52 protein-coding genes (2 of these 52 cut by a window edge) are annotated in these 57671 nt (G+C 36.3%); 40 read left to right on the plus strand and 12 right to left on the minus strand.

Annotated elements, in window-relative coordinates:
• Together uspE and fnr are read right to left on the minus strand one after the other, a co-directional pair.
• Positions 1-397, minus strand: the 5' portion of a protein-coding gene (gene uspE / locus PMI_RS05800; RefSeq protein WP_004248016.1) for a universal stress protein UspE. It extends 554 nt beyond the left edge of the window; the window shows 397 of its 951 coding nt (coding positions 1-397); the start codon lies at positions 395-397; its stop codon lies off the left edge, out of view.
• Between the two features lie 142 nt (positions 398-539).
• Entirely contained in the window at positions 540-1298 is a 759-nt protein-coding gene (fnr, locus tag PMI_RS05805; RefSeq protein ID WP_004248018.1) for a fumarate/nitrate reduction transcriptional regulator Fnr, read from the minus strand.
• Between the two features lie 565 nt (positions 1299-1863).
• Between fnr and PMI_RS05810 the strand changes: the two genes are divergently transcribed.
• From PMI_RS05810 to PMI_RS05885, 17 genes are all read left to right on the plus strand, one after another.
• Complete coding sequence (locus PMI_RS05810) at positions 1864-4260, plus strand: DMSO/selenate family reductase complex A subunit (protein WP_012367899.1); 2397 nt, start codon at positions 1864-1866, stop codon at positions 4258-4260.
• The gene (locus tag PMI_RS05815; protein ID WP_012367900.1) at positions 4257-4886 is read left to right on the plus strand and encodes a DMSO/selenate family reductase complex B subunit; all 630 of its coding nucleotides are present in this window, start codon (positions 4257-4259) and stop codon (positions 4884-4886) included. Before PMI_RS05810 ends, PMI_RS05815 begins: the two co-directional genes overlap by 4 nt.
• Positions 4883-5755: a dimethyl sulfoxide reductase anchor subunit family protein gene (locus tag PMI_RS05820; RefSeq protein ID WP_004248022.1), complete on the plus strand. Its 873-nt coding sequence runs from the start codon at positions 4883-4885 to the stop codon at positions 5753-5755. The genes PMI_RS05815 and PMI_RS05820 overlap by 4 nt, the downstream gene beginning before the upstream one ends.
• Before the next feature lie 20 nt (positions 5756-5775).
• The gene (locus tag PMI_RS05825) at positions 5776-6660 is read left to right on the plus strand and encodes a 4Fe-4S binding protein (RefSeq protein WP_004242836.1); all 885 of its coding nucleotides are present in this window, start codon (positions 5776-5778) and stop codon (positions 6658-6660) included.
• Between the two features lie 130 nt (positions 6661-6790).
• Positions 6791-7816 (plus strand): NAD(P)H-quinone oxidoreductase, encoded by a 1026-nt coding sequence (locus tag PMI_RS05830; RefSeq protein ID WP_004242837.1) that lies wholly within the window; start codon positions 6791-6793, stop codon positions 7814-7816.
• 513 nt (positions 7817-8329) lie between these two features.
• Positions 8330-10162: a swarming inhibition tyrosine decarboxylase DisA gene (gene disA, locus PMI_RS05835; protein ID WP_017628132.1), complete on the plus strand. Its 1833-nt coding sequence runs from the start codon at positions 8330-8332 to the stop codon at positions 10160-10162.
• Between the two features lie 354 nt (positions 10163-10516).
• Complete coding sequence (locus PMI_RS05840; protein WP_017827809.1) at positions 10517-11335, plus strand: PadR family transcriptional regulator; 819 nt, start codon at positions 10517-10519, stop codon at positions 11333-11335.
• Positions 11328-11483: a hypothetical protein gene (locus PMI_RS19445; RefSeq protein WP_004242841.1), complete on the plus strand. Its 156-nt coding sequence runs from the start codon at positions 11328-11330 to the stop codon at positions 11481-11483. The genes PMI_RS05840 and PMI_RS19445 overlap by 8 nt, the downstream gene beginning before the upstream one ends.
• Before the next feature lie 281 nt (positions 11484-11764).
• Positions 11765-12472, plus strand: a complete 708-nt coding sequence (locus PMI_RS05845) for a hypothetical protein (RefSeq protein ID WP_012367903.1) — start codon at positions 11765-11767, stop codon at positions 12470-12472.
• Positions 12473-12764: 292 nt separating this feature from the next.
• Positions 12765-13328, plus strand: a complete 564-nt coding sequence (ahpC, locus tag PMI_RS05850) for an alkyl hydroperoxide reductase subunit C (protein WP_004242845.1) — start codon at positions 12765-12767, stop codon at positions 13326-13328.
• A 92-nt stretch (positions 13329-13420) separates the two neighbouring features.
• Positions 13421-14986, plus strand: a complete 1566-nt coding sequence (gene ahpF / locus PMI_RS05855) for an alkyl hydroperoxide reductase subunit F (protein ID WP_012367904.1) — start codon at positions 13421-13423, stop codon at positions 14984-14986.
• 312 nt (positions 14987-15298) lie between these two features.
• The gene (locus tag PMI_RS05860; RefSeq protein WP_012367905.1) at positions 15299-16291 is read left to right on the plus strand and encodes an alpha/beta hydrolase family protein; all 993 of its coding nucleotides are present in this window, start codon (positions 15299-15301) and stop codon (positions 16289-16291) included.
• A gap of 261 nt (positions 16292-16552) precedes the next feature.
• Entirely contained in the window at positions 16553-17035 is a 483-nt protein-coding gene (locus tag PMI_RS05865; RefSeq protein ID WP_004242866.1) for a hypothetical protein, read from the plus strand.
• Positions 17036-17193: 158 nt separating this feature from the next.
• The gene (locus PMI_RS05870) at positions 17194-17676 is read left to right on the plus strand and encodes a GNAT family N-acetyltransferase (protein ID WP_012367906.1); all 483 of its coding nucleotides are present in this window, start codon (positions 17194-17196) and stop codon (positions 17674-17676) included.
• 192 nt (positions 17677-17868) lie between these two features.
• Positions 17869-18777: an AEC family transporter gene (locus tag PMI_RS05875; RefSeq protein ID WP_012367907.1), complete on the plus strand. Its 909-nt coding sequence runs from the start codon at positions 17869-17871 to the stop codon at positions 18775-18777.
• A gap of 122 nt (positions 18778-18899) precedes the next feature.
• Positions 18900-20360 carry a hypothetical protein gene (locus PMI_RS05880; RefSeq protein WP_012367908.1) on the plus strand — a complete coding sequence of 487 codons (1461 nt, stop codon included), beginning with the start codon at positions 18900-18902 and terminating at the stop codon, positions 20358-20360.
• Positions 20361-20431: 71 nt separating this feature from the next.
• Positions 20432-21883, plus strand: a complete 1452-nt coding sequence (locus PMI_RS05885) for an AMP nucleosidase (RefSeq protein ID WP_012367909.1) — start codon at positions 20432-20434, stop codon at positions 21881-21883.
• A gap of 82 nt (positions 21884-21965) precedes the next feature.
• Here the strand turns inward: PMI_RS05885 and PMI_RS05890 are convergent, their stop codons facing one another.
• Positions 21966-22958: a tyrosine-type recombinase/integrase gene (locus tag PMI_RS05890; protein ID WP_012367910.1), complete on the minus strand. Its 993-nt coding sequence runs from the start codon at positions 22956-22958 to the stop codon at positions 21966-21968.
• Positions 22959-23265: 307 nt separating this feature from the next.
• The gene (locus PMI_RS05895; RefSeq protein ID WP_004242876.1) at positions 23266-24303 is read right to left on the minus strand and encodes an isoaspartyl peptidase/L-asparaginase family protein; all 1038 of its coding nucleotides are present in this window, start codon (positions 24301-24303) and stop codon (positions 23266-23268) included.
• Between the two features lie 713 nt (positions 24304-25016).
• On the opposite strand from PMI_RS05895, the gene PMI_RS05900 reads away from it, so the two are divergent.
• From PMI_RS05900 to PMI_RS05910, 3 genes are read left to right on the plus strand one after another with little or no spacing between them, the layout of a single operon-like run.
• Positions 25017-26090, plus strand: a complete 1074-nt coding sequence (locus tag PMI_RS05900; RefSeq protein ID WP_012367911.1) for an HlyD family secretion protein — start codon at positions 25017-25019, stop codon at positions 26088-26090.
• Positions 26087-28855 (plus strand): ribosome-associated ATPase/putative transporter RbbA, encoded by a 2769-nt coding sequence (rbbA, locus tag PMI_RS05905; protein ID WP_012367912.1) that lies wholly within the window; start codon positions 26087-26089, stop codon positions 28853-28855. Before PMI_RS05900 ends, rbbA begins: the two co-directional genes overlap by 4 nt.
• Positions 28856-29983, plus strand: a complete 1128-nt coding sequence (locus tag PMI_RS05910) for an ABC transporter permease (RefSeq protein ID WP_004242881.1) — start codon at positions 28856-28858, stop codon at positions 29981-29983.
• 27 nt (positions 29984-30010) lie between these two features.
• Here the strand turns inward: PMI_RS05910 and kdpE are convergent, their stop codons facing one another.
• On the minus strand, positions 30011-30694 hold the full coding sequence (kdpE, locus tag PMI_RS05915; protein WP_004242882.1) for a two-component system response regulator KdpE: 684 nt from the start codon (positions 30692-30694) through the stop codon (positions 30011-30013).
• Positions 30691-33393 (minus strand): two-component system sensor histidine kinase KdpD, encoded by a 2703-nt coding sequence (gene kdpD, locus PMI_RS05920; RefSeq protein WP_004242883.1) that lies wholly within the window; start codon positions 33391-33393, stop codon positions 30691-30693. Before kdpD ends, kdpE begins: the two co-directional genes overlap by 4 nt.
• 37 nt (positions 33394-33430) lie before the next feature.
• On the opposite strand from kdpD, the gene PMI_RS05925 reads away from it, so the two are divergent.
• From PMI_RS05925 to PMI_RS05950, 6 genes are all read left to right on the plus strand, one after another.
• Positions 33431-33883: a tripartite tricarboxylate transporter substrate-binding protein gene (locus PMI_RS05925; RefSeq protein WP_232504909.1), complete on the plus strand. Its 453-nt coding sequence runs from the start codon at positions 33431-33433 to the stop codon at positions 33881-33883.
• Positions 33884-33913: 30 nt separating this feature from the next.
• Positions 33914-34348 (plus strand): tripartite tricarboxylate transporter TctB family protein, encoded by a 435-nt coding sequence (locus PMI_RS05930; protein WP_012367913.1) that lies wholly within the window; start codon positions 33914-33916, stop codon positions 34346-34348.
• Positions 34349-34366: 18 nt separating this feature from the next.
• On the plus strand, positions 34367-35854 hold the full coding sequence (locus PMI_RS05935) for a tripartite tricarboxylate transporter permease (protein ID WP_012367914.1): 1488 nt from the start codon (positions 34367-34369) through the stop codon (positions 35852-35854).
• 133 nt (positions 35855-35987) lie between these two features.
• Complete coding sequence (locus PMI_RS05940) at positions 35988-36983, plus strand: dihydroxyacetone kinase subunit DhaK (RefSeq protein ID WP_004242899.1); 996 nt, start codon at positions 35988-35990, stop codon at positions 36981-36983.
• A complete protein-coding gene (locus tag PMI_RS05945; protein WP_004242903.1) occupies positions 36983-37594 on the plus strand; it encodes a dihydroxyacetone kinase subunit L in 612 nt (203 codons plus the stop codon). The genes PMI_RS05940 and PMI_RS05945 overlap by 1 nt, the downstream gene beginning before the upstream one ends.
• A gap of 23 nt (positions 37595-37617) precedes the next feature.
• A complete protein-coding gene (locus PMI_RS05950; RefSeq protein WP_004242905.1) occupies positions 37618-38529 on the plus strand; it encodes a dihydrodipicolinate synthase family protein in 912 nt (303 codons plus the stop codon).
• A 94-nt stretch (positions 38530-38623) separates the two neighbouring features.
• Here PMI_RS05950 and PMI_RS05955 read toward each other — a convergent pair whose 3' ends face one another.
• From PMI_RS05955 to PMI_RS05965, 3 genes are all read right to left on the minus strand, one after another.
• On the minus strand, positions 38624-39595 hold the full coding sequence (locus PMI_RS05955) for a threo-3-hydroxy-L-aspartate ammonia-lyase (protein WP_004242906.1): 972 nt from the start codon (positions 39593-39595) through the stop codon (positions 38624-38626).
• Positions 39592-39990: a RidA family protein gene (locus PMI_RS05960; RefSeq protein ID WP_004242908.1), complete on the minus strand. Its 399-nt coding sequence runs from the start codon at positions 39988-39990 to the stop codon at positions 39592-39594. Before PMI_RS05960 ends, PMI_RS05955 begins: the two co-directional genes overlap by 4 nt.
• A gap of 314 nt (positions 39991-40304) precedes the next feature.
• The gene (locus PMI_RS05965) at positions 40305-41063 is read right to left on the minus strand and encodes a GNAT family N-acetyltransferase (protein ID WP_004242909.1); all 759 of its coding nucleotides are present in this window, start codon (positions 41061-41063) and stop codon (positions 40305-40307) included.
• Between the two features lie 839 nt (positions 41064-41902).
• On the opposite strand from PMI_RS05965, the gene leuE reads away from it, so the two are divergent.
• From leuE to yqfB, 5 genes are all read left to right on the plus strand, one after another.
• Positions 41903-42550 carry a leucine efflux protein LeuE gene (leuE, locus tag PMI_RS05970; RefSeq protein WP_012367915.1) on the plus strand — a complete coding sequence of 216 codons (648 nt, stop codon included), beginning with the start codon at positions 41903-41905 and terminating at the stop codon, positions 42548-42550.
• Positions 42551-42654: 104 nt separating this feature from the next.
• Positions 42655-43272, plus strand: a complete 618-nt coding sequence (locus PMI_RS05975; RefSeq protein ID WP_004242912.1) for a pyridoxamine 5'-phosphate oxidase family protein — start codon at positions 42655-42657, stop codon at positions 43270-43272.
• 120 nt (positions 43273-43392) lie between these two features.
• The gene (locus PMI_RS05980) at positions 43393-44004 is read left to right on the plus strand and encodes a DNA-3-methyladenine glycosylase family protein (protein WP_004242913.1); all 612 of its coding nucleotides are present in this window, start codon (positions 43393-43395) and stop codon (positions 44002-44004) included.
• Positions 44005-44083: 79 nt separating this feature from the next.
• Positions 44084-44947, plus strand: coding sequence for a methylated-DNA--[protein]-cysteine S-methyltransferase (locus PMI_RS05985; RefSeq protein WP_004242916.1), 864 nt, complete (start codon positions 44084-44086; stop codon positions 44945-44947).
• 44 nt (positions 44948-44991) lie between these two features.
• Positions 44992-45321, plus strand: a complete 330-nt coding sequence (gene yqfB, locus PMI_RS05990) for a N(4)-acetylcytidine aminohydrolase (protein WP_004242917.1) — start codon at positions 44992-44994, stop codon at positions 45319-45321.
• A gap of 94 nt (positions 45322-45415) precedes the next feature.
• On the opposite strand, the gene PMI_RS05995 is transcribed toward yqfB, so the two are convergent.
• Positions 45416-47158, minus strand: coding sequence for an ABC-F family ATP-binding cassette domain-containing protein (locus tag PMI_RS05995; protein ID WP_012367916.1), 1743 nt, complete (start codon positions 47156-47158; stop codon positions 45416-45418).
• A gap of 472 nt (positions 47159-47630) precedes the next feature.
• Between PMI_RS05995 and ddlA the strand changes: the two genes are divergently transcribed.
• From ddlA to PMI_RS06025, 6 genes are all read left to right on the plus strand, one after another.
• Positions 47631-48731, plus strand: a complete 1101-nt coding sequence (ddlA, locus tag PMI_RS06000) for a D-alanine--D-alanine ligase (protein ID WP_004242920.1) — start codon at positions 47631-47633, stop codon at positions 48729-48731.
• A gap of 35 nt (positions 48732-48766) precedes the next feature.
• Positions 48767-49150 carry a VOC family protein gene (locus PMI_RS06005; protein ID WP_012367917.1) on the plus strand — a complete coding sequence of 128 codons (384 nt, stop codon included), beginning with the start codon at positions 48767-48769 and terminating at the stop codon, positions 49148-49150.
• Between the two features lie 257 nt (positions 49151-49407).
• Positions 49408-49785 (plus strand): lysozyme inhibitor LprI family protein, encoded by a 378-nt coding sequence (locus PMI_RS06010; protein ID WP_223293445.1) that lies wholly within the window; start codon positions 49408-49410, stop codon positions 49783-49785.
• Positions 49786-49974: 189 nt separating this feature from the next.
• Positions 49975-50496: a carbapenem self-resistance protein CarG family protein gene (locus PMI_RS06015; protein ID WP_012367919.1), complete on the plus strand. Its 522-nt coding sequence runs from the start codon at positions 49975-49977 to the stop codon at positions 50494-50496.
• 216 nt (positions 50497-50712) lie between these two features.
• Positions 50713-51513 carry a MetQ/NlpA family ABC transporter substrate-binding protein gene (locus tag PMI_RS06020; protein WP_004248058.1) on the plus strand — a complete coding sequence of 267 codons (801 nt, stop codon included), beginning with the start codon at positions 50713-50715 and terminating at the stop codon, positions 51511-51513.
• 135 nt (positions 51514-51648) lie between these two features.
• Entirely contained in the window at positions 51649-52932 is a 1284-nt protein-coding gene (locus PMI_RS06025; RefSeq protein WP_012367920.1) for a cystathionine gamma-synthase family protein, read from the plus strand.
• A 69-nt stretch (positions 52933-53001) separates the two neighbouring features.
• Here PMI_RS06025 and PMI_RS06030 read toward each other — a convergent pair whose 3' ends face one another.
• On the minus strand, positions 53002-53547 hold the full coding sequence (locus PMI_RS06030) for a GNAT family N-acetyltransferase (RefSeq protein WP_012367921.1): 546 nt from the start codon (positions 53545-53547) through the stop codon (positions 53002-53004).
• A gap of 196 nt (positions 53548-53743) precedes the next feature.
• Here PMI_RS06030 and PMI_RS06035 point away from each other — a divergent pair, with 196 nt between their 5' ends.
• On the plus strand, positions 53744-54589 hold the full coding sequence (locus tag PMI_RS06035; protein ID WP_004248060.1) for a helix-turn-helix domain-containing protein: 846 nt from the start codon (positions 53744-53746) through the stop codon (positions 54587-54589).
• Positions 54590-54595: 6 nt separating this feature from the next.
• On the opposite strand, the gene ydeE is transcribed toward PMI_RS06035, so the two are convergent.
• On the minus strand, positions 54596-55780 hold the full coding sequence (gene ydeE, locus PMI_RS06040) for an efflux MFS transporter YdeE (RefSeq protein WP_012367922.1): 1185 nt from the start codon (positions 55778-55780) through the stop codon (positions 54596-54598).
• A gap of 262 nt (positions 55781-56042) precedes the next feature.
• On the opposite strand from ydeE, the gene accA reads away from it, so the two are divergent.
• Positions 56043-57005 carry an acetyl-CoA carboxylase carboxyl transferase subunit alpha gene (accA, locus tag PMI_RS06045; protein ID WP_012367923.1) on the plus strand — a complete coding sequence of 321 codons (963 nt, stop codon included), beginning with the start codon at positions 56043-56045 and terminating at the stop codon, positions 57003-57005.
• Between the two features lie 72 nt (positions 57006-57077).
• Positions 57078-57671, plus strand: partial view of a LysR family transcriptional regulator gene (locus PMI_RS06050; protein ID WP_004242940.1) — the 5' portion only. Its footprint extends 294 nt past the window's final position; only the first 594 of its 888 coding nucleotides appear in the window; it begins with the start codon at positions 57078-57080; the stop codon falls past the right edge of the window.

Consider the following 57671-nt stretch of genomic DNA (forward strand, 5'->3'; position numbering starts at 1 on the left):
GCCAATCTAGGGGAGTAAAAATTAAGGAGCCTAACTTATCATGTTGATGAGCCATTTTAATCAGTAAGTCATGCTTATCGGTGATCACTTCTTCAATAATGGCTTCATACGGTCGGTTATGCCAAATCACTTTTATGTCGATTTGAATGCCGGCTTCAAGATAATAGCGAGCTTGCTGTTTTATCCAAGCGGTTTTTTGATTAATCACGCCTTTGCGCATCGCATTACGTTCATCGGGAGATAAAAGGGTGGTCATGTCATATGAGAGATCATAAACAGGTAGAAAAGCTTTTATCCGCCCACCATTACGCTGAACGATATAAACAGCACGACGTAGTGCTGGTTGGTCATCTTGGTTAGGATCAATGACAACGAGAAGGTTTTGATATTTTTCCATTGCTATATCCTCTTTAGGGCTGGATTTATCCATCTACATTTTTAAAGATAACCCAAGAAGCTAAAATGCAATAGCACAAAATAGAAAACGGGACACAAATTTGTGTGCCCCGTTATAAAAATAGGTGATGTAATGTAAAAGATTAAGCTTCTGTTGAGGAAGGCAGTTTGCCTGCGAGTTCACTTAACATTTCACTATCTTCAATAGTGATGTATTTACCTTTTACACTTAACATACCACTTTTCTGGAAACGACCTAATAGTCGGCTAATGGTTTCTACTGTCAGGCCTAAGTAATTACCAATATCACCACGAGTCATGGTTAAACGGAACTCACGAGGTGAAAAACCGCGCTGCGCAAAGCGGCGAGAGAGGTTATAAATAAAGGCGGCTAAACGTTCTTCTGCATTTTTCTTTGATAGCAGTAAGATCATCTCTTGGTCACCTTTGATTTCGCCACTCATTAGACGCATCATTTGTTGACGTAAATTAGGCATTTTGCCTGATAAATCATCTAGTGTTTCAAATGGTATTTCACAAACCATTGATGTTTCAAGAGCTTGTGCAAAGCTTGGGTGTTCGGTGTTGATAATGGCATCAAATCCAACCAAGTCACCTGCAAGATGAAAACCTGTGATCTGTTCGTCGCCTTCTTCAGTGATCGTATAACTTTTAATAGTTCCTGAACGAATGGCATAAAGTGACTTCAGCTCATCACCGGCTTTAAACAAGGTTTGACCTTTCTGGATAGGTTTTTTACGCTCGATAATATTATCCAGTTGATCAAGCTCATGCTCGTTTAAAGTAAACGGGATGCAGAGCTGGCTAATACTGCAATCTTGACAATGGATTGCACAACCGCCAGATTGGATTCGGCGAACGACGCGTTTTTCTGGGATCATAAGCTTGCTCATTACAAATAAAAATATTGATATGTGTCAATTTTAACACACATTGCTGTAATTGGTAAGGGGAATAATGGTACGCATAGAAATAATTCTGAATGTAAAAAACGATATAGATTGATTAAGCCCGTGTTTTGTTTGGTGACTTATTTAGAATAATTTGCGCTAACCCTATACACGATTGGTATATTATTCGATTTTTTAAGGAAGTCATAGGGTATTTGCTAAATTATCTTTGGTAAAACTAAAAATTAGGAGGGAACTCAAGAAATTTTATTCAAGGATTAACATCTTATTCACTTTATTTTCTTAACTTTTCGTTTTGCCAACAGAAATTAATCATCTGTTAACACTTCCTAAGTAAAGTTAGCTAAATGTATTTTTGATACAACTTAATGCTAACTTGAATTAGCTTTTCCTTATAAAATGGCAGATCCCATACAAAGACGAATGGAGTTTTGAAACATTCGCTTACCTATTAAGTGGTATTGATATGTATCAATAAGGGTTATCCACTATCTTTTATCATTTTCATTAATAAAAATAGTTATGTGAGAATGATATGTCTATAAAAAAACAAGAAAAAAGGCTTGCTAATCAAGAGGGGATGCCATTAACGCGTCGTCATTTTGTACAAGCCAGTGCAGCATTAGTGAGTATGCCTTTTTTCGCACAAAATGCACAGGCCAATCTTGATAAAAGCCTACCTATTGCCAACATTGATGAGAAACCTGCTACTGTCGTCGCAACATGCAGCACCTTTGACTGTGGTGGTAAATGTGATATCCGAGCTCATGTTAAAGAGGGAATTGTTACCCGTATTACCACAAGACCAGATGCTGATTTAGATGAACAAATGCCGATAATGAGAGCCTGCGTAAGAGGTAGAGGTTATCGTAAATTCACTTATCATGCGGATAGACTTAAATATCCCATGAAACGTGTGGGTAAGCGCGGTGAAGGCAAATTTGAGCGTATCTCTTGGGATGAAGCAACCTCTTTAATTGCTGAGAATGTAACACGATTAACTCAACAGCATGGTGCAGCAAGTCGTTTTCTTACGGTAAATACCGCCGTCACTGGGGGGATCTTCTCTGGTGATACTATGATGAAAAAACTCTTTAATCTCACAGGAGGATATCTTCCTTATTATCACTCAGTGAGCTTAGGGAATACCGCTAAAGTCACACCTTATACTTATGGCGTATCTAAAACAGGAAGTTCTCTTGATACTTTAGCGGATACGCCTTTAGTTATTTTGTGGGGACATAATCCCAACGAAACCATTTTTGGTCACACCAATCACTATTTTCAAAAAATGAAAAATAATGGGACCAAATTTATTGTTGTCGATCCTCGTTATTCAGATACAGCCCAATCTTTAGCTGATCAATGGATCCCATTACTTCCTACCACAGATAATGCACTGATGGATGCAATGATGTATGTCATTGTGACCGAAAATTTACATGATAAAGCGTTTATCGATAAATATGTGCTAGGTTTTGATGAAGATCATATGCCTGAAGGGGTGCCAGCTAACGAATCATTAATGGCTTATTTATTAGGGAAAAAAGACGGTATAGCGAAAACCCCAGAATGGGCGACAAAAATCACACGAGTCCCAGCCAATACTATCCGTCAATTAGCACGTGAATATGCGATGACAAAACCCGCGGCCTTAATTCAAGGTTGGGGGCCACAACGTCATATTTGTGGTGAACGTACCGCCCGTGGTTCAACGTTATTAGCAGCAATTACTGGGAATGTGGGTAAAAAAGGCGCTTGGGCGGCTGGATATGGCGGAATTGGTAACCGTCAATCTATTCGTGGTCCTAATATTGGCAAAAATCCGGTAACTGCACAAATATCCATTATGAATTGGATGCAAGCTGTTGAGGATGCGAGCAAAGTGACGCCAGAAGATGGCCTTATTGGCGTCGATAAACTTGATAGTAATATCAAAATGATCTTTTCTTTAGCGGGTAACTATCTTGTCAATCAAAACCCTGATGTTAATGCGGCAGCTAAGTTACTTGAAGATGAATCTAAAGTAGAGTTTATCGTTGTTAGTGATCTATATATGTCTCCGTCAGCCAAATACGCAGACTTAGTTTTACCAGAAACGAGCTTTTTAGAGCGTTGGAATATCGGTAATACATGGGGAACGGGCAACTATTTCTTACTGTCAGAAAAAGTCGTTGAACCTGCTTTTGAAAGACGTTCTGATTATGAATGGATCAGCGATGTTGCTGAGAAAATGGGAGTCAAAGAGGCTTTTACCGAAGGACGAACAGAAAAAGAGTGGATAGCTTATCTCGTTAATACTAACAAAGAACGCTTTAAAGATAGACCTGATTTCCCAACTTTTGATGAATTACTCAAGACTCGCCGCTATCTTTTCAAAGATGCACCTTTTGTTGCATTTGAAGAAAATATTCGTGATCCAGAAAATCATCCTTTCCCAACTCCATCAGGAAAAATTGAAATTTTCTCTAAACGTCTCTATGACATGAATAATGTCGATATTCCTGCATTATCTCATTATGTTCCTGCAATTGAAGGTCCAGAAGATAAATTGACCGAGAAATATCCACTACAAATGTTAACTTGGAAAGGAAAAAATAGAGCTAATTCAACGCAATATGCTAACCCTTGGTTACAAGAGGTACAACGCCAAGAAATGTGGATAAACCCTATTGATGCACAAAATAGAGGCATCAAAAATGGCGATATGGTGCGTATCTATAACGACAGAGGGATCACCCAAATACCCGCTTTAGTTACCGAGCGAATTATTCCTGGTGTGGTTGGTTTACAGGCGGGGGCTTGGTGGTCTCCTGATAAAGACGGTGTTGATCATGGTGGGTGCCCTAACGTTTTGACATCAACACGTATGACACCATTAGCCCATGGTAATTCACATTTAACCGTTTTAGTTGAGGTAACCAAAGCATGAGTGAATTCAAACAATATGCGCCTGTTAGCGATGAACAGCTTGGTTTTTTTATTGATTCTTCTCGTTGCTCAGGTTGTAAAGCATGCCAAGTTGCATGTAAAGATAAAAATAATTTAGAGGTTGGGCGCCGTTTTCGCCGTATTTATGAAATACAGGGCGGGGGATTTGCGCCTAATGGGCAAGGTGCATTTGAAAATAATGTCTTTGCATACACATTAACGATTTCATGTAATCACTGTAACGATCCTATATGTGTAAAAAACTGTCCAACAACAGCAATGCATAAACGCCCCGGGGATGGCATTGTCCGTGTTGATACCAGCAAATGTGTTGGGTGTGGTTATTGCTCATGGTCATGTCCTTATGGTGCACCACAAATGAATACTGAAACGGGACAAATGTCGAAATGTGATTTCTGCGTAGATTTATTAGCAGAAGGTAAAAATCCTATTTGTGTTGATACATGTCCATTAAATGCGATTAAGTTTGGAAAAATTAAAGATCTACGCGCTAAATATGGTCATTTAAGCCAAGTTCAAGGGTTACCTGATTTTACAATCACTCACCCTAATTTGGTCATTAAACCACATACTGGTGCAATTAAAAAAGGAGGGAACCAAGCATGAGTGAATGGCCATTAGTTACCTTTACTTTGTTAGTACAAAGTTCTGTTGGTGTTACTATTTTTACTGCCCTCTATTTTTGTTGGTTAGAGAAAGAAATAGGTAATCAACGAGCAACACGCACTTTGCGCCCCGTATTACTGACAAGTGCTATATTGGGATGCTTAGGATTATTAGCCTCAACACTGCATATGGGATATCCGTGGAATGCGTTTCATGCCTTGCGCCATATATCATCATCATGGTTAAGCCGTGAGATTATCTTTGCTGCTCTTTACCTGGGCGCACTATGTTTATATACCTTGCTAGTACTAATAAAAGGTCATATGAATAAAACCCTCTTAGCCATTATCGGTTTACTGGGGTTAGTGGATATTTTCTGTATGGCTTCGCTTTATTACAGCACATCGATGATAACTTGGATGCATGTTAATACCTATTTTATGTTTATCGGTTCTGTTTTTTCTGCGGGAGCGGTGATCACGTTATTGATCACTTCAATAAGGGTTAAAGCCTTTGCTGATGGCGAACTTGCTAAAAAAATAGTATTAAGTGCTTTAGTTGGTATTTTTCTTGCTGTGACTATCCGTATGGCAGAGCAACCACTTTATTTATCATGGATGTCAGAAATACAATTAACCAATGATGCAATTACTTTTCCTCATACCCCTATAATTGCGTATAATGAGACTTTCGGATTAAGAATATCTGCATGGATATTGTCTATTATCAGTATATTAATGATGGGATATAGCCTGTATAAATATCGTATAGCTGTATTTACTTCTGGGTTATCTCTAATTTGGGGTAGCGGTATTGTCCTGTTAATTGCTGAGATACTTAACCGATTTGCATTTTTTATTGTTAAGTAATAGTAATGGAGTCATGAAGTATGAGGCGTTTTATTAGGGTAGATCTTCCTCCTGAACCTATCATTAATGATAAATGTGTTAGGAAACGCCTCAAACAAAGCCTTTGTGATAGCTGTTCAAAAGTCTGTCCTGTGGACGCTATCACTTTTAGTCTTTTGAACGTTGAAATAGATAATGAGCGTTGTTTCCAATGCGGTAATTGTCTATTTACTTGCCCTGTTGACGCTATAGAAAATATCTCCCCCCATGAACGTAGCTTTCAAGATAATCTATTAGTCATTAATCATGATGAACCACTGGCCAGTATTGAAGAGCTTTTGGTTTGGCATCGACAATATCAAATACGCGGTATGAAAATAGCGGAACCCTTGGTTGATAAGTGGCTGCCGATACTCGCACAACTTAATTTGCAATTAAAAACCTTACAAGAGCCTATTTGGCAATTAGTTTTAGTGGAGCCTGAACCGGTCGATAGTGGTCGTCGCTTTATGCTATTTCGACAAAAATTAGATGAAAAGCCACTTAATAAAGGTCACGTAAAAACAGGATTAAATGCAAGGAAACAGCTTTATCCGCAAGATAGCTGGTTCCATATTCAATTAGATAAAGAAAGTTGTATTCTTTGTTCTGCATGTGCCAAGGTGTGTGATGAAGGTGCAATCACAATCGAAGATAATCGCTTTATCATTGATGAAAAACGTTGCACCGGTTGTATGAACTGCCAAGTTGTCTGTTTTCCAAAATCAATAAAAGTCGTAGAACAAATTGCTAAAAATAGCACACCGACACATTACCATTATTATGATGCACAATGTGATAAATGCCGCCTTGCTTTTTTTGCTTGGGAGCCTAATGCCACCTTATGTCCGATTTGTACTCAGCATCAAAAACAGGGATGGCTATAACAGTGTTTATAATTTGTTCTATGCAAAAATAAATTTATCTCAATAACATCATTACTTAAATAAAATGACTATTTTTATGCGATAGTGATTGTTGATAAAGATCTCATTCATTTCTAAGTAAGGTGACATCATGATAAAAAATAATGACTTACCTGCTTTTATGACGCAAGTGGTTATTACTGAACCCGGTGGCGTTGATAAACTGCAATTAGAAAATAGCCCATTACCGTCATTGCCCCCTCATTATATGTTGGTAAAAGTTAATGCAGCGGGTGTTAATCGCCCTGATATTTTTCAACGTCAAGGTAGTTATCCACCGCCAGCCGATGCATCTCCTATATTAGGATTAGAGATTGCTGGGGAAGTGGTGAAATTAGGTGAACATTGTACAAAATGGGCAATAGGTGATCGTGTTTGTGCTTTAGTTGCTGGTGGCGGTTATGCTGAATATTGTTTAGTCCATGAAGATATCGCTTTACCGTCGCAAGGATTAAGCGATATTGAAGCGGCAGCATTACCTGAAAATTTATTTACTGTTTGGGCAAATCTATTTCAACTCGGTCAGTTAAAAGCAGGGGAATCGGTTTTGATCCATGGGGGCACTTCTGGGATTGGCTCTATGGCGATTATGTTAGCACACAATCTTGGTTGTGAAATTTACACAACGGTAGGTTCAAAAGAAAAAGCCGAAGTTGCCCAAAAATTAGGGGCTAATCATGTTATTAATTACCGTGAGAAAGATTTTGCTACAGAAATTCCTGTATTAACTCAAGGTAAAGGCGTTGATGTCATACTTGATATTATCGGCGGCGATTATGTGGAAAAAAATTATCAAGTTGCGGCGAAATTTGGCAGAGTGATCCAAGTTGGCATGATGAAAGGGGCCCCTAAAAACTTAAATATGATGCCACTGATGCTTAAGCGATTAATTCATACAGGTTCTACCATGCGTTCTAGAACGCCAGAAGAAAAAACGCATATAGCACAAGAATTAAAACAACAAGTATGGCCGTTGATTATCAAAGGTCAAATTAAGCCTATTATTAATGCGGTCTTTTCTTTACAAGAAGTTGCCAAAGCACATCAATTAATGGAGTCTGGTGACTTAATTGGTAAAGTAGTGCTTGAGATTGATATGAATAAATCACTGGTGTAGAGCTAAAATAAATTTATTTTATTTATTATAAGTTATAAAAGCATTCTCATTCTCAATCACGATTATTCTGAAAAAACACATAATAAAGATATTATGTGTTTTTTTATTCTCTATAAAAAATTTAAGAAGCTTTAATATGATCCTGTGCTTTTTGCGTCATTATAAAAATAAACCTCACTTAATAATCCATCTTATCTAAGATAAAAAATCACTTATTTAAAATAAAACAGATTTAAGTATCGACTATGGTAAAAATATTATAATAAGTTTTGAAAAATAGCATAAATCAAAATTGATAATGAAATTTATAAACTAATTAATAAAACTAAATCATTTATCATGAAAAAGTAAAAACTTTAGAACGAACTTGGAAAATCTTATCTGATATCAATAAAATAAAGAAGATTCTTACTCATCATGTAGTATATCATTTAAAAAGAGACTAATTATTTACGTAAAATAAACTCAATTCTGATTAAAATTGATAACAAAAATTTATATATAGGTGCGATGATGGCAAATCACAAAGAAACCTGTCTGAGTGCTGCAGAGCGTGTGTTTGATACCCGAACCGTGGATACCCTAACATGTTATCATCGAGAGATGGTAAAGATGTTGATGGATAGTGAGTCCTTTTATTCTAGTCCAAATAACTCACAGATAAATACTAATGAGAGATTAGAGAACAAAATAAAAAGCAATACCATTGAAAATAAAGCTGTGAAGGGATCTTATGGTGATATTTTAAATAATTTAAACCAGCAGCTAATGAATAATAAACCTGAGATTGAGCCTTATTTCTCACATTACAACTCTCCCGTCATGCGATTGGCGAAATTAGGCTACCTTTCTGCACTGGCCTATAATGCTGATAATGTTTTTAACAAACATTCACCCATACAAAAACAGCAAGAGCAAAAAATAACTCATGATTTGTGTAAACTAATCGGTTTTGAACCAGATAAAGCATTTGGGCATATTACCACCAGTCATGTTTTTGCTTGTTATGAAATTTTGTGGGCTTTGAGAAATTTAAAAACACTGCCGATGGCGATTGCACGTCATCCAAAATCAAGAGATCTGGTTGCAGATAAAAAAGCATTTGAGTTATTTAATATGTCTATCACTGATATTTTATCCATCAGTGAACAGCTATATGAGCGAGATATTTTTGATGATGTCAGCCATTTAACTTGTCGTGGCACCGGCATGACAAGAACGATGCATTTAGGTAAATTACTAGTACCGATATACCGCTTCGAATTTTGGAAGAAGGCGATGGATATCTTGGGGTTAGGTTATGATAATCTCATTGCCTTACCAATAGATGAAGAGTTTAAAACAGATATAGCTAAAACGCGTCATATTGTGCTTCGCTTAATAGAGCAGGGAGAGCCGATACTCGGTATTATTGGCGTGTTAGGCTCATCGACATACGGTAGCATTGACAAACTTAAGCCTCTTTTCGAATTACGTGAAGAGTGTGAAAAACAACATAACAACTCATTCTATATTCACATTGATGCATCCCAATTAGGCTATATGAAAAGCCTGTTTCTTGACGAAAATAATAGCATCATCCCTTATAACATATTGTGCGATAAACTTAAGCAAGAAGCACCTTTACTTGAGTTAACCTCAGATATTTATGATAGTTTTACTCAGCTATCAAGAGCTGATTCTGTTTCTTTTGAGCCATTTCAAGCGGGATTTTCTCCTTATCCTACGGGGATTGTTTGTATAAAAGATGCTCGATTAAGTCGTTTTCTCGCTAACCCGCCAAAACTGTGCCCAGAAGAGGGGAATATTCCCGATGAAATTGATGGGATCCAATCAGCACCTGCGGTTGCATCAATGTGGGGGATCCATCAGCTATATGCTTTTAATCATTTTGGGTATGGGCAATGCGCTCAAAATCAATGGGAAGCTAGAGTAAAACTGGAACAACAATTAAAACAAGAGAACGAATTTGAAAAATCGGGTATCTCTTATGCTATTCATATTTTGCCAGTTTCAGATTTTAATAAACTCACTTTTGCCATTGCTCTTAAAGGCAACCAATGTTTAAAAATACAAAATCAGCTAAATAATGCTATTTATAAAAATTTAGAAATAAAGAGCCAATATAAGCCAGATCTCAACCTATTAGTGCTGTGTGCTCGTAATAGCGATGATATACCTGCTCAGTTTTGTCAACAATGTCATTTAGGTAAAGATGAATGGAAGCAAGTTAACCACTTAAGTCTTTTACAATTAACGATAAAAAACACTGATAAATGGAGTGAAGAGCATATTAAAGCAGGGTACGACTATATTAAAAAAGTTGTCCTATCTGCATTAAAATAGCTATTTTGTTCTATTTATTATTTAACATAGTAAAAGTTAGCAAGGAAAAGGTTGCTAACTTTTTTAGTTTACCCTTATAAAAGTGACGCTGTCACTAAAGTTACTCCTTCCTTTGCTTGTTTCGTTTGTCTAGCTCCTTATTTTCGTTATAAATAGCACATAAAATCAAGCTCGAGAATGAGAATCATTCATAATTAGGAGTGAATGATAGAATGTAACTATAGATAAATCATATTGTTACTATTCCTTATGATAGATAAAGTAAATAGATATATCTAAAACTTGATCATTTAGATATATCGGATTATATTGGTCATCAATGATTTCGATATATCTAAAAAATGAGGGAATATTATGATGATCCAAGCGTTACATTCGCTTTATCAACAACACACCGATAATGGTGGTCATGGCATCGGACGTTGTGGTGGTAAAGGTAAACACAGAGGACAACACCACAATGGCAATAATGAACATTGTTGTCATGGTGAAAGAGGCCATCACCAAGAAGGTCATGGCAAATGTTGCCAACAGGGTGAGCAAAGTCATGAGCATAATGATCATGCCGAACATGGCTGCTGTCACGGTGAAAAACAGCAAGAGCATGGTAAACGACATGGCCGAGGTTGTGGTGCTGGTAAAGGAAAAGGAAGAGGCCAAGGTCGTCAATTAAAACGTATGTTTGACCATGGTGATTTACGTGTCCTTTTGTTGAGTATGATCGCGGCAAAACCTAGCCATGGGTATGAAATTATTCGAGGAATAGATGAAGCATCTTCAGGACTATATGTACCAAGTCCAGGGGTTATATATCCAACACTGACACTATTAGAAGAGCAAGATTTAGTTGTTGCTAATATCGCTGAAAAAGGCCGTAAAAATTATAGTATTACGCCAGAAGGTTCAGCATTTTTAGCAGAAAACCAAGAAACAGAAAAAAATATTCAAAATAAACTGGCTTATGCACGTGATTTATCACAAAACGCAGGGGGAGTTTCTGAGGAAATCGAATTTGCGGTAGGAAAATTAAAAGCGGTATTACGTCATAAGTTAGTATTGAAACAACTTTCTGTAGAAAAAGCGCAACGCATTGCTTTTATACTTAATGAAGCAGTCGAAAAAATAGAAGCCATTAATGAGGCATTGATCTCTGAGGTAAGGGAAGATGAATAAAACAGAAACACCATTACGGAACAGAAGCAAAAATAATGATATTGAAAAAGAAGAGCTAGAAAATAATCCAGCCGTCAAAGAGCAAATTTGTCCTAAAATGCCAGTATCCTATTTTCGACGAGCGTTACGAAAAACAGGTAGACTATGATAATGCTAGACAGAGGCTATCCATATGCTATAGCTTCTGTCGTTTTGAGCATGCTGCCTCGCATATTTCTTTTATCATGTCATCATTTTTTTCAACGCACTGTTTTTTCAAATAGTTCTCACTACTAATGAGGCACTTTATAACTATTTCAGTGGTTTTTTATTAGTTTTTTATTATAAGTTGTGAGACTCCTCGCTTTTTTATTCTTAGTTCATTACTTGCTGATTTTATTGATACTGTTATTTTTTAATTTGTCATAATATTCGAGATACCATTGATATATGGTAAAACCAAAATGCTACCCATGCATCTATATGAATAAGATGATAGATAAGATAAATAAGATGACAGATAAGATAAACAGTACCTATATGCCTTACAAACATTATAAAAATAGCATAGCAATATTATTTCTCGCCTCTGCCTTGCTACCTAGATTTTCTGTGGCTGAACCACTCACTCATTTACCTCAAAAAGATCGCATTTCTTATTTTGCTCAAGCGGAGAAAATGGCCATCACTGGTGTGGCTATCAAAACCAAACCCGTTTTAGCCAGACCTGCAAAAGAAGGGGAAGTGATCACCACTTACATAAAAGGTGAAGGGGTTGAAACTATTTCGGAGCCAGCCAAAGCGGGTGATTGGGTTGTACAAAATATTTGTCCAGCAACAGGTAATGAAGAAATTTTGGTCAGAAAAGATAAATTTACTCAGCGCTATAATCTGGCTGATGTAGACAAAGCGAAAAGCATCACACCGATAAGGCAAGGCTATCAAGTTTTTATCCCTAAAGGGATTGAAATGAATTATTTTATTGTTCCAAAACAAACCGCTGAGTTTGCAATGGAAGCGCCCTGGGGAGAGCTACAACGTTTTCAAGCCGGTGATGCAGTTGTGCAATCTACCACCGATAAACAAGATATTTATCGGATCCAACAGGCCGCTTTTAAATGCACTTATACTATTTTAAAAACCGCCAAAGAGATTTGATCTGTATATATGTGATAAAAAGCGCTAAATTGAAAAAATAATTGTTACTTTTTATAGAGTTAATTTTATAGTTTTACTGCTAAAAATAGCAATAATTAGCTTTTTTTGTCATTAAATCGTGTTTTTTTGTATTTTTTTTAGTCATTTGCGTTAGTCGCTACATTTCGTTAATCTATCTCTATCAATTTATTAAACTCATTAGGTAAAACCTATTGATATGATAGTAGGAATGTATTAGATATTCTCAATTGGAATAGGTACATTAGATTCATACCAAACAGGAGGAAATACAATGTCTTTAATTAATACCCCAATCAAACCATTCAAAAACATGGCATTTAAAGACGGTCAATTCGTAGAAGTGACTGAAAAGGACGTCGAAGGCAAATGGAGCATTTTCTTCTTCTATCCAGCTGACTTTACCTTTGTTTGTCCAACAGAATTAGGTGACTTAGCTGATCATTATGAAGAATTCCAAAAAATGGGTGTAGAAATTTACTCTGTTTCTACTGACACTCATTTTACTCATAAAGCATGGCATAGCAGCTCAGAAACTATCGGTAAAATCAAATATGGCATGATCGGTGACCCAACTGGCGCATTAACTCGTAACTTTGAAAATATGCGTGAAGCGGAAGGTCTGGCAGATCGTGGTACTTTCGTTGTTGACCCACAAGGTATCATCCAAGCAATCGAAATTACTGCTGAAGGTATTGGCCGTGATGCAGCTGACCTGTTACGTAAAGTAAAAGCGGCTCAATATGTTGCTAGCCACCCAGGTGAAGTTTGCCCAGCAAAATGGAAAGAAGGTGATGCAACTTTAGCTCCATCACTGGATTTAGTTGGCAAAATCTAAAAAATTCTAAATAAGAATCAAGCCACTAAAGAAGCTACTAACGTAGTTATTTATCGGGTGTTTCGGCACCCGATTTTATTGAGGGTGCAAAAATGTTAGATAATAATTTAAAAGCTCAACTGAAAGCTTACCTAGAACGATTAACCCAGCCAGTTGAGTTAGTTGCAACATTAGACGACAGCAAACATTCTGCTGATATCCAAGCCTTATTAAAAGAAATTGAACCGTTATCTGATAAAGTCACATACCGTGAAGATAACAGTGCTAATGTGCGCAAACCATCTTTTCTTATTACCAACCCAGGGAAAACAACTGGCGTTCGTTTTGCAGGCTCGCCATTAGGTCATGAGTTTACTTCTTTAGTATTAGCATTATTACAAACCGGTGGTCATCCATCTAAAGAAGCCCCAGAATTACTTGAACAAATTCGTCAGTTAGACGGTGAGTTTCATTTCGAAACCTATTATTCGCTCTCTTGTCATAACTGCCCTGATGTTGTTCAGGCATTAAACTTAATGGCGATTTTAAATCCGAACATCACCCATACGGCGATCGACGGAGGCATGTTCCAAAATGAAATTCAGGAACGTAATATCATGGGCGTTCCTGCGGTATTCTTAAATGGCAACGAGTTTGGCCAAGGTCGTATGACTTTAGCTGAAATTGTTAGCAAAGTAGATAGCAATGCAGAAAAACGCACTGCAGAGTTATTAAATAAAAAAGATGCCTTTGATGTTTTGATTGTCGGAAGCGGCCCTGCGGGGGCATCAGCGGCAGTATATGCTGCACGTAAAGGCTTAAATACAGGTCTTATCGGTGAACGTTTTGGTGGACAAGTTCTCGATACTGTTGATATTGAAAACTATATCTCTGTACCTAAAACAGAAGGTGCAAAATTAGCTGGGGCTTTAAAAGCTCATGTTGATGATTATCAAGTTGATGTCATTGACAGCCAAACTGTCAGCCGTTTAATTCCGGGAGCAGCGGAAGGTGATCTACACCAAATTGAAACCGCATCTGGTGCGATTTTAAAAACCCGTAGCTTAATTATTGCCACGGGTGCTCGCTGGAGAAATATGAACGTACCGGGTGAAAACGAGTACCGTACTCGCGGTGTAACATACTGCCCACATTGTGATGGTCCTCTATTTAAAGGTAAAAGAGTGGCTGTTATTGGTGGTGGTAACTCGGGTGTTGAAGCTGCCATTGACTTAGCGGGTTTAGTGGAGCACGTGACCGTACTAGAATTTGCCTCAGAAATGAGAGCCGATGCTGTTTTACAAAATAAACTGCGTAGCTTAAGTAATGTCGATGTTATCTTAAATGCCCAAACAACAGAAGTATATGGAGATGGCACTAAGTTAACAGGACTGAAATATAAAGATCGCACTAACGATTCAATGCATGATATTGCCTTAGCGGGTATTTTCGTCCAAATTGGTTTACTGCCAAACACACAATGGTTAGACGGAACTGTTGAGCGTAATAAAATTGGTGAGATCGTGGTTGATTCACGTGGTGAAACCAATATTAAAGGGGTATTTGCTGCGGGTGACTGTACAACTGTTCCTTATAAACAAATTATTATCGCCGCGGGTGAAGGTGCAAAAGCCTCATTAAGCGCCTTTGATTACTTAATTCGCACAACGGCAAAATAAGCAAATCAAAGATAATCAATAAGTTATAGAGAAAGGCATCTTTTTTAAGATGCCTTTTTTTGTATATAAAATCATCAAGAAGGGCTAAAAAGTGGCTCTAAGTGTTCAAGTGTGGACAGGGTGTTGTTTAAAAATAACTTCTCAAACCAAAAACCGTTTTCTGCCTATTTAATTTTTAAGCAATTTAACCATTCCAATTAAGATACTTTTTACATCTATTTTTCTTTGTTCAAGAAAAATGCTATTCAAAATTTTTAAGCAATCTATACTATTATTCCACTACTTAAATAATCTATAAGGAAATTGATTGATATGGTTCTAAAAAAGAGATGTTTTAGACAAATTGCTCCTGCGCTTATTTTTTCTTTACTAACAATTGGTACTTTCTCGGCGAATGCGAATATCGATGTTCGCGATGAAACCTTATTTGAAGCACATCAGCGTTTTAAAACACAAATTATAAATGATAGTTTTGACAATACTGAAGCACCTTGGGAAGCGCCAGCAGAAATATTCAATGTAGTTAAATATCCGGCCAAACTAGGTGATATGTATGCTTATTTAACCCCTCCGCCGGCGAATAAAAAAAATAAACTACCTGCGGTGATTTGGCTGAATGGAGGATATGGTGGGATAGGAGGAGATGATTATTTTTGGACACCACAACCAGTTGAAAATGACCAAACAGGAGCGACGTTTCGTGATCCTAATATGGTACTCATGATACCTTCTTTTCGTGGTGAAAATACCAACCCTGGTCGCTATGAAATGTTTTATGGTGAATTAGAAGATTTAGACTCAGCTAGAGAATATTTAGCGTCATTACCTTATGTTGATCCTAAACGTATTTACGTAGTAGGACATAGCACTGGGGGAACGAGAGCATTATTGGCTAGTGAATACAGTGATAAATTCAGGGCAATATTCTCTTTAGGAGGAATACCTGATCTTAAACTACGCACAGAAGGGCGGATGATGGTTGAATTACCCTTTGATAAAAATAACGAAGAAGAATTTAATGTCCGTTCTGTATACCGCTATATTAAATCAATAAAAACACCAACATTTTATTTTGAAGGTCATGATTATTTTTGGGATGAATTCAATGAATTACGTGTGGTTGCAATGGAACACGATATTCCTCTGAAAATTTATAATATAAAAAATGGAGATCATTTTAATATTATTGTCCCTGTCAGCCAATTAATTAAAGAAAAAATATTGCAAGATACTGATACAAATAAAGAAAGTAATATTCGATTCACTAACGAAGAAATTAAGTGGATCAATAAAATGGTGAAATAAATTTTAAAATAATAAAACTGCTCTATTATCAATTAGATAAAAGAGCGGTAGTATCTATTTTGAGCCGATATAGTGCGTCTAAAATTTCATCATATGTGCTTAAAAGTATTTAGAACTTTGTTGACAGTCTCTTTCAATTATCAAAACAGAAGATGCTAGAATTGTTTATATTGTCTTATAAACATATAGTTTTAGGTAAAAATATTAAGTATATTATATATGATATGAAAGAATACAATTTTAAAATAGAAAGGATTGAATATGAAAACTAAAATAGTTTATCAATGGAAGGAAAAAAGACGGGATAGACTCTCTTTTTTAGGAGCAGAAGTGGTTTTTTCTGTGTTATTTGGTATTGTAAACGGTTTAATATATATGTTATTTATGACCTTGTTACCTGATTCCGTTGAGAATGATCCTGATAAATTATTTTTTTACCAATTCTCTTTTAGTTCTTATGGTATAGTCGAATTCATATTATTAATAGCACAAATCTACGTATTTGCACTTATTTTAACTCAACGAGTAAGAGATTTCGGTTTCAAATATCCTATCACTATTGCACTGATCTTTACCATTGGCACCATGGTCCTTACACCATATCCATTACTTATTTCTTCAGATACAATGGTAATAGTGCGTTTTATTTTATTATTAGGATATGTTATTGCATTATTATTACCATCTTCGAATAATGTTGAGTGTAATAACGATGAAAATAATAAGATAACCATACTAAAATAGTTAACTAATAAGTGAATTATCCTAAGTGTATCAGGCGTAATGGATACACTTAGGACATTATAAAAATAATATTATAATAGTGGTATAAGAAGAAAATATAAAAATAGTGAATAATAACTTCTATAATTGCAATATCTACAGTGACTAATGAGGTTATAATGGAAGGTGTTCAATTTAGGCTTGCGGAGCCTCATGAAGCAAAACGATTATGGTATTTAAGAAATAAAGCGTTACGTTTTGGCTGTCAACATGTCTATCCGCCCGATATATTAGCCGCTTGGACTCCTGATGAAATGCCTGACGGCTATAGACAATCTATTATTAATAATCCTTTCTATGTTATTGATGATAAAAAGTTGTCTATTCCCGTGGCTTCTGGTTTTTTAGATCTTAAAACTGGCTTTGCTGAAGCCATTTTTACATTACCGGAATGCATGGGAAAAGGATATGCAGGACTTATTCTTAAACAGCTACAATATGAAGCTAAACAAAGAAATTTTGTTCAGTTATTTTTAGATGCAACGCCTAATGCGATGCTATTTTATTTAAAACAAGGGTTCACTGTTTTAGAAGAGCGAGAGTACTATTCTAGCTTGGCTCAGGCAAGTTTACACTGTTATCGAATGTATATTGATTTATAAAATTTATAAATAGTGCCTTATTGACATAAAAATTATACCTAGCATTATAGAACAGAAAAAGTTGGGCTTAAAATGCGAAAATTTTTTATTTTTATCATTTTTTGAATTAGCTTTTATATTAACAATATCAGTTGGTAATTTTGCTAATGTTACGATATTGTAAATTATGACTATTTTTCTGGGGCACACACTATGCAAAATGTGTTGTTAACGTTATGGCCTTTATTTGCGTTAATTGCGCTAGGCGCTATTTTAAGAAGAAATAAAGCATTTGAACCTGCATTTTGGGTAGGGGCTGAAAAATTAAATTATTTTTTACTCTTTCCTGCATTACTTCTCAATAGCTTGGCTAATGCTCCTTTATCTGATCCTCAATTACCTCACCTTGCTGGGGCTATTTTCTCAGTAGTCATCATTACCACTATTTTGTGTGTTATTTTTAAAAAAATAACCGGCTGGTCTGCTGGCCGTTTTGGTGCGATCGTTCAAGGCAATATTCGGTTTAACACTTATTTAGGTTTAGCTATTGTCGCTGATTTATTTGGCGTTGAAGGTTTAGGAATAGCTGCTTTGATATTAGCAACCTTGGTTCCTCTATCAAATGTGACTTCAGTGCTTTGTTTAACCGCAGGGCAAAATGTAACTTTTCGTCAATTAATCTTCCCAATTATTAAAAATCCATTAATTATCTCTTGCGTAATAGGGATTGTTATCAATTTATCAGGAATAGGGCTTCCTTTTGGTAGCGATCAATTTCTAAAATTGTTAGCTGCGACTAGTTTACCTTTAGGGCTTATCTGTATTGGTGCGGCATTACATTTATCAACACTAAAAGCAGAAAGTAAAATGATTAGTATTAACACAGTGACTCGGTTGCTTATTGTACCGATAATTGCATATAGTGTTGCTAATTTTTTAGGTTTGTCTCCATTAGTTATGATGCTTTTAGTCATTTTCTTTTCTATCCCTACAGCCCCAACTTCTTATATTTTAACTCGACAGCTAGGAGGGGATTCTGAGCTAATGGCGGGGATCATTACTTCACAAACCATGCTTGCAGCAATTACCTTGCCGATCGTATTAAGTTTTTTAATTCCATAAATTTAAAGGAAATGCGACTAATATTATTTATCGTGGGTGATTTTTTATAGCATAGTGTCACTAAAAGTGTTCTTCTCTTAAATGTAATTTTAATTATTATATGGTTAATTTAAGAGGAAAATATGATGAGTGTAAAAATTAATCACAATGATATTTCTAGTTTACAGATATTAAGAATATCACAAGGAGAAAAAACAAAAGATGTGATGTCATTATGGGATAAAATAAAAGACTGGTTCCAATCAAACAAAAGAGAAAAAGCACTAAAAATAGTTGAAAACATTGTAGTTGAAGAGAAATTTGATGACAAAAACAATTTTAAAATGCTATATCATGTTTTAATGCTAAAAACTATGGCTTCAGATGCATATAAAGAAAGAATAAAAATCAATACTAATGATAATGATAAAAATATTACGATTTCAATAGATAATTATAATATTTCTATAACGGATATAGACAATGAACAACTTAATAAAATGTCAACAATAATTAATGCATTTAATCGGCATTCATTAATTTTTTCTAATGAAATTGCATTGAAATGTCTATATGAAAAGTTAGATAAAAATGAGCTTAATGATCAAATTTTTGCTGAGTTGTATATTGAATTAGATAATAAAATACGTTCTGGTGAAATAGACTTAAAGCTTAATAAAAGTAACTTTAATCAAGTTAACTTTAGTGCTATAAGACAGCTCGTAAGCAAAGCGATAGAAAATGATAATACTAACTTAGATACAGAAAATGATAATGCTAACTTAGAAAATGATAATGCTAACTTAGAAAATGATAATATTAACTTAGAAAATGATAATGCTAACTTAGAAAATGATAATGCTAACTTAGAAAATGATAATATTAACTTAGAAAATGATAATGCTAACTTAGAAAATGATAATGCTAACTTAGAAAATGATAATGCTAACTTAGAAAATGATAATGCTAACTTAAATATAAAAAAGGCACTAATAAAAGATATAAATAGAAATACTTATATTTTCAATGGTAAAGAAATAAAAAGTAAAGATCAAGACGAGGCAATGGAAGAATTTGAAACTTTAACTAAAGATATCTCAGAGAAAAATAAAAAGGCAATTTATTATTTACTAAATCAAGAAGGGATTACCTTAATTAAATCATATAATGATTCTTTTGATTACTACACATTAACAACATCTTTTTCTATGAGTAATGTTGTTAAGCAAGAACAAATTTATAGTATAAAGACTCTTTCTGATGATTTAATTGAATTAAAAATAAAATTTTTTAAAAAAAGTAGCGATAAAATAAATCTAAATATTCCCTTAGCTCAACCATTTGAAAGTAAGTTATATAATTTTATCTATGATATGGTTGCTATTAATAATAATATCGAAATAACTTATGATAAAATTTTAAATGAAAAGATGAACGAGATAATAAAACAACTAAATAATAAAAAACCAAGGCTAGGAGAGCTATTCTCCCATCTATTGAGTCGAAATAAAATCATTAAAGAAGACAGCGTTGATATTACGTTAAAACTAAATAAAGGACAACTAGTCTCATTAGGTGGAGAATGCTCATATAATTTTTATTAATTTTATCCTTTGGTCAAAATAGAGCTTCTTGCTATGATGTGAAAAACGTGAGAATAAGTAGAGGCTCCTTTATGTCAAAACCTCATAACCCAGAAATTCAAAAAATTATTAATCAGTTAAAACAACAATATCAAAATGCTGTTGATGCCTTACGTAATGCTATTATTATGTATGCTCAAGATGGAAAATTACCTGATATAAAACAAAGGGCTGAAGGTCTATTTGCTTATCCGCAATTAACCGTACATTGGTATGGTGATGTTAAAAAAGAAGATAAAACAAGAGCTTATGGGCGTTTATCAAAATCAGGTACTTATTCTACGACTATCACCAATCCAACTTTATTTGAAAATTATTTAACTGAGCAACTGCAACTTATTGCGGATGCTTATCATGTCTCTTTTGAAGTGACGGCCTCAAAACAAGAGATACCATATCCTTTTGTCATTGATGGCACTGGCATTGGTTTTGATCGGTCAATGAGCGCCTCTTTAGCAAAATATTTTCCGACTACCGATCTCTCTAAAATTGGTGATGATATTACCGATGGTTTAATTGATGACAGCGAGCTTTTACCTCTTTCACATTTTGATGCACTACGGACGGATTTTTCTTTGGCTCGTTTAAAGCATTATACCGGAACTTTACCTGAAGATGTGCAACCTTATATTTTATTCACCAATTATAATCGCTATGTGGATGAGTTCGTTCGTTGGGCCTGTGCACAAGTTGCTGATAAAAATAGTCCATATTGCGCACTTTCTTGTGCAGGTTTTCAGCAAATAACCGCCGATACGGTTGATCCGGAAAAATTAATTTCTGATCTGACATGGAAAAAATATCAAATGCCCGCCTATCATTTAATTGCAAAAGAAGGGCCGGGAATAACATTAGTGAATATTGGTGTTGGGCCGTCAAACGCCAAAACAATTTGTGATCATCTGGCGGTTCTACGTCCTCATGTTTGGTTAATGATTGGTCATTGTGGCGGCTTAAGAGAAAGCCAATTATTAGGTGATTACGTTTTAGCTCATGCTTATTTACGAGATGATCATATTTTAGATGCTGTATTACCGCCAGATATTCCTATTCCTAATATTGCTGAAGTTCAGCGTGCACTTTATGATGCCACTAAAGCCATTAGCGGTAAGCCTGGACATGAAATCAAACAACGATTAAGAACAGGAACGGTTGTGACAACAGATGATCGTAATTGGGAATTACGTTTTTCAGCAACATCAAGGCGATTTAGTTTAAGTCGAGCCGTTGCCGTGGATATGGAAAGTGCCACTATTGCCGCTCAAGGTTATCGTTTTCGCGTTCCTTATGGCACTTTGTTATGTGTATCTGATAAACCGTTACATGGTGAAATAAAATTACCAGGACAAGCTAATCACTTTTATGAAGGTGCGGTATCAGAGCATTTGCAAATAGGTATTCATGCAATTGAGTTATTAAAAGACGAAGAGGATAAATTACATTCTCGTAAATTAAGAACCTTTAATGAGCCGCCATTTAGATAAGCCATAGCTAAAATTAATAAGATGAAAATTTATATACCCAATATCATTGATTGAATTGGGTATATTTTTACAATATAAAAGGCTAAAAACGTAAATGTCGAGCCGCTTTTCTAAGACGATCATCACCACGTCTATCATAGCGCTGTGTAGTCATAATACTGGCATGACCCATGGCATCTTTTACGGTTACAATATCTTCGCCATTATCTAACATTGCAGAGGCAAAAGTGCGTCGCAGATCGTGAGGAGCAAATTTATCAATGCCACTTTCTTGTTGGCGTGTCTCTAAAATATAATAAATGGCTTGGTCTGTTATTCGTTCATCTGTTACATCATCAAAGCGGCGAATACGTGTGAAAAGGGCGCCATCTTGTGCTCCCCTTATTTCATCGATCCATAACTGAACACGCTCCCAAGTATCTTCTGGCATATAGGATATTCTTTCTTTATTACCTTTTCCTCTGACAATAAAAGCTTGATCACGAAATTGAATATGCTCGTAATTAAGCGCAACAATTTCTGAACGGCGTAATCCACAGCCAAGTAGTACACTTAATATGGCCGCATCTCTTAAACCTTTTGAGGAGTGGTCTTTTTCACAACAGCGAAAAAGTGCGCGAATTTCATGTCCAGTAAGCGCTCGACCTTTAGGTAATCGACTGCCTCTTACCGATTTAACTTGGCGAATATGTTGATAGCTTTCTGTATCCATCAATTTCATCGCCCATGCTTCTAAAGCGACACCTTTTAGTGCAGCTAAATAAGTGTTAATCGTGGCGGGTGCTTTATCCGCATCAGATAACATGTCGATAATTGCTTGAATATGGTGGCGGCGAAGTGCTCCCCATTGGCAATGCTTTATTGAAGAGAAGCCAATCATTTTTGCCACGATAGTTAAAAATGATCCCATCGTTTGGCGACTACGTTTAGAACCTAAACTGCGTAAATAAGCCAGTGCAGGGTTAGTTTGTGTCGGAGAGGTGAAAGTTGCATTGAGATCTAATAATGGTTGTTTTTCCGCCAATACAAGTGATGTTTCTGGTGTTATTTCTTGATCGTCGTGGTGAAAATCCACAGCAATTTCCTTATTAAATCAATATAACTATGCTGAATATTCTAACAGATCTAAAAAAGAAAAAAGCTACTTTTTCAAAGGATCATTTTAATAAGTAGAGGCGATCATGTTTGTTTTTAGTGCATAATGTTTGTTTTATAAACGGTTTTAGAGTGCGAAGTGAACAGTGGGTTTTACCCATGAAAGGAATAAAGAGATCAAAATAGAGGGATGATCGTGGAAATGGCTTAATATTATGCCTTTGGTTTATCTGTATTTTTAATAACAGTCGCTAAAAACCAAAGGCATAGTTTTAAAATAATGAAGGTTAATCTTTATAAATGGCGACTAGTGGTTTGCCATCATTACCAATGGTGCCTCGATACATTCCCTCAGAGTTAAAGCTCATCGTATAGTTTCCAGATTTGTCTAATACGATAACACCACCACTTCCATTTATCGCTTTTACTTCATCAAGTGCATTTTGTGCCGCTTGCTCTAGTGGTAGTTTTTGATATTTAACTTGGGCTGCAATATTAAATGCGGTCAGCGTTCTAATAAACATTTCACCTGATCCTGTTGCCGATACCGCAACCGTTTCATTATCCGCATAATTACCTGCACCGATAATAGGGGAATCGCCCACACGCCCATAACGTTTATTGGTCATTCCACCTGTTGATGTTCCCGCCGCTAAATTACCATGTTGGTCTAATGCAACAGCGCCAACAGTGCCGTATTTATAATCATACATCATCGGATCAGCAAAAAGAGCCGCAGTTTTACCATCATGATCTAATACAACTTGTTCTTTTTCTAATGCTTTTTGTAGTTGTTGCCAACGATATTCAGTACGAAAATAACTCGGATCAACGATGGTTAACCCTTGCTCTTTGGCAAAAAGATCAGCCCCTTGAGAAACCATCATAACATGTGGACTTTTTTCCATTACCGCAATAGCGGCATTAATCGGATTTTTTACTGTGGTAACACCAGCAACAGCACCCGCTTTGCGCGTTTTACCATCCATAATAGAAGCATCAAGTTCGTTTCTACCATCGTGAGTAAAAACAGCACCTTTACCTGCATTAAAAAGAGGAGAGTCTTCCATAACATTAATCGATTTTTGTACGGCTTCAATACTGGTGCCTCCACTATTTAAAACAGCATATCCAGCATTTAATGCTTCGGTCAGTTTGGCTTTATATTCTTTTTCTTGTTCTGGGGTGATGGTATCTTTCGTTATTGTACCTGCACCACCATGAATAACGAGGCGGATAGGGGCTTGTGTATTATTAGCTAACGCAGAAGAGGCAAAAAGAGTACAAAGGGTAAGTGTAGCGAGCTTATAGTTAATGTTTTTCATATAAACCTTCTCTTAATCGGATTGAGTTGTGTATTTGCAGGGATGTTATTACTTTAATTGTATATTGTTATTTGATATATAATTATTAACTGCAATAATCACTATATAAAAACTTTACCTAATAAGTGGTCTGATGACAGGCAAAAATAACAAATAATTTCAATTTAAATTAATGCTATAATAATCAAACTGTTATATTTAAGGAGTTTTATGCAATTAATTTAAAATTAAATCTTGCAAATAAAATATTAAAATAAAAGTATGTTGGTTATTATTTATTTTTAATGTTGTTAAATTTATAGCAAAATCAAAAAATAGCTAACTTCATCAACATTAAATATGTGACCTCGATCAATTATCGTAACCAAGTGTTATTATTATATTTTGATTTTAATGAAGCTAATGGATGCTAAATTTTATACATTTTGTGTGTTATCTCGAATAATCAAATTTTGATAGTGTATTATGTGATAAAAGTACTACATTAAATTCACACAACACACTATCATATTCTTATTATATTTTATAATTCATATGGTTAACTTTTGTTTTTCTCTTTTTTTATTTTATTTTAATTCGCTTTATATATATAAATGGACTATTTTTAAAGAAGATGAAATAAAATTAAAAATTGTTATTTAACTATTTTCTTACACACAGTAAATCACAAAAAATTGGGTTATTTATGGCAAAAGGAAGGTTAAATAATTTATATGAAAAATCAAAAAACGAATCGTTTTTTTGTTTACGGCATTATTATTGTTGCAATTATTGCAGCAGGTATTTTTTGGTGGAAAACACAATCACCAGCACTCCCTGATGGGTTTGCTCAAAGTAATGGGAGAATTGAAGCTACTGAAATTGATATTTCAACCAAAACACCAGGAAGAATTGACACTATTTTGGTTAAAGAGGGGGATTTTGTTAAAGCGGGTGAAGTGTTGGCAACAATGGATACTCGTACCTTAAAAGAGCAACTTCATGAAGTTCAAGCCCAACTAGAGCAAGCCAAAAGTAGCGTTATGACGGCAGAGTCGGCACTTTCTCAACGTCAAAGTGAGCAAGTTGCAGCGCAGGCGGTTGTTCGTCAGCGTATTGCAGAGCTTGACGCATCAGTAAAACGCCTTAACCGATCTCGAGCATTAGTTAAAACAAAAGCAATTTCCATTCAACAACTGGATGATGATATAGCAAGAACCGAAGGGGCTCGTGCTGCTGTTGAAGCTGCAAAAGCACAAGTGACTGCAACCATTGCGGCAATTGATTCGGCAAAGTCTGGAATTATTCAAGCAAAAACTAAAGTTGATGCAGCAACAGCTACCGAACGACGTATTATGGCTGAGTTGGATGATAGTATCTTAAAAGCTCCTCGTAATGGCCGTGTACAATATCGTGTTGCGGAACCCGGTGAAGTGCTAGGCGCTGGCGGTCGAGTGTTAAATATGGTCGACCTTAGTGATGTGTATATGACATTCTTTTTGCCAACTGAAGCCGCTGGTAAAGCAGCCTTAGGCAGTGATGTCCATATTATTTTGGACGCAGCCCCACATATTGTGATCCCTGCGAAAACGACTTATGTTGCCAGTGTTGCACAGTTTACCCCTAAAACGGTTGAAACTGACAATGAACGTTTGAAACTGATGTTTCGTGTAAGAGCGAGGATCTCCCCTGAATTACTAGAGAAACACCTTGAATATGTCAAAACAGGTTTACCGGGACGTGCCTATATTCGCTTAGATAATAGCCAACCTTGGCCGACTGATTTAGAGGTGAAATTACCACAATGAGTCAACTAATGAGAACGCAAAGTCATTCTCATATCATTGAATTGACTCATGTATCCCAACATTATGGTGATACCAAAGCACTTGATGATGTGACATTGACTATTCCTGCCGGAAAAATGGTCGGCTTAATAGGCCCGGATGGTGTCGGAAAATCGAGTTTAATTTCTCTTATTTCAGGAGCCAGAGAAATTCAGCAAGGGCAAGTGATAGTACTTAATGGTGATATGAATGATGTTAATCACCGGCGAGCTGTTTGCCCCAAAATTGCCTATATGCCACAAGGGTTAGGTAAAAATCTTTATCACACACTTTCTGTTTTTGAAAACGTCGATTTCTTTGGTCGCTTATTTGGTCAATCCAAACAAGAGCGAGAAGAGCGCATCAATGATTTACTTGAAAGTACGGGGTTAGCGCCTTTTAAGGATAGACCTGCGGGTAAACTATCTGGTGGTATGAAGCAAAAACTGGGGCTTTGCTGTGCATTAATTCATGATCCACAATTGCTGATCCTCGATGAACCCACCACAGGGGTTGACCCATTATCACGGGCGCAATTTTGGGAGTTAATTAATCGTATCCGTAAACGTCAAACCAATATGAGCGTATTGGTTGCGACGGCTTATATGGAAGAGGCTGAGCGTTTTGATTGGCTGGTTGCAATGGATGCAGGTAAGGTTTTAGCCACAGGTCATGCGGAAGAATTAAAGGCGCAAACGGCGACAGATGAATTAGAAGCTGCTTTTATTGAGCTTTTACCGGAAGAAAAACGCAAAAACCATCAAAAAGTGATTATTCCTCCACGGGATAAAAGTGATGACGATATTATCGCCATTGAGGCCAAAGAATTAACAATGCGCTTTGGTCAGTTTGTTGCTGTTGATCATGTCAGTTTTCGTATTCCTAAAGGCGAAATTTTTGGTTTTCTAGGCTCGAATGGTTGTGGTAAATCCACCACCATGAAAATGCTTACAGGTTTACTTGAGGCAAGTGAAGGGCGCGCTTGGTTATTTGGGCAAGAGGTTGATCCAAAAGATATCGAAACCCGTAAACGCGTTGGTTATATGTCGCAAGCATTCTCACTGTATAGCGAATTAACGGTTCGACAAAATTTAGAGCTACATGCCAAACTCTTTCATATCCCAGAACAGGATATTCCTCAACGTATCAAAGAAATGAGTGAGCGTTTTAATTTGACCGATGTGGAAGATATGATGCCTGACGGTTTACCTTTAGGTATTCGACAACGCTTATCGTTAGCGGTGGCAGTGATCCACAAACCAGAAATGCTGATCCTTGATGAACCCACCTCTGGGGTTGACCCTATCGCTCGAGATATGTTCTGGAAGCTGATGGTTGATCTCTCAAGACGTGACGGTGTCACTATTTTTATCTCTACCCACTTTATGAATGAAGCGGCGCGCTGTGACAGAATGTCTCTGATGCATGCCGGAAAAGTGCTAGTGACAGATACTCCGGCTAATTTAGTGAAAAATAGTCAATTTGATACACTAGAAGAAGTATTTATTGATTATTTGAAAAAAGCATCCGGTGAAACAGAAACGCCCGATATTGAAGATAAACAGCTACAATTGCCTGCCTCTAGTGAAGAAAGTGCGGAAAAAGCGTTAAAACAACGATTTAGTTTACGCCGTTTATTTAGTTATAGCATTCGTGAAGGGATGGAATTACGCCGTGACCCAGTACGCCTTACCTTAGCATTACTAGGCACGGTAATATTGATGTTTATTATGGGTTACGGCATCAGTATGGATGTTGAAAACCTACGCTTTGCCATTATGGATAGAGATCAAACAGGGCTAAGTCAGGCTTATAGTCAAAACCTATCAGGCTCTCGCTATTTTATTGAAAAAGCGCCGATTACCGATTATAACCAACTTGAGCGTCGTCTCCGCAGTGGTGATATTACTGTTGCGATTGAAATTCCGCCTAATTTTGCTCGAGATGTTGCTAAAGGACATAAAGTAAAAATAGGGGTTTGGATTGATGGCGCGATGCCAAATCGTGCAGAAACTGTCCGTGGGTATATTCAGGCAATGCATCTAACTTGGATGTTAGATATGGCCATGCGTCAACCTACCAATATGGTTGATCAATTTTCCCCCATTGATATCGAAACCCGTTATCGTTATAACCCTGATGTAAAAAGTTTACCCGCTATAGTACCTGCGGTTATTCCGTTGTTGTTGATGATGATCCCCGCGATGTTAAGCGCCTTGAGTGTGGTACGTGAAAAAGAGCTAGGCTCTATTATTAATTTATACGTTACTCCGGTCACTAAAGCCGAGTTTTTATTAGGCAAACAGATCCCCTATATTTTATTGGGAATGTTTAACTTTTTTATGCTCTGTGCGCTTTCGGTATTTGTTTTTGGTGTCAGTTTTAAAGGAAGCATGTTAACACTCTCATTAGGGGCGTTGCTTTATATCACTATTGCTACGGGAATGGGATTACTGATTTCTTGTTTTATGAAAAGTCAGATTGCGGCTATTTTTGGTACTTCAATTATTACCTTAATTCCTGCTACGCAATTCTCCGGCATGATTGACCCAGTATCATCATTAGAAGGTATTGGTAAATGGATAGGGCATATTTATCCGACTTCTCACTTTCTTACTATCACTCGAGGAACGTTTTCAAAAGGACTTAACTTATTTGATTTGCCTTGGTCTTTTATTCCGTTACTTATCACGATCCCCATTGTGATTGGGCTGAGTGTCTTTTTCTTGAAAAAGCAGGAGGCTTAAATGTGGCATACCGTACAAAATATTTTTAATTTAGGAATAAAAGAGTTACGAAGTTTATCCCGTGATAAGGCGATGCTGGCATTAATTGTGTTTGCCTTTACCGTATCAATATACTCATCGGCTACTGTAACACCAGGCTCATTACACCATGCGCCGATAGCGGTGGCTGATCAGGATAAATCTCAACTTTCGGCCCGTATTGTCAATAGCTTTTATATGCCTTACTTTTTACCCCCTGCAGATATTACACCCGAGCAGATTGATGGTTTATTAGATAGAGGAACTTATACTTTTGCGTTAGATATTCCGCCTAATTTTCAACGCGATCTACTCGCAGGACGTAAGCCAGAAATTCAAGTCAATATTGATGCAACACGGATGAGCCAAGCTTTCTTAGGAAATAGCTATATTCAAAATATCGTTATGGGAGAAGCGAAAACTTTTCTTGCTAAAGAGCGCACTAACGATCCACTGCCTGTGGATTTAGAAGTTAGAATGAGCTTTAACCCAAACTTAACACAATCTTGGTTTGGCTCAGTTATGGCGATAATCAATAACATTACCATGCTATCTATTGTATTAACCGGGGCGGCACTAATACGAGAGCGAGAGCATGGCACTATTGAACACTTATTAGTTATGCCTGTCACACCATTTGAGATCATGCTGTCTAAAATATGGTCAATGGGATTGGTTGTATTGTTAGCGTCGGCCATGTCTTTAGTGCTAGTGGTTAAATCACTGCTACATGTGCCGATCGAAGGCTCTGTTTTGTTATTTATGTGTGGGGTCGCGTTAAGTTTATTTGCAACGACATCCATTGGTATTTTCTTAGGCACTATGGCGCGCTCAATGCCACAATTTGGTTTATTGATGATTATGGTATTGTTGCCATTAAATATGTTGTCTGGAGGGATGACCTCAAGAGAGAGTATGCCTCAGTTTGTACAAGATGTGATGCAAACTATGCCAACCACACATTTTGTCAGCCTTGCACAAGCGATATTGTATAGAGGCGCAGATTTCTCGATTGTTTGGCCTCAATTTATCGTTTTAATTATTATTGGCTCAGTCTTTTTTGCATTGGCACTGTTACGTTTTAGAAAAACGATATCTGCAATGGCTTAGTCGTTCTGATAAACCGAAAAAAGAGACTTAAGGCATAAAACGATAACCGATCCCCGTTTCAGTAATTAAGTGCACTGGACAGGTGGGATCGGTTTCTATTTTCTGACGTAGATGCCCCATATAAATTCGCAAATAATGGCTATGCTCTACAAAGTTAGGCCCCCAAACATGCTGCATTAAATGACGTTGAGTTAATACTTTTCCACTATTGTTGACAAGTTCACTGAGTAGACGAAATTCGGTCGGAGTAAAGTGAATGGGTACGCCTTGGCGAGTGACTATTCTTTTAACCCAATCAATAGTGATATCACCAAATGTAAATTGAGTCGTTTCTGTTTCTTGTTTGACAAAGCGACGTAATGAAGCACGAACCCGAGCTAGTAATTCACTCATACCGAAGGGTTTAGTTAAATAATCATCAGCTCCAGCGTCTAAAGCATCAACTTTATCTTGTTCAGAATCTCTGGCGGATAACACAATAATCGGCGTGCTACTCCATTGGCGGAAATCTTGAATAAAGCAAAGCCCATCTTTATCAGGTAATCCCAGATCAAGAATGACTAAATCAGGTTTTCTTGATGCTGCTTCTATTAATCCTCGTTGACATTCTGAGGCGTCATAAACACGAAAACCTTCGTTCTCTAATGCAAGGCGAACGAATCGTAAGATCTCTTTTTCATCTTCAACAATCAATATGTTATATGGCGTCACTGTTTTATTTCAATCTCATCAATATTCGGTAGTGATTTTAAAGGTAAAACAAAGTGAAAACTGGCTCCACCTTTTTTATTATTTTCAGCCCAAATTTTACCTTCATGTAAGTGGATAATAGCACTGCAAATAGCAAGACCCAGCCCAACCCCCGGAATGGCGGACTCTTTTACTGCACGTGAAAATTTATTAAAAATAAGCTGCAATTGTTCAGTGGGAATACCTGCGCCTTCATCCCAAACTTCAACATGAATTTGATCCTCTTCAACCGTAGCTTTTATGCCTAATTTAGTTTGTGATGCGGTATATTTGACTGCATTTTCTAACAAATTAGTTAACACGCGCTCAATTAACAGACTATCGCAATAGAGTAATAAATCAGCTGGAATATCAATTTGTAATGGGTGTTTATCAAGTAAATAAGAGAGTGAACGTACTGCACTTCCAGCAATTTCTTGCAGTAAATTCCACTGCAAGTTGACTTGGATCCCCCCAGATTGAATACGTGCCATATCCAGTAAATTGTTGACTAAGCGGGAGGTCGTCAAAATTTGTTGGCGGATCTGACTAACTTGTTCAGTATGAGCAGAGCCCTCAGCACTTAAGTCTAGAAGAAGAATTTCAGACTGGCCAAACAGGACGGTAAGTGGTGTTTTTAGATCATGAGAAAGGGCGGCTAAGAGCGCATTTCTTAATTGTTCTCGTTCTATATTAATACGAGATTGTTCGGCCATTTCCGCCTGTTGTAACCGTTCAAGAGCATTGGCAATTAGGCCATTAAATGTCTGTAGGAGTTGCTGTTGTTCAGGAATAAGTACTTGGCGTAGATTATTTGGCTCAATCGCTAAAATCGCTAATACTTGTTGAGATGCGCTAATAGGGTGCAACTGATAAGGGACACTAGGTAGGGTATCCGTTCCTGCACCTGCGATTTGATCTTTATCCCAACACCAACGGGCAATACCACTATCAATGGGAAGTTGTCCCATACCTTCAGCATTGTATGGCGTTAATTCACCATGATGATTAGGCATTAATAAACAAACTTTGGCATCAAAAGCACTTGATAAGAAATGATAACTAGTACGTACCACTTCTTCTAAAGTCAGTGCCCGACTCAGCTCTCGGGTCATTTCAAATAAATGACGAGTGCGTTGTTCTCTATAACGAGCAACCCGGGTTTGATAACGCATTCCCGCAGTTAAATTACCCACCACTAACCCAACAATGAGCATTACGGAAAAAGTCACTAAATACTGCATATCTAATACAGCCAGTGAAAAATGCGGTTGTACAAAGAACAAATCAAAGCTTATCACATTGATTAAAGCGGCAAAAATAGAAGGACGACGACCAAAAAATAGCGCGATAAGAACAACGCCTAATAAATAAAGAGTAACTAAATTCGCCTTATCTAACGCTAACAAAAAAGTACGTGAAAAAAGCGTAATAGCTAGACATAAACCAATAGCTGTTAGATAACCTTTAAGATTTTGGCGCCATTTATCATTTTGTGGCACAAATGTTTTTGTTTTATAACGCGGCTCTTCTTCATTTAAAGCGACACTGATAACATGCAAGTCAGGTGCATAACGCGCTAACCTTTCTGCGAAACGCATACGGACCCAACGTTTTAACCATTGCCACTTTTGATAGGGGCGTTGACCGATAATCACCTTGCCTAAATTATGCTCTCTGGCATAGCGGATCACCGCTTTTTCCGCTTGATTATCAGAAAGGATCGCCGTTCTTGCCCCTAGGTGTTGTGCTAACTTGAGGGAATGTAAAATAGCACGGCGTTTATGCTCACCTATCTGATGTAGCTTTGGTGTTTCAACATAAATAGCATGCCATTGGCAACCAAAAGCAGCAGCATAACGAGCAGCAGTACGCACTAATTTATCATTTCTTCCATGAGCACCAAGACAAACCATTAAACTATCAGTAGTATGCCAAACAGGCGTACCACCTTGGCTATCACGGAATTCTTTTACTTGGGAATCAACGCGATCTGCCATTCGTCTTAGGGCAAGCTCTCGTAATGCAATCAAATTACCTTTACGAAAAAAATGCTCTATTGCACGCTCTGCTTGTCCTGCCAGATAAACTTTGCCTTCATTTAAGCGCTGTTGTAGGTCGTCTGGTGGTAAGTCGACCATAACTACTTCATCGGCATTATCAAAGATATAATCAGGAATCGTCTCTTGAACGCGAATGCCAGTAATACTACCAACAATATCATTAAGACTTTCAATATGTTGTACATTAATGGTGGTTAAAACATCGATGCCCGCATCAAGTAACTCTTCAACATCTTGCCAACGTTTTGGATGACGACATTTATGTGGATTACTAAAAGCCAATTCATCCATTAAGATCACCGCAGGATGTCTTGCTAAGGCCGCATCTAAATTAAAGGCAGAGAGCTTTCTACCACGATAATGTAATTTTAATGGCGGTAATAACGGTAATCCCTCAAGTTGTTGTGCCGTTTCTTGGCGCTGATGGGTTTCTACAACCCCAGCTAAGACATCAATACCTTGCTGATGTAAACGTTGAGCTTCTTGTAACATGGCGTAGGTTTTACCTACGCCGGCACAGGCACCAAAAAAGATCTTTAATCGTCCTCGATGGGGTGCTCGCGTTAATGCCAGCAAATCATCAGGAGAAGGGCGTTGCCACTGCGGAGCTTGTTCCATTTTATTACCCGCTCACTGGCATCTTAATAATATTGGCATGTTACGTGCAGCAGGTTTACCTGATAACGCAATCCGCTTTATTCCTTCCCAAGGAGCCAGTGCGGCATTACAAGAGTTAGCTTCAGGGGGCGTTGATATTGTAACGTCTTCATTAGGTGAGGCTGACAGTATGGTCAAAGCCGGATTAGTCAAACATATGGCCATTATGTCTAATGAAAAATCGGCATTTTATCCTGATGTTCCTCTCTTTAAAGAAGCAACAGGTTATGATTGGGATTTACAAGCATGGAATATGTTAGTTGCCCCTAAAGGACTTGATAAAGAAGCACAAGATAAGCTTACCGCAGCAATGAAGAAAGTTTATGCTTCAGGTGAATTAGCTGAATTTGCTAATAAACAAGGATTTGAAGTCATTGAATTGTATGGTGATGATGCGACACAATTTATGGCCAATGAAGATAAAAAGTTTGGCGAAATTATAAAAAAATAACTGAGGAAACGGCTGATAATAGCCGTTTTTATGCCTATGCTAAATCGTCATATATTATCATTTATATTTTGCCTATTTGGATTATTTCTTATTATTTATAGCGCCTATTCATTAGGTGATTTTAGTGAATATGGTGCGGCTTTTATGCCTTCACTAATTGGTGGAGGAATGATTGTTTTTTCATTATTAGATATTTTTGCAAAAAAGCAGCAAATGGATACACCTTTGGTGACATGGCATGAAATAAAATTTGTGTTATTAATTATTGGTATCATTCTATTTTATGTGTTTTTTGCTGAATACCTTGGTTTTATTGTTACGGGATTTATTGTTATTGCACCGTTAATGATGAAATACGCAAAAGTAAAACCAATATTTAGTTTTATTATTTCTGCTGGAATTGTATTAGGCGTTTATTATTTATTTACCGCTGTACTGTTAGTACCGCTACCTCAATTATTTTAATAAATAGAGAAAAACAGTATGGATATATTTATTAGCGCATTAGCTTATATTGATTACACGACAATACTTGTTGTCATAGGCGCTTGCTTATTTGGTTTATTTGTTGGAGCAATTCCGGGGTTAACATCAACCATGGCAATTGCTTTAATGGTGCCTTTTACTTTCTTTCTTGATCCAATTCCTGCATTAGCACTGATGATCTCCGTAGGTGCATCCTCGATATTTGCCGGCGATATTCCAGGGGCATTATTAAATATTCCCGGAACACCCGCCTCTGCAGCTTATACTAACGATGCTCATACATTGGTTAAAGAAGGTAAAACTAATCGTGTATTAGGGATGTCATTAACAAGCTCCGTTATTGGTGGGGTGATCGGCACAATTATTTTAGCGTCAACCGCTCCGTTATTAGCCGAGTTTGCACTTAAATTTAGCTCTTACGAATATATGTGGCTTACTTTAATTGGATTAAGCTGCGCCACTATTGTTTCTGGCGCTCAAATTAGAAAAAGTTTGCTAGCACTGTTTTTCGGTATTGCTTTAGCCACTATTGGCTACGATGAATTTACAGGACAAGCCCGTTTTACCTTTGGTGAAGTCTCTTTAATGCAAGGTGTTAGTTTTATTCCCGCCATGATAGGGCTATTTGCTATCTCTGGTGCGATTAAATATTACGTCGATCGCTGGAAAGAAAAGCAAATTAAATTAGCAGTTAATACAGATAATAGCTCATATAATATTTTTAAAGGGCTGGGAAAGGTTGTTTGCCAACGTAAAGGGGGCATTTTCCGTAGTGGTATTATTGGTACATTGATAGGTGCTTTACCCGGTGCTGGTGCCGATATCGCTGCGTGGATCTCTTATGCGGTATCTAAAAAATTATCAAAAAAACCGCAAAAGTATGGGCAAGGCTCAGAAGAAGGTATTGTTGATGCATCAGCAAGTAATAATGCTAGTTTAGCAGGAAGTTGGATACCTTCATTGGTTTTTGGTATTCCCGGTGATTCCGCGGCAGCTATTATCATTGGTGTATTGTATATGAAAGATATGCAACCTGGACCAACTCTCTTTTTATTTAATCCAGATAAACTGTACGCCGTTTTTATCATTTTCTTTATTGCGAATTTAATCTTATTACCTATAGCTTTTATTGTTGTTAATTTTTTAAAGAAAATTGTTGCTATTGATAATGCAATTCTTTATCCAGCAATTATTTTATTTAGTATTGTCGGTTCATTTGCTATTACCAATACGATGTCATCCATTGTGGTTATGATGGTGATGGGAGTTATCGGCTATTTTCTTCAACAGCGTAACTTTCCTATCTCACCGATTATATTAGGGATGATTTTAGGGCCGATGCTAGAGAAGAATTTACTTTCTTCGTTGATGAAATCGGACGGAGAGCTAATTAATTTTGTTAATAGACCTATTTCAATTGTATTAGCCAGTGTTTTCCTATTAATTGTCGCTATGCAAATTAGGAGCGCATTTAAAACCAAATAACTAATAAGCTATTTATTATTTTCAAAAAATATACACATATTCTATCCAATACCAGGGAAAATGCTTCTTAAATAATTAATTTTTAATTTAAGAGGGCAATATCCGTAGATAAATAAAAATATCGGGTGTTTTTATGAAAAAGATATTAAATAAACCAGAAAATTATGTTGATGAAACATTAGCTGGCTTATGCCTTGCACATAATGATATTTATCGTCAACCACAACCACGTTTAATTACGCGAGCTAACAGCTCAGATAAAGCTAAAGTGGGAATTGTTACTGGCGGAGGATCAGGGCACCTTCCCGTTTTCACCGGATATGTAGGTGAAGGTTTATTAGATGCCGCCGCAGTCGGTGATGTATTTGCCTCACCGTCAGCAGATCTAATGGCTGATGCGATACGCGCTGCGGATAATGGGCAGGGGGTATTACTGCTCTATGGTAATTATGGTGGCGATATTATGAATTTTGATATGGCCTCTGAAACGGTAGATTTTGAAGATAATATTCGATGTACAACGGTGTTAGCGACAGATGATATTGCTTCTGCAACACCAGAAGAAGCGCATAAACGTCGTGGTGTGGCTGGAATGATTTATGGTTTTAAAATGGCAGGGGCCAAAGCTCAAGAAGGGGCATCTCTTGATGAGGTGACCCGCATTGCTCAAAAAACCATGGAAAACACGCGAACAATAGGCTGTGCCTTAACATCTTGCACCTTACCCGCTGTTGGACATCCTACCTTTGAAATAGCTGACGATGAAATGGAAATGGGAATGGGGATCCACGGTGAACCAGGAATTTGGCGCGATAAATTACGTAGTGCAGATGATATTGCAGAAGAAATGTTTCAACGTTTACAAACCGAATTATCACTAAAAAAGGGTGATAAAGTCTCAGTACTAGTCAATTCGTTAGGTGCAACGCCTTTAGAAGAACTCTATATTTTATATAATAAAGTTGTTCAACTTATTGATAATACAGGGGCGACTATCATTCACCCATTAGTCGGCCGTTATGCAACATCAATGGAAATGACCGGTGCTAGCTTAACTTTTTGTAAACTTGATGATGAGCTTGAAGCTTTATTGAATGCACCTGCACACTGTGCATTTTGGAGAGTGTGATGATGACTAATATTACACTCGATAATATAAAACTTGCAGTACAACGTATCGCAATTGCCTGTGAACAGTCTCAAAATAGACTATGTGAAGCAGATAGCCAACTTGGTGACGGTGATTTAGGGGTAACCATGCAAAAAGGATGGCGACAAATTGCTAACGATGCCCAAGATTGGCCTGACGATTTAAGCAAAGCGCTTTTTCAATGCAGCAAATCATTACAAAAAGCCTGTGCGTCTTCTTTTGGTACTTTGCAAGCAACGGCTTTTATGGCAATGGCCAAATATTGCAAAGAAAACCACCTGCAAGAAATAGCGCTTACTGATATTTCCCCACTATTGACGGTCGCATACCAAAGCATGATGGCGAGAGGAAAAGGGGAATTAGGGCAAAAGTCAGTATTAGATATTCTTTATCATTTATCTGAAGATCTAGCGTCAATCTCATCTCTGACTGAACTAAAACCCACCGCTTTAAAAAGTATTAATAATACGCTAAATGAATTTCGCCCTAAGCCTAATTTATTGGGACGTGCCCGTATGTTCCCAGAAAAATCGATAGGATTAGACGATCCCGGAATGTTAGCGATTAACGTTATTGTTGAAGCAATTTGATTGAATAAATAAAAGGCTCTTACATGAAAAAATTATTTGGCGTTACAGTGGCGATGGTTACTCCGTTTGATTCAAATGATCATGTGGACATCAACGCGTTGTCTGCATTAACTAATATGTTGATCACTAAAGGTGTTGATTGCCTTTATCCTTGTGGCACGACCGGAGAAATGTTGCGTTTATCTGCATCAGAGCGTAAAAGTGTGGCACAAACCGTAGTAGAGACGGCAAATAAACGTTTACCTGTTTTTATTCATGTTGGCGCAATGACGGTAACAGAAACCATTGAACTCGCCAAACATGCTGTAGAAATTGGTGCCGATGGTATTGGTGTAGTGACGCCACAATTTTTTGCTGCCACAGACAGAGAATTAGAGCACTATTTTGTGACTATCGCCAATAGCGTACCAGAGAATTTCCCAATCTATCTTTATAACATTCCACAATGTGCGGCTAATAATATCAAGCCTGAATTAGCGGCTAAAATTCAGCAACAATGCAAAAATGTGATTGGTATAAAATACAGTTTTGCCGATAACAATACGACACTTGGCTATTTAGCGGTTACAGATAATTTTTCAGTACTTCATGGCTACGATAAATTATTCCTTGGTTTATTAGATGCAGGCTGTGATGGCACAGTTTCAGGATGTGCCTGTGTTTTCCCTGAGCCATTTGTGAATATGTATCAAGCCTATATTACGGGTAATTATCAAGAAGCGAAGCACTGGCAACAATTTTGTGTGAAATTTAGTGATGCTTTGAAATCAGGCGCGAACATGGCGATATTTAAGTCAGCATTAACTATGCGTGGCTTAAATGGTGGTCATATGCGTTTACCTCAACTTGATTTATTACCTGAAGAAAACCAACAATTGAAAGAAGATCTAACGCAATTATGCAAAGAAGCGGGGATCGCTTTTTCAATTAATTAACAGAGACTCAGCTTCAAAATATCTTTATTATATTAAGCAGTATAAAAAACAAGCTATACTGCTTTTTTATAATAAATAACATCTATTTATTCAATTATTTTTGTGATAAAAAATGACCATATTGCATAATATCGACATTGCCACCACTGATAATAATGCCAATTTTTTTGCCTTTTAACTTATCACCAAATTGACGAGCTGCAGCTAAACTTAAACAGCCTGTAGGCTCTACAATGATTTTCATTCTCTGAGCATAAAATTGCATAGCAGAAATTAGTTCTTCATCTGTTGCTGTTAAAATATCGTCTACGTTGTTGCGAATGATCTCAAAAGTATAATCGCCTAAATGCTGAGTTTGTGCGCCATCTGCAATAGTTTTTGGCGTATCAATATAAATTATCTCACCTTTGCGTAATGATTGTTGTCCGTCATTTCCCGCTAAAGGCTCAACACCAAAAATTCTACAATGTGGCGAAAGGGCTTTGGTTGATAATAATGAACCTGAAAGTAAACCACCTCCCCCTAAGGGAACAAACAGCATATCTAACTCACCAACTTCCTCGAATAACTCTTTAGCTGCAGTACCTTGACCGGCAATAACGTGAGGATGATCGTAAGGTGGTATTAAAGTTAATCCTTCTTCTTGAGCAAGTTTTTGTCCTATCTCTTCGCGATCTTGTGTATAACGGTTATATAGAATGACTCTACCACCATAACCTTTTGTTGCTTGCATCTTAGCGGTGGGGGCATCTTCAGGCATGATAATTGTAGCTGGAATACCTAATAATTTTGCCGATAGTGCAATAGCTTGAGCATGATTACCTGATGAAAAAGTTATCACACCATTTTTGCGTTGTTCGCCCGTAAATTGTGATAATGCATTCATTGCTCCGCGAAATTTAAAAGCGCCTATGCGCTGAAAGTTTTCGCATTTAAAATAGAATTGAGCACCCGTTAACTCATTAATAGTGCGAGAGGTTAAGATAGGTGTTTTATTAAGATATGGCAAAATACGTTGATGTGCTTCAACCACATCTGGGTAAGTAGGAAGCGCTAATTTATTCATAAAGTTTGCTCCTTGATCACCATGGCTTCAATTTCAATTTTACTGCCAAAATGAAGCTCTTTTACGCCCGCGACTAATCTGGCCGGTTTATGCTCACCAATCCATTTTGCATATAACTCATTGACAACAGGCCATTCGTTAATGTCTGTAATATACATCTTAACTTGGGCAATATCGGTTTTTTGTGCTTTTATTCCTATAAGGCAAGCGTTTAAATTTTCAAGCACTTGATTAATTTGAAATTCAATAGGTTTATCCGTTAATGGCACGCCGTTTTTATCTAAAGGTAATAGGCCTGAAATAAAGGACATATTATTGGCTGTAACAACATGAGAGTAGTGACCCCCTGGCGATGTAAGAGCTTCAATATTTTGCATCACAAGATGTGAACTCATAGTATTTTCCTATTTCACTCTGGTTAGATTAAATGTATAACAACTTATACATTATGTCTAACTCTAGATCAATAGTGTAGTTTTAGCTAGTAAATCAAATAATAAATACGAGGAAATTGACGATAGCTATGATAGCTATATAGAAAGTAGTTATTAGCAAGGTAAAATTAATCGCCACTGTTTGGAGGGAAAGTAATGGCTTAATGGTGTTATTTTAACATAGATAACATAGCATTAGCATTTGCTTTGTCGTAGGCCTTTTAAAGGTTGAAAGAAGGTTCAATAACTTGATTGAGCCTTCTTAATGTATGCGGTTATTCGTTAATAAAGCTTAAATAGTTAAAAAGTGGCTTAAAACCAAATTTACGATATAGCGCTAGACCATCCGCTGACGCATCTAAGAAACAACGCTCGACACCTTGCTCTCGACAAAACTCTAATACGTGAGTAATTAAATGTGTGGCATAACCATTGCCTTGATAGGCAATATCCGTCCCAATATCGTCAAATCTTGCTAGTTTATCATGTAATGTCAGCGTTAATGATGATACAGGCTGCCCTGCAACTAATAATGCATAATGAAGGATCGTCGCACCATTATCTAACGCTTTTTGGTGATAACGAATATATTCATTAGTTATCGTATCGTCACCAACAGGAAAGGCGGTTTTCAATGGTTGCGCCCACTGTTTAAGATCATGGTTAGTTAAAATAATATCGCACGGGTTATTTTTATAGGGGGGATAAGTCGCATCAGACAATGAGAGATACATAGCGGTTGTCATACCGTCACCCGTATAACCTGCTTTTTTTATTATCTCTTCAAATTCAGGCAACAGAGATTCCGGCAGAACCAGCATGTGACCTTTTTTTTGCGAGGAGAACAGCGTACTTGCTTGTTGGAAAGTATTTTCGCTAGCGCCTTGACGAAGATAGATAAAATTAAAAATAGGCGCGTCCATCGGTGTCATAAAGCAGTGGGTATGATCACCAATACGAATATTGTTTTCACATATCTCTGACCAAAACGCTTTTTCTATAATTTTAAACTCTTTATACAGTTGTGCATCCATAATAGTTCTCTAGATAAATCATGATAAGCGATAAGAGGCTAACAGAGGATCCGCTTGTGTAGATTAATTTGGTTCAACTTACTCACCTAATAAAAGTGACAGTGTCACCAATGTGTCTGTTGCTACATGTAAATCTTTTAGCAAATAGGGCATCGGGCTATAATCGATGTTCCATCTTTAGTAGTCGTTGCTGAGCAATTATAGCCTTTTTATCATACGTTTTCCGGTATCACTAAAGTTACCATAAAAAGTCATCTTAGTGGCTTAGCATTTGCTCAGGGTGATGTATATCACTAATTTCAATGTAATATGTGTAAGATTACGTTATCGGTAATCTACAATAGGGATAGATCTACTAAAGAATAATCACTTTGGTAAATCCTTGTGAATATTATACTCACTTTATGTGCTAAAAAATGCAAAATTTATAAAAAATAATTATTTTTCATAAAGATATATAGTTATTTCTATATAAAAAATAGCTTATAACTATGACTCTCATCACAAAAAGATAAATAGACTATAACATCGCGGATACAATAGGTTGTTCCTCCCATAAATAGCTAAAAAACCAGCCAATAATTCTTATTTAAATGCTTTATTAAGAATTTTATCTATATAAAAAAAGCAATTTCAGCACCATACTATTACCTGCATTCAAACCAGTCATATAATCCAAATATAAATAAAAAAATGAATCATTAGACTATATTTAAGCTCTAAAACCAGTTTAATTTACTTATTTATCGTTAAATATAAGTTTATTGTTTTACAAAAAAATTAATATCGATATGATAGCCCACATATACAGCATATTATTTTTTTAAAAAAGGCGTCATATGTTAGAAAGTATTGGTATTTCAAATATTTGGACATACCTTTTAGGCGTTATTTTTATTACACTAGTACCAGGTCCAAATTCAATTTTCGTCCTAACTTCGAGTGCGAAGCATGGCGTAAAAGGGGGGTATAAAGCCGCTCTTGGTGTTTTTACGGGTGATGCATTATTAATCTTTTTGGCATTTTTGGGGGTTGCTTCATTAGTCAAGACTTCACCCGTTTTCTTTATTGTGATCAAGTATGCCGGTGCACTTTATTTAACCTATTTAGGTTTAAAAACACTCTATGCGACATTCCATAAGAAAAAAGAGCAGCCGGAACAGGTTGCAGTAGAGGTTGTAAAAGCGAAAAACGGCTTATATATCAAAGCGCTTTTCTTAAGTTTGTTAAATCCAAAAATGATCATCTTTTATGTGTCATTTTTTATTCAATTTATTGATCCTAAATATGAAAATGCAGGGGTTCCCTTTTTTGTATTAGGTGTAATATTAGAAATATGTAGCATGCTTTACTTATCTGTACTTATTTTTGGTGGCGTTGCTATTACTAATAAAGTTAAGCATAACAAACGATTAGCATCATTATCGAATAGTTGCATTGGTGCTTTGTTCTTATTATTTGGTGCCAAACTCGCTTTAACGGCTTAATAGATTGATGAGATTGATGAAAAGGTCACATTTTATGGTGACCTTTTTTTTATACGAAATTTGTATATGATGAAGAATGAGCTAAATGATAACAAGGCCACCTTATGAAAAATACCATTGTAAAAGATCTGAAAACACTGGAAGAGATTTATGGTCAACCTGCCGAACCATCGGTCTTAAAAGAAGTGGATTTTATTCACCCCCTTTATCGCCCTTATATTGAAGCTACACCATTTGTTGCATTAGCCACTTATAGTGCTGATGGTATGGATGTTTCTCCTCGTGGCGATGAGCCAGGTTTTATTCATATTGAAGACGATCATACTTTATTATTACCCGATAGACGTGGTAATAACCGCATTGATAGCATGCGCAATTTGTTAATTAATCCCGCGATTGCTTTATTAGTGCTAGTCCCCGGCATTAATGAAACATTACGAATTAATGGTCATGCGGAAATTTTAATAGATGAAGAAACACTCGCACGCTTTAAATATAACAATGCACTACCTCGCTCTGTCTTGCGCATCCATGTTGAGCGCGTATTTTTCCAATGTGGTAGGGCACTTATTCGTTCAGGTTTGTGGGAAAACAAATATTTAGCTGATAAATCAACTATTCCAGCACCGGGACAAATATTGAAATCCATTTCTCATCAACAATTTGATGGTGATAAATATGATGCACAATTGCCTGAACGTATTATGAAAACATTATATTAATCATATAGTTTGCTCTTTTTATATTAACATTTGCTAAAAAGAGCAAGAAACAGAGTGCATAATGGGGGGAAGTGCACGCTATACTGTTTTAATAAATACCTTAATTAGTAGCGTGATTTTATGTATTTTCAGTATGGTGAAAAAGAGATCTCTTTTTTAAAACAAAAAGATAAGCGTCTAGCCGCGGTGATGGAAAGAATAGGGGAAATTAAACGTCCACTTACCCCTGATTTATTTACAGCATTAATTAAAAATATTATTGAACAGCAAATTTCTGTTGCGGCTGCCACCACGGTTCAGCAACGTTTACTTACCCTATGTGATGGTATTTATACTCCTGTACATATTGCTAGTTTATCAGTGCAAGATATTCAGCAATGTGGAATGACAATGCGTAAAGCCGGTTATATTAAAGGTATCGCAGACTCAGTTATAAATCATACGTTAGATTTAGACCAAATCCCCGCTATGTCTGATAAAGCGGTGATCAATACCCTAATAAAATTAAAAGGTATTGGCATTTGGACCGCTGAAATGTTATTAATTTCATCACTTAATCGTCCTGATATTTTAAGTTGGGGGGATTTAGCTATTCAGCGTGGTATCATGCGTTTATATCGCCATCAAAGCTTAGATAGAACACGCTTTGAACGCTATCGTAAACGTTATTCTCCTTATGGTTCAACGGCTTCACTCTATTTATGGGCATTATCTAAAGAAAGCGCAGACTAAAGAGCAATAATCGGAGTGATCTAAATAGAAGTTTATTGATAATGGACTTCATCCAGCATACATAAATGTAGGAACTAAAATGGAAAAGAGACATTATCAACTTATTGAACAAGCCTGCCGTTTTATTGAAGAAAATCAGGGTGATGTTTCTCTTGCCGACATCGCCGCACATATTCAATCCAGCCCATATTATTTCCATCGACGATTTAAATCTATAATGGGAATTACACCTAAAGAGTATGCGAATGCTTATCGGCACAAACTAATTAAGAAAGCATTAGCTGGCGATAAAACAATTACAGATGCGATATATCAATCAGGCTTTAATGCGAATAGCCGATTTTATGAAAATGCGACAGCCATATTAGGTATGACGCCAACCCATTGGCGCAATGGTGGACAAAATATCGTGATTTTTTTTGCTGTAGGGATCTGCTCATTAGGCCATATCCTTGTAGCTCAAAGTGAAAAGGGCATTTGTGCGATAACACTTGGCGATGATCCTGCGTGTTTATTAGAAGAATTACAAAAACAATTTCCTCAAGCTGAACTTGTTGGTGCAAACCAAGAGTTTGAAAAATTGGTTGCCCAAGTCATTGGTTTTGTTGAACTGCCAACACAACCTTTGGCATTACCACTTGATATTCAAGGAACAGTATTTCAACAAAAAGTTTGGCGGGCATTATTAGATATTCCTTTTGGTTGTACCATGACATATCAAGAAATTGCTCAAAAAATTGGTTCGCCAAAATCTTATCGAGCAGTGGCGAATGCCTGTGCATCAAATAAACTAGCAGTGGCGATCCCTTGCCATCGAGTTATCAGACAAAATGGTGAAATATCTGGATATCGTTGGGGGATTGAGCGCAAAGAAAAATTATTACAAAGAGAAAAATCCCTTCATCATCAGCATGATAGATTGGCTATTAGCAAGAGCGATTAACCGTTATAATAAACATAATATCAATTTATAACAGATGAAATAAAATGGCATCAACAGCGATTGTACCAACAGATATTACATTTTTTGAGCGTTTAATCCCTTCAATTTTAGCCGGTATTAAAGTGATCACAATTAGGGATGAAGCAGAAAGCCACTATAAACCAAACACTATTGTTGATTTATTATCTAATGAACATGGCACTTATTATGGAAAGTTACAAATTATTTCTGTATCACCCTTAAATTTTAATGAGATAAATGAATTTCATGCTCAACAAGAGGGTATGAATTTGCCTACTTTAAAGGCCTTAATTAAAGACATTTATCCTACAACGGAAAATCTTTATTTAATAGAATATAAATTAATACAATAAGTAGTTCTCTCTTATTAGTTAATACCAATAAAAGCGGAGGGGTTCCTCCGCTTTGTATTATAACTTAAAATCAATAGGGTAATCGTTAGAAAAATTAAGCTAAATCAAGTTGCTGCTTTAAGATCTCTATTTCTGCTTGCCATTGAGCCTGTAATATAGGCTTTTGATGAGCAGATTTTCTTGCTAAATCAGCATTCAATTTATCTTCAAGTGCTATCAATTTCATTAGCAATTCATCTTCATTATGATGTTTTACTATTTCAACAGATGGAGCATGATGGCCATTTTGCTCATTAGAGACCAATGACATATCTTGTTGAGAAATAAGCTGATAAATTGTTTCAATATCATGATGTTCGCTAAGAATACCATTGTGAATATACCAAAAACGATTACAGCTTTTCTCTATCAATTCTCTATCATGGCTGACGAGTAAAATTCCCCCTGAAAATTGTTGAATTTGCTCAGCTAATGCCTGTTTACCTTCCATATCAAGATGGTTTGTTGGTTCATCTAGCATTAATAATGAATATTTTGCCAAACTGAGACCAATAAAAAGTAAACGAGCTCGTTCACCACCACTTAATGACTTTACTTGCTGATTATGGCGAGAATAAACAAAACCTGCATTTATTAATGCCATTTTCCTTTGCTCATCTAATAGCGGTGCAAAGGGCTTTAGTGCATCGGCAAGGGTATCATTATCATTAAGTTGTGCGAGACTTTGATCGTAATAACCTAACTCAACTCTGGGATGCAGCCTGATCACATTTTCTGTTGATGTGGTTGAACCATGAAATGATGACCAAATCATTTTTAATAATGATGACTTACCTGTCCCATTAGCACCAACAATAGCGACTCGATCACCACTTTTGATCCGTTGATTATCGATGGTATATAAAATCGGTGCATCTGGCGCAGGGATCACTGAAAGCTGATGCAGCTCAAGCAATCTATCTGCCCGTAATATTGTTCCTGATAACTGTAACGTCCATTGATTGCCTTCTGTTACATCGACTTGTTCGTCTTTTAAACGAACAATTTGTTTTTCCATTTGTTTGGCTTTACGTGACAAACTTTCGTTATCATACACTTTTCCCCAGATGGCCAATTGCTTCGCACTTTGTGCAATACGATCTATCTCTTTTTGTTGTGCATCACAACGATGTTGCGCACTGATATCTTGTGCTTCTTGCTCTTGTCTTGCCTGAGAGCAGGGCAAGCGAAAAACAGATAGGGTTTTATCACGAATGATCCACGTACAATTGGTCACTTTATCTAACAACCTATTGTCATGTGAAACCAGAATAAAACTTCCTCGCCACTGTGTTAAAAATGTTTCTAACCACAAGATAGTCGGTAGATCTAAGTGGTTACTTGGCTCATCTAATAGCAGTAAGTCTGGTTGCAAAATCAATGCTCTCGCAAGTAATAAACGAGTATGTTGACCACCACTTAATTGTGAGACTAATAGATTGATTTCATTGGTTTTAAATCCCATTTCACTTAATAATAATTCACTGCGCCAACTTTCAGATATGCGTAGCTCTTCAGGTAATTTATGAAGAACCGCATCAATGAGACGCATTGACTGTAGCTCACTTGGTAACTGTTGTTCGACATAAGCCATAATGACTTGATTGGCGATAGTAATAGAGCCATCTGTTGGTATTAATTGGTGTGATAAAAGTTTTAATAGTGTACTTTTTCCACAACCGTTGTAGCCAATTAAACCAATTTTCTCACCTTTAGTGAGGGCCAAAGAAATATTACTCAGCAATATACCGTGATTATTATGAAAAGAGAGATTTTGTGTAGATAATAATGTGCTCATAGCTTACTCATTTTTTAAGCATAAAAATGCTTTGGGTAATATCACGCGATAACCCAGTAAGCTGAGGAGAGGTAATAGTTAACGTCGCTCAGGCAGGTTAACGCAGTAAAGAACTGTGAAAGCCTGAGCTATGGCGATTACCAAAGAAGTGTGAGTATTCAATAAGATCACACAACAACATAATTAGCCTCCTTTTAAAATTTATCAGTTAATCGGTAAAGTGAGTTTAGCAAGACAGGTTTATTGATTGCAAGAATGCAATGATGAGAAACCGTGTCTTTTTGTGTGAAAGAGGAGGGAATAGGCGTTGCTGAATTAATATCAAAAATAGTTATTTTTTGCACACTAAATCATAGAATTTCATCATTTTATCGTAAATTTTCCTAGATAAGAACTATCTCCCTACATTGCGTGTTTTTATCATGATATATTGCTATTTATTCGCTATAGCTGTCCTATAAAAGGTTAGAAAATGAGTAAATTAAGAGTCGCTATTATTTTTGGTGGAAAATCAACCGAGCACCAAGTTTCATTACAATCAGCAAAAAATATTATCAATGAATTAGATCGAACGAAATTCGACCTTTGTTTAATTGGGATTAATGAACAAGGGCAATGGCATGAATATGCTGAAGACAATTATTTAATTAATAGCGATAACCCCTCAACTATCTCATTAAGCCAACCTTTGCGTCCAGTGGCTATTATTCCTGGCAGTACCCGTCAGCAATTTATCTCTTTAACTGATGGGCAACCTCTTGCACAAATAGATGTTGTATTTCCTATTGTGCATGGTGCTTATGGTGAAGATGGCACCCTACAAGGACTATTACATATGATTGATATGCCATATGTAGGCCCTAATATCATGAGTTCTGCCGCATGTATGGATAAAGATATCACTAAGCGCTTACTGGATGATGCAGGATTAGCGGTTGCACCATTTATTACACTGATGGCTCACCAATTAAATGATATTTCCTATAATGAAGTTGTTGAACAATTAGGGCTCCCTTTATTTATTAAACCAGCAAATTTAGGTTCTTCTGTTGGTATCAGCAAAGTCAATAATGAAGCCGAGTTTAATGCTGCCTTATCCATGGCATTTGAATATGATCTAAAAGTGATTATCGAAAGTGCTATTGTTGGCCGTGAAATAGAGTGTGCCGTTTTAGGTAATGAAGAGCCTGAAGTTAGCCCTTGTGGTGAAATTGTTTTAAATGATGCTTTTTATGCTTATAACACAAAATACATTGATGATGATGGTGCAAAAGTAGTAGTACCTGCTGATTTAGATAATGCGATTAGCTTACATATTCGCCAAACGGCATTGAAAGCTTACCAAGTTTTAAACTGTTTAGGTATGTCGCGCGTTGATGTGTTTTTAACTGAAGATAATCAAGTCATTATCAACGAAATTAATACTTTACCAGGTTTCACTAATATCAGTATGTATCCTAAACTGTGGCAAAGTACGGGATTAGATTATCAATCACTCATCACGAAATTAATTGAATTAGCGCTAGAGCATCATAAAAAAACAGCCGTATTAAAAACTAAGTGTGAGCTTTAATCACAATAATACTCTAATAGCGAAGTGAGGTTCAGATGAAAATTACACACCTTGATCATTTAGTATTAACCGTGGCTGATATCGAGGCGAGTTGTCATTTTTATCATAATGTATTGGGTTTTGAGATAATTACCTTTAAACAAGGGCGTAAAGCCCTTGCTTTTGGTCATCAAAAAATCAATCTTCATCAGCTAGGAAAAGAGTTTTTGCCTAAAGCTGCTAAACCAACGGCAGGCTCTGCGGATTTATGTTTTATTACTGAAACGCCATTGTTAGACGTGATAGAGCATATAAAGCAGCAGGGTATCAATATAGAAGAGGGTCCTGTACCAAGAACAGGGGCTACAGGGCCTATTATGTCAGTTTACTTACGTGATCCAGATAATAACTTATTGGAAATTGCTAATATTATTGAATAGATTAACCACATATTCTAAATAAAATATAATAATATTTAGCTAAAAAGCTATAAGTGTTCTTTTTAGCTTAAAGATTTTAAATTATTTATATTAAAAAAATGAACCCTCCAAATATGATAGTAATAAATAGACCTATTTGTGGCTATTTTCGCCTGATTAAAATAAAAATTAATAGATATAATTTAATGATATAGCCTTTCTTATTATAATAATGTTAGCATTATTCAATTATTTTTCAGGTAACAATGGATGGTATGATGAAAAAAGTTATTTTTGTAAGTGCAATATCAGGGGGGATCTTATTTTGGTCAATACATTTACAAGCGGATAATTTTGATTGTCGTAATGCGGAAACACAAACAGAAATTAACCAATGTGCATACCAAGATTTTCAACAAAAAGATGAAGAGCTGTCACAAATTTATCAACAATATTATGTGAAATTAGAAACTAAACGACAACAACAGTTACAGCATGCACAGTCAGTTTGGATGACATTTCGTGACCTCTCATGTCAATATGAGGCAGACTATTACCAAGGTGGCAGTTTGGCTCCGATGGTTTACAGTAGCTGCTTAAAAGATAAAACCATAGAAAGAATTAATGATCTGAAAAACTATATTGCCTTATATTAAGACTAAAGAACTTCTTATCTTGAAAATAGGCTACTCATTTTAAAAGTATTGTTTTTTATCAAAATCTATCGTTTTTAGTTATATAAAATTATTATTTTTGTATTATTTTGAAACATTAAATAACTTGACTAATCCCACCTGTAAAGTACTCTAAATTATAAAGTAGCAATTAAAAATAGAAGATATGATATGAATATAATGACGAAATTAGGCGCAGCAGTATTGCTTACATCCTTATCCACTATTGCTATTTCTGCAGATATAAAACTAACATACGGTATTAATTTGATTGATTTTAACGGTGATGGTGTAAAAGATATAGTCGTTAAATCTAAGCGTATATTAAATGATGCATCATCAATTAATATGGTCACGGTTTATATAAAAGATGCAGATGAACAAGTTTATATTGTACCTTCAATTTATGATAATGCTCTTAGCTTATTTGATAATAAAGCTGAAAACAGCAATATTAAAATCTCTAATTTCAAATTTATAGAGAAAAAAAATCAAGTGATCTTAGTGAGCGGTGAGAAAATAGGTAATGATATGTTACAATCAACACCTATACGTTTTTCAAGTTACACTATCACGAAACAAGATAAACAATATAAATGGGCATTTTCTGCATATTGCGTAACCAATTCTACTTATCTTAATGTTGATGATGCTTTTGTTGATCCCTGCATAAATAAATTAATTCGAAATTGATACACGCGTAGGTTGTAAATACGTTGACTTTATTGAATTATTTTTATCTTTAATATCAATTAATTATCTTATTCCCTCTCATATACCTCTCTTTATATAGTACGATCACTTGTATCATTTGGCATTCCTTGTTATTAATCTACACTTAGGATATTTCTTAATCATCAATATGCTGATAATTTTGTGTTTGTCATGTTCCGTTTTTAAGAGGGAGTTATGAAGGAAATTATTACAGGTTTGCTTCTAGCCTCAATAAGCTTATTTTCTGTCTCTTGTTCGCAAGAAGATACAGATGTCGTCAAAGTAGCAATCAATACTGGACCAGACCAAGTCATTTGGGATGAAGTGATCCGTTTAGCTAAACTTACCGAAGGATTAAATGTTGAAGTTATTGCATTTAACGACTATGAACGTCCTAATAAAGCCCTAGAAAATAGAGAAGTAGACGTAAATGTATTTCAATCTATTCCTTATTTACAATCAGAGATAAAAGCCCACAATTACAAATTTCATATTGCCAGCAAAACGTACATCTTCCCGTTAGCAGCGTATTCTAAGAAAATAAGCGATATTAGCGAACTCGAATATGGTGATGTGGTTGCCATCCCTAATGAAGCAAGTATGAAAGGGCGAGCTTTATTATTACTTGCAGAAAATCACCTCATTTCTTTAAAAGAGGGGGTTGGTTTTTTACCTTCCGTTGAAGACATTATTGATAATCCTAATGCCTTGATATTTCATGAAGTTGAAACTCCCATGTTAGTTGAAGCCCTTGATGATCCTGAGGTTACGATGGCGGTTATCAACAATAATTTTTCCTCTCAAATTGGCTTACTTGCTACCCGCGACGGTTTAATTATGGAGAATAAACATTCGCCTTATGCCAATGTTGTTGTTACTCGTATAGATAATATGAATGATGAAAAAATAAAGAAATTAATTACTGTTTTACATTCAAGACAAGTCGAATTAAAGGTGCAAGAAATGTATAAAGGGGACGCGGTTAAGGCGTGGTAGAACATATTTCAGGTTAAAAAACAAACAGTTCAATATAACTATGAGTTTCTATACCTAATAAAACAATCTAACAATATGAAGTTTTTTCAGTATGATGATAGAAACTTTATAATTCATAAATAGTAGAAATAAAAAATGTCTAGTTCTCAACTGAAAAAACAATATATTGGCGAACATCAATTATCTCCAGAAACGCTAATGATGAGCTATGGATACGATCCATTGTTATCGGAAGGCTCTGTCAAACCTCCTGTATTTTTAACATCGACATTTATTTTTAAAAGTGCAGAAGAAGGGAAAAATTTTTTTGATACGGTAAGTGGAAGAAAACCCCTTCCAGAAGGAGAAAAAGCAGGTTTAGTCTATTCTCGTTTTAACCAACCTAATAGTGAGATCGTTGAGGATAGATTAGCAGTTTATGAAAACACAGCATCATGTGTCCTCTTTTCATCAGGAATGTCAGCTATTACAACGACATTAATGGCTTTTACACAACCTGGCGATGTTATTTTACATTCTCAACCACTTTATGGTGGAACAGAAACATTAATAGCCAAAACATTCGCTAAGTTCGGTATTCAAGCAACACCATTTACAGATGGTTTAAATTTAGCACATATCCAATCGCAAGCTGAAATAGCTAGCCAAAAAGGGAGAGTCGCGGTGATATTTGCCGAAACTCCTGCCAATCCAACTAATTCACTGGTTGATATTCAAGCGTTAAAAATCGTTGCGGATAAATTAGAAACAAGCCAAGGCTATCGACCTATTATTATTTGCGATAACACCTTATTAGGACCTGTTTATCAACATCCTATAGAGCAAGGCGCTGATATTTCACTCTATTCATTAACAAAATATGTGGGTGGACATTCTGATTTAGTCGCCGGTGCTGCAATGGGATCACGCGAGCTTATTAATCAAGTTCGCCTATTAAGAGGTGCAATAGGGACACAACTTGATGCGCATTCTTGCTGGATGTTAGGCCGCTCTTTAGAAACATTGCAAATTCGCATGGAAAAAGCCAATCAAAATGCGCTATTAGTTGCACAATTTCTACGTGACCATGAAAAAGTGAAAGTGATCCACTATTTACCTTTTGTAGATGAAAATAGTATTGAAGGTCAAGTATTTGCTAGACAATGCACAGGCGCGGGATCAACATTCTCCTTTGATATTGTTGGTGGTGAAGCAGAAGCTTTTCGTTTTCTCAATGCGATGAAAATATTTAAATTAGCGGTGAGTTTGGGAGGAACCGAGTCATTGGCATGTCATCCTGGCTCTACCACACATTCAGGTGTTCCTATGGAATTACGCCACAATATAGGTATTCAAGAAACAACCATTCGTTTATCTATTGGTATTGAAAATCCTTATGATCTTATTGCTGACTTATCTCAAGCATTAGATCATGTTTAATGGATAAACAATAGCAAAACAACGGATTATAAGATTTATAATCCGTTGTTTTTTTTGCTTTGCTGTTTTTTATTGTTGTTTTTGCCATTCACTTTTGGTTAAACGACAAATAACTTCTGTTCTTATTTCGTCTAAATACTCCACATACTGATCTTTAATTATGTGATGATATTTAAATCCACACTTTTCTTGTACTCGCTTCGAGTTTACATTGTCTGCAAAATAACCACACCATAGATTATCTAATTGTAGAGTCTCAAAGCTATGACAAATAAGCGCTTTCACTGCTTCAGGAATAAGTCCTTTCCCCCAAAAAGGAGTACCAATCCAATAAGAAATTTCGGCATCATTATCCCCTATAGGGAAATTGCTCTCATGGCAAAAAGATAAGCCAATTAAACCAATCGCTTTATCATCATCGAGCAATGTGACAGCATAAACTTCATCACGCATAAATATAGCCTGGATAATTTCGGTACTTTCAGCAACACTTTTATGTGCTGGCCAGCCAGCGATAGGGCCTACTCGCTTATCCCTCGCATAATAATAGAGGCTCTCTGCATCTGATATTCGCCATGGACGTAATAATAATCGTTCTGTTTGTAATTTTTTCATACAATTTAGCTCTGTTATAACTTATGTTTCATTATGTTAGGATGATCGTATTTTAAAGAGAGCCAATATAAAACTGAATGGATTAATTAAGGTGTTATCGGTACTTTTGACAACTAAATCCATTAATGCTCTTGTGATTAACATTGAGATCATTAAAAATAAAAACAGTAGCAATATGCAATAGAGTGAATAATTTATGTTTAGTCAATCATTATTAAAGTTAAATATCCCTTCGGAGTATGCCGTTATTGGTGAAAGCGATATGCATAATGAATTAGGCTATCCATTAGCATTATCTTATGTTGTGGTTATTATTTGTTTAGATGGCAGGGCTGTTATTAATATAGATTTTCAAACAAAAACCATTAAAGCGAATGATATAGTGATACTCGGTGATGATAGAATGGTCACATTGCAACGTAAATCAGCTAATTTTCGTATTTTTTATTGTTTTCTTAAGAAATCTTTTGCCTCTGAGATCGCTTATGCACTTTCAAATAGTTTGTTTACATTTTTGCATGAAAACCCCATTTGTCGCCCTTCAACGGCTCACTTAAACGCCATAAACAATTGGGTGGAACAATTAAAATATATAGATAAAAGTTATACTGATCATAGAAAGTTAATGTTGAGAGGGCAGTTACAAAATCTTTTTTTTGCGATAACAGAATTAATACCATCTCATTATTCCTTATCTAAAAAAGAATTCAGCCGTAAAGAGCACTTATGTTGGCAATTTTGGGAGTTAGTTATAAAACATAGCCACCAGCACAGAGACGTTGCCTATTATGCAAATCGCCTTAGCATCACACCGTTTTATCTATCACAGCTCACTAAACAATATTTTAATGATGTTCCTAAGACGCTGATTAATAGGCAAGTAATTCTTAAAATAAAAGCGTTATTGACGCACACTACGCTATCAGTAAATGAGATCGCCATAAAACTCCATTTTGACGATCCCTCATATCTATGCCGTTATTTTAAGCGCGAGACTGATTGTTCCTTATCTGGATATCGCCAACAATATCAACGGCAATAAAATATATTAAGCAGCTATTCTTTTTTCACTGTAGTTCATACCTTGCAGCATACAAAGCCAAGCTAGTACTGCGATCCCCATTAAAATAGCGAATAACGAAATAGGGGGCAAGGTTGTCAGGATATAACCACTAGCAAGTGGATTTAATGCAGCACCTAACCAACCTAAAGATTGTGCAGAGAAATAACTTGCTTTCATTCCTAACGGCGCAATATTATCGATCATCATATACTCACCAGGTGCATAAATCAGTTCACCAAAGGTAAATATTGCTATCGCCATTGCCCAGAAAATTAAATTATCACCCGCCAGCATAAAGCCCGCTAATCCTAAGATAAAAAAGAGTGTGCCTAAGGTCATTAATTTACGTAGTCTTTCAGCAACCACTTGTTTACCGACGATATATTGTAATGAGACGACAATGGCCGCATTGACGGGGAGGATCACCGCAATAGCAGATTCAGCCAATTTAGCATCATAAACAACTAAAAGGTATTGCGAAATACACGAAGCAAATGTACCAAAAGTTAATGTGCCAAAAAAAGTTGAAAGCACAAACCAGCCTAATGCTTTATCTTTTAGCATTATTTTCGGATCCCACTTTACACTATTTTCTTCTGTGGAATGCTCTACCACTGAACGTTGCACAAAACATTGGATCATAAATAAAGGAATACTGGCGGATATTGCCGCTAACCAAAAAGGTAATTGGGTACCATACATTAATAATAATGTGCCAATAGGTGGGCCAACCGTCCATCCGATATTAATAAAAGTATAGTTTAGTGAAAATATTTTAGGCTTTGCTGATATTGATAAAGTTTCAGAAAAATAAGCTTTCAATACCGTAGAAAAGACTAAATAGGAACAGTTAATAATTGAGAAAAAGATAACCACTAAAATAGTACTATTGACCATTGGGATAGCAGAAAATGCGATAATAAAGGTAATAATAGAAAAAACCATATAACGTTTTTTTTCAAATTTATCTGCCAGCATACCAAAGGCAAGGCTAAATACTATCCCCGTAGTCAGTGAAATAGACATTGCGATACCAATATCATCAACAGGCAATTTATATTGTCGTGATAAGTATATCGCCATAAAAGGCAGTGTTGCACCTCTTCCTATAGTCAGAATAAGTGATGAAAAGAGTAGTGCAGTTGTAGAACGAGATTTTTTTGAGAACATATTATCATTTTAATTATTTGTATTAATGGATTATTGTTGTGTTTGGTGATTTTCTGGTGAAAACTGTCCAGCTGTATATTTATACATAACTTATAAATAACTGTATAGAGATAAAAGCTAGAAAATAAATTTTTTTAACCACTACCTATTTTATTATCCCATTTTTGATAACACTGTTTATCAAAAATATCTCTATAACAATAAGTTAGTTTTCTCTAGACTAAATAGTTTGATATAACCCGATTTAGCTAAGAGGCAAATTATGTCTATTATTCATCTTGAATTTGAAAAGCCTATTGTTGAATTAGACGAGAAAATAGATGCATTACTTGCATTTAAACAGTCTCAAGATGAAACAACGGCAGTTGATATAGACGAAGAAATCGCCAAACTTCGCCAAAAAAGCCTTTCATTAACACGCTCTATATTTTCTGATTTAGGGGATTGGGAGATAGTACAGTTAGCACGTCATCCTATGCGCCCTTATACATTAGATTATATCAAAGCTATTTTTACTGATTTCCAAGAGTTGGCCGGCGATCGTGCTTATGCTGATGATAAAGCGATTGTTGCAGGGTTAGCGCGTTTAGATAGAAAACCAGTGATGATTATCGGTCAACAAAAAGGGCGAGACACTAAAGAGAAAGTAAAAAGAAACTTTGGTATGCCATCACCAGAAGGTTATCGGAAAGCATTACGCCTGATGAAAATGGCTGAACGCTTCCATTTACCAGTGATTATTTTTATTGACTCCGCGGGTGCTTATCCGGGGGTTGGTGCTGAAGAGCGGGGGCAATCAGAAGCCATAGCACGAAATATTCTTGAAATGTCCCGATTAAAAACACCGATAATTTGTACAATAACAGGGGAAGGTTTTTCTGGTGGTGCATTAGCAATAGGTGTGGGGGATCGAGTAAATATGTTGCAATATAGTACTTATGCTGCCATATCGCCCGAAGGCTGTGCCTCTATTTTATGGAAAAATGCTGATAAAGCACCTATTGCCGCCCAAACCATGGGAATGACGGCACCTAAATTACAGGCATTGGGTATTATAGACTCAATTATTCCTGAACCATTGGGAGGCGCACATCGCCACTACCAGCAAGTGGCTGAATTTGTAAAAAAACAGCTTCTCGCAGATTTAACAGAATTGAATAGTTATTCTAAAGAAAAACTGCTTGAAAAACGTTATCAAAAATTAATGTCCTATGGTTATTGTTAATTCTTTTCAAGTGAGAGAGCAATCAATGTTACACTGCCTATATTCAATACTCCCCATATAGGCAGTATTTTTATGTCAATTGACCTTAATTTATTACGTATTTTTTCTGCGGTTGCAGAGCAAGCACAGTTTGCCAGTGCTGCACGATCGCTTTCTATGCCAACATCTAATGTCAGCAGGGCAATAAAACAGCTAGAACAACAGCTTAACTGCCGATTAATTGATAGAACCACGCGAAAAATGCGTTTAACTGAGCAAGGGAAAATCTTGTATCAGCAAGCCAAAAAGACCTTATATGAATTAGATAATGTTGTAGAACATATAACGAGTGATGGCCCATTAACAGGAACCTTTAGACTTACGATACCCAGTGAATATGGTAGTGAGTTACTTGCCGATATTTTAGCGGATTTTGCTGCACTTCATCCTAACTTAACCATTCAATGTGATACGCAGCTAATGCCAAGAAATGTTATAGAAGATGATATTGATTTACTTCTAACATTTCATCGTGGCCAATTAGCCGATAGTAGCTACCATTCACGTCTCATAAAGTCGTGGCGTAGTATTGTTGTTGCCTCAGAGAGCTTATTAGCAAAAACGGGTATCCCTACAGATATTGAACAACTAAGCCAATTACCTTGTATTTCCAGTTTAAGTGCATTA

Origin of the sequence: Proteus mirabilis HI4320, assembly GCF_000069965.1 — a bacterium.
GTDB classification, from domain to species: domain Bacteria; phylum Pseudomonadota; class Gammaproteobacteria; order Enterobacterales; family Enterobacteriaceae; genus Proteus; species Proteus mirabilis.

Coding starts and splice junctions, on each gene's coding strand:
- fnr (WP_004248018.1), bottom strand. CDS start 1,298: ATGATCCCAGAAAAACGCGTCGTTCGCCGAATCCAATCTGGCGGTTGT.
- PMI_RS05810 (WP_012367899.1), top strand. CDS start 1,864: ATGTCTATAAAAAAACAAGAAAAAAGGCTTGCTAATCAAGAGGGGATG.
- PMI_RS05815 (WP_012367900.1), top strand. CDS start 4,257: ATGAGTGAATTCAAACAATATGCGCCTGTTAGCGATGAACAGCTTGGT.
- PMI_RS05820 (WP_004248022.1), top strand. CDS start 4,883: ATGAGTGAATGGCCATTAGTTACCTTTACTTTGTTAGTACAAAGTTCT.
- PMI_RS05825 (WP_004242836.1), top strand. CDS start 5,776: ATGAGGCGTTTTATTAGGGTAGATCTTCCTCCTGAACCTATCATTAAT.
- PMI_RS05830 (WP_004242837.1), top strand. CDS start 6,791: ATGATAAAAAATAATGACTTACCTGCTTTTATGACGCAAGTGGTTATT.
- disA (WP_017628132.1), top strand. CDS start 8,330: ATGGCAAATCACAAAGAAACCTGTCTGAGTGCTGCAGAGCGTGTGTTT.
- PMI_RS05840 (WP_017827809.1), top strand. CDS start 10,517: ATGATGATCCAAGCGTTACATTCGCTTTATCAACAACACACCGATAAT.
- PMI_RS19445 (WP_004242841.1), top strand. CDS start 11,328: ATGAATAAAACAGAAACACCATTACGGAACAGAAGCAAAAATAATGAT.
- PMI_RS05845 (WP_012367903.1), top strand. CDS start 11,765: ATGGTAAAACCAAAATGCTACCCATGCATCTATATGAATAAGATGATA.
- ahpC (WP_004242845.1), top strand. CDS start 12,765: ATGTCTTTAATTAATACCCCAATCAAACCATTCAAAAACATGGCATTT.
- ahpF (WP_012367904.1), top strand. CDS start 13,421: ATGTTAGATAATAATTTAAAAGCTCAACTGAAAGCTTACCTAGAACGA.
- PMI_RS05860 (WP_012367905.1), top strand. CDS start 15,299: ATGGTTCTAAAAAAGAGATGTTTTAGACAAATTGCTCCTGCGCTTATT.
- PMI_RS05865 (WP_004242866.1), top strand. CDS start 16,553: ATGAAAACTAAAATAGTTTATCAATGGAAGGAAAAAAGACGGGATAGA.
- PMI_RS05870 (WP_012367906.1), top strand. CDS start 17,194: ATGGAAGGTGTTCAATTTAGGCTTGCGGAGCCTCATGAAGCAAAACGA.
- PMI_RS05875 (WP_012367907.1), top strand. CDS start 17,869: ATGCAAAATGTGTTGTTAACGTTATGGCCTTTATTTGCGTTAATTGCG.
- PMI_RS05880 (WP_012367908.1), top strand. CDS start 18,900: ATGATGAGTGTAAAAATTAATCACAATGATATTTCTAGTTTACAGATA.
- PMI_RS05885 (WP_012367909.1), top strand. CDS start 20,432: ATGTCAAAACCTCATAACCCAGAAATTCAAAAAATTATTAATCAGTTA.
- PMI_RS05895 (WP_004242876.1), bottom strand. CDS start 24,303: ATGAAAAACATTAACTATAAGCTCGCTACACTTACCCTTTGTACTCTT.
- PMI_RS05900 (WP_012367911.1), top strand. CDS start 25,017: ATGAAAAATCAAAAAACGAATCGTTTTTTTGTTTACGGCATTATTATT.
- rbbA (WP_012367912.1), top strand. CDS start 26,087: ATGAGTCAACTAATGAGAACGCAAAGTCATTCTCATATCATTGAATTG.
- PMI_RS05910 (WP_004242881.1), top strand. CDS start 28,856: ATGTGGCATACCGTACAAAATATTTTTAATTTAGGAATAAAAGAGTTA.
- kdpD (WP_004242883.1), bottom strand. CDS start 33,393: ATGGAACAAGCTCCGCAGTGGCAACGCCCTTCTCCTGATGATTTGCTG.
- PMI_RS05925 (WP_232504909.1), top strand. CDS start 33,431: ATGTTACGTGCAGCAGGTTTACCTGATAACGCAATCCGCTTTATTCCT.
- PMI_RS05930 (WP_012367913.1), top strand. CDS start 33,914: ATGCCTATGCTAAATCGTCATATATTATCATTTATATTTTGCCTATTT.
- PMI_RS05935 (WP_012367914.1), top strand. CDS start 34,367: ATGGATATATTTATTAGCGCATTAGCTTATATTGATTACACGACAATA.
- PMI_RS05940 (WP_004242899.1), top strand. CDS start 35,988: ATGAAAAAGATATTAAATAAACCAGAAAATTATGTTGATGAAACATTA.
- PMI_RS05945 (WP_004242903.1), top strand. CDS start 36,983: ATGATGACTAATATTACACTCGATAATATAAAACTTGCAGTACAACGT.
- PMI_RS05950 (WP_004242905.1), top strand. CDS start 37,618: ATGAAAAAATTATTTGGCGTTACAGTGGCGATGGTTACTCCGTTTGAT.
- PMI_RS05955 (WP_004242906.1), bottom strand. CDS start 39,595: ATGAATAAATTAGCGCTTCCTACTTACCCAGATGTGGTTGAAGCACAT.
- PMI_RS05960 (WP_004242908.1), bottom strand. CDS start 39,990: ATGAGTTCACATCTTGTGATGCAAAATATTGAAGCTCTTACATCGCCA.
- PMI_RS05965 (WP_004242909.1), bottom strand. CDS start 41,063: ATGGATGCACAACTGTATAAAGAGTTTAAAATTATAGAAAAAGCGTTT.
- leuE (WP_012367915.1), top strand. CDS start 41,903: ATGTTAGAAAGTATTGGTATTTCAAATATTTGGACATACCTTTTAGGC.
- PMI_RS05975 (WP_004242912.1), top strand. CDS start 42,655: ATGAAAAATACCATTGTAAAAGATCTGAAAACACTGGAAGAGATTTAT.
- PMI_RS05980 (WP_004242913.1), top strand. CDS start 43,393: ATGTATTTTCAGTATGGTGAAAAAGAGATCTCTTTTTTAAAACAAAAA.
- PMI_RS05985 (WP_004242916.1), top strand. CDS start 44,084: ATGGAAAAGAGACATTATCAACTTATTGAACAAGCCTGCCGTTTTATT.
- yqfB (WP_004242917.1), top strand. CDS start 44,992: ATGGCATCAACAGCGATTGTACCAACAGATATTACATTTTTTGAGCGT.
- PMI_RS05995 (WP_012367916.1), bottom strand. CDS start 47,158: ATGAGCACATTATTATCTACACAAAATCTCTCTTTTCATAATAATCAC.
- ddlA (WP_004242920.1), top strand. CDS start 47,631: ATGAGTAAATTAAGAGTCGCTATTATTTTTGGTGGAAAATCAACCGAG.
- PMI_RS06005 (WP_012367917.1), top strand. CDS start 48,767: ATGAAAATTACACACCTTGATCATTTAGTATTAACCGTGGCTGATATC.
- PMI_RS06010 (WP_223293445.1), top strand. CDS start 49,408: ATGAAAAAAGTTATTTTTGTAAGTGCAATATCAGGGGGGATCTTATTT.
- PMI_RS06015 (WP_012367919.1), top strand. CDS start 49,975: ATGAATATAATGACGAAATTAGGCGCAGCAGTATTGCTTACATCCTTA.
- PMI_RS06020 (WP_004248058.1), top strand. CDS start 50,713: ATGAAGGAAATTATTACAGGTTTGCTTCTAGCCTCAATAAGCTTATTT.
- PMI_RS06025 (WP_012367920.1), top strand. CDS start 51,649: ATGTCTAGTTCTCAACTGAAAAAACAATATATTGGCGAACATCAATTA.
- PMI_RS06030 (WP_012367921.1), bottom strand. CDS start 53,547: ATGAAAAAATTACAAACAGAACGATTATTATTACGTCCATGGCGAATA.
- PMI_RS06035 (WP_004248060.1), top strand. CDS start 53,744: ATGTTTAGTCAATCATTATTAAAGTTAAATATCCCTTCGGAGTATGCC.
- ydeE (WP_012367922.1), bottom strand. CDS start 55,780: ATGTTCTCAAAAAAATCTCGTTCTACAACTGCACTACTCTTTTCATCA.
- accA (WP_012367923.1), top strand. CDS start 56,043: ATGTCTATTATTCATCTTGAATTTGAAAAGCCTATTGTTGAATTAGAC.